At 64.9% G+C, this 55211-nt stretch carries 54 protein-coding genes, 3 pseudogenes and 1 riboswitch (1 of these 58 running past the window's edge); of the genes and pseudogenes, 29 read left to right on the top strand and 28 right to left on the bottom strand.

What is annotated here, in order from left to right; genetic code table 11:
• Nucleotides 1-551: 551 nt before the first annotated feature.
• Nucleotides 552-1616 carry a hypothetical protein gene (locus MYCSM_RS05960; protein WP_015305237.1) on the bottom strand — a complete coding sequence of 355 codons (1065 nt, stop codon included), beginning with the start codon at nt 1614-1616 and terminating at the stop codon, nt 552-554.
• A gap of 2250 nt (nt 1617-3866) precedes the next feature.
• On the opposite strand from MYCSM_RS05960, the gene MYCSM_RS05945 reads away from it, so the two are divergent.
• Together MYCSM_RS05945 and MYCSM_RS05940 are read left to right on the top strand one after the other, a co-directional pair.
• Entirely contained in the window at nt 3867-4097 is a 231-nt protein-coding gene (locus MYCSM_RS05945) for a helix-turn-helix domain-containing protein (protein ID WP_041311390.1), read from the top strand.
• The gene (locus MYCSM_RS05940) at nt 4094-4960 is read left to right on the top strand and encodes a Protein of unknown function (DUF2637) (RefSeq protein WP_015305234.1); all 867 of its coding nucleotides are present in this window, start codon (nt 4094-4096) and stop codon (nt 4958-4960) included. Before MYCSM_RS05945 ends, MYCSM_RS05940 begins: the two co-directional genes overlap by 4 nt.
• A 298-nt stretch (nt 4961-5258) precedes the next feature.
• Here the strand turns inward: MYCSM_RS05940 and MYCSM_RS37010 are convergent, their stop codons facing one another.
• Nucleotides 5259-5879 (bottom strand): DUF6636 domain-containing protein, encoded by a 621-nt coding sequence (locus tag MYCSM_RS37010; RefSeq protein ID WP_015305233.1) that lies wholly within the window; start codon nt 5877-5879, stop codon nt 5259-5261.
• Between the two features lie 96 nt (nt 5880-5975).
• Here MYCSM_RS37010 and satS point away from each other — a divergent pair, with 96 nt between their 5' ends.
• The gene (gene satS / locus MYCSM_RS05925) at nt 5976-7262 is read left to right on the top strand and encodes a protein export chaperone SatS (protein ID WP_015305232.1); all 1287 of its coding nucleotides are present in this window, start codon (nt 5976-5978) and stop codon (nt 7260-7262) included.
• Nucleotides 7263-7264: 2 nt separating this feature from the next.
• Here satS and MYCSM_RS05920 read toward each other — a convergent pair whose 3' ends face one another.
• From MYCSM_RS05920 to MYCSM_RS38055, 5 genes are read right to left on the bottom strand one after another with little or no spacing between them, the layout of a single operon-like run.
• Nucleotides 7265-8095, bottom strand: a complete 831-nt coding sequence (locus MYCSM_RS05920) for an SDR family NAD(P)-dependent oxidoreductase (protein ID WP_015305231.1) — start codon at nt 8093-8095, stop codon at nt 7265-7267.
• 1 nt (nt 8096) lies between these two features.
• Nucleotides 8097-9341, bottom strand: a complete 1245-nt coding sequence (locus MYCSM_RS05915; protein WP_015305230.1) for an NADH:flavin oxidoreductase/NADH oxidase family protein — start codon at nt 9339-9341, stop codon at nt 8097-8099.
• On the bottom strand, nt 9338-10804 hold the full coding sequence (locus tag MYCSM_RS05910) for a class I adenylate-forming enzyme family protein (RefSeq protein WP_015305229.1): 1467 nt from the start codon (nt 10802-10804) through the stop codon (nt 9338-9340). The genes MYCSM_RS05915 and MYCSM_RS05910 overlap by 4 nt, the downstream gene beginning before the upstream one ends.
• A 10-nt stretch (nt 10805-10814) precedes the next feature.
• Complete coding sequence (locus MYCSM_RS05905) at nt 10815-11714, bottom strand: alpha/beta hydrolase (RefSeq protein WP_015305228.1); 900 nt, start codon at nt 11712-11714, stop codon at nt 10815-10817.
• On the bottom strand, nt 11714-12313 hold the full coding sequence (locus MYCSM_RS38055) for an enoyl-CoA hydratase/isomerase family protein (protein ID WP_257720729.1): 600 nt from the start codon (nt 12311-12313) through the stop codon (nt 11714-11716). Before MYCSM_RS38055 ends, MYCSM_RS05905 begins: the two co-directional genes overlap by 1 nt.
• A gap of 177 nt (nt 12314-12490) precedes the next feature.
• Here MYCSM_RS38055 and MYCSM_RS38050 point away from each other — a divergent pair, with 177 nt between their 5' ends.
• Complete coding sequence (locus tag MYCSM_RS38050) at nt 12491-12667, top strand: hypothetical protein (protein ID WP_232425726.1); 177 nt, start codon at nt 12491-12493, stop codon at nt 12665-12667.
• Nucleotides 12668-12740: 73 nt separating this feature from the next.
• Nucleotides 12741-13463, top strand: a complete 723-nt coding sequence (locus tag MYCSM_RS05895) for a TetR/AcrR family transcriptional regulator (RefSeq protein WP_232425725.1) — start codon at nt 12741-12743, stop codon at nt 13461-13463.
• On the opposite strand, the gene MYCSM_RS05890 is transcribed toward MYCSM_RS05895, so the two are convergent.
• Together MYCSM_RS05890 and MYCSM_RS05885 are read right to left on the bottom strand one after the other, a co-directional pair.
• Entirely contained in the window at nt 13412-14350 is a 939-nt protein-coding gene (locus MYCSM_RS05890; RefSeq protein WP_015305225.1) for an SDR family oxidoreductase, read from the bottom strand. The genes MYCSM_RS05895 and MYCSM_RS05890 overlap by 52 nt on opposite strands.
• Nucleotides 14350-15858, bottom strand: coding sequence for an amidase (locus tag MYCSM_RS05885; RefSeq protein WP_015305224.1), 1509 nt, complete (start codon nt 15856-15858; stop codon nt 14350-14352). The genes MYCSM_RS05890 and MYCSM_RS05885 overlap by 1 nt, the downstream gene beginning before the upstream one ends.
• A 90-nt stretch (nt 15859-15948) precedes the next feature.
• Between MYCSM_RS05885 and MYCSM_RS05880 the strand changes: the two genes are divergently transcribed.
• Nucleotides 15949-16524, top strand: a complete 576-nt coding sequence (locus MYCSM_RS05880; RefSeq protein ID WP_015305223.1) for a TetR/AcrR family transcriptional regulator — start codon at nt 15949-15951, stop codon at nt 16522-16524.
• On the opposite strand, the gene MYCSM_RS05875 is transcribed toward MYCSM_RS05880, so the two are convergent.
• The gene (locus tag MYCSM_RS05875; protein WP_015305222.1) at nt 16521-17090 is read right to left on the bottom strand and encodes a TetR/AcrR family transcriptional regulator; all 570 of its coding nucleotides are present in this window, start codon (nt 17088-17090) and stop codon (nt 16521-16523) included. The genes MYCSM_RS05880 and MYCSM_RS05875 overlap by 4 nt on opposite strands.
• Nucleotides 17091-17179: 89 nt before the next feature.
• On the opposite strand from MYCSM_RS05875, the gene MYCSM_RS35750 reads away from it, so the two are divergent.
• Entirely contained in the window at nt 17180-17593 is a 414-nt protein-coding gene (locus MYCSM_RS35750; protein ID WP_015305221.1) for a DUF4345 domain-containing protein, read from the top strand.
• Between the two features lie 14 nt (nt 17594-17607).
• The gene (locus MYCSM_RS05865) at nt 17608-18447 is read left to right on the top strand and encodes an SDR family oxidoreductase (RefSeq protein WP_015305220.1); all 840 of its coding nucleotides are present in this window, start codon (nt 17608-17610) and stop codon (nt 18445-18447) included.
• A 3-nt stretch (nt 18448-18450) separates the two neighbouring features.
• On the opposite strand, the gene MYCSM_RS05860 is transcribed toward MYCSM_RS05865, so the two are convergent.
• The gene (locus tag MYCSM_RS05860) at nt 18451-19026 is read right to left on the bottom strand and encodes a TetR/AcrR family transcriptional regulator (RefSeq protein ID WP_015305219.1); all 576 of its coding nucleotides are present in this window, start codon (nt 19024-19026) and stop codon (nt 18451-18453) included.
• A 95-nt stretch (nt 19027-19121) separates the two neighbouring features.
• Between MYCSM_RS05860 and MYCSM_RS05855 the strand changes: the two genes are divergently transcribed.
• The 3 genes from MYCSM_RS05855 to MYCSM_RS05845 are packed head-to-tail and all read left to right on the top strand — an operon-like array spanning nt 19122 to nt 21720.
• A complete protein-coding gene (locus tag MYCSM_RS05855; protein ID WP_015305218.1) occupies nt 19122-20024 on the top strand; it encodes an alpha/beta fold hydrolase in 903 nt (300 codons plus the stop codon).
• A gap of 5 nt (nt 20025-20029) precedes the next feature.
• Complete coding sequence (locus MYCSM_RS05850; protein ID WP_015305217.1) at nt 20030-20722, top strand: SDR family oxidoreductase; 693 nt, start codon at nt 20030-20032, stop codon at nt 20720-20722.
• Nucleotides 20719-21720: an NADP-dependent oxidoreductase gene (locus tag MYCSM_RS05845; protein ID WP_015305216.1), complete on the top strand. Its 1002-nt coding sequence runs from the start codon at nt 20719-20721 to the stop codon at nt 21718-21720. Before MYCSM_RS05850 ends, MYCSM_RS05845 begins: the two co-directional genes overlap by 4 nt.
• Before the next feature lie 12 nt (nt 21721-21732).
• Here the strand turns inward: MYCSM_RS05845 and MYCSM_RS05840 are convergent, their stop codons facing one another.
• Nucleotides 21733-22077, bottom strand: coding sequence for a VOC family protein (locus MYCSM_RS05840; RefSeq protein WP_015305215.1), 345 nt, complete (start codon nt 22075-22077; stop codon nt 21733-21735).
• A gap of 47 nt (nt 22078-22124) precedes the next feature.
• Between MYCSM_RS05840 and MYCSM_RS05835 the strand changes: the two genes are divergently transcribed.
• Nucleotides 22125-22949, top strand: a complete 825-nt coding sequence (locus MYCSM_RS05835) for an alpha/beta fold hydrolase (RefSeq protein ID WP_232425724.1) — start codon at nt 22125-22127, stop codon at nt 22947-22949.
• Between the two features lie 70 nt (nt 22950-23019).
• On the opposite strand, the gene MYCSM_RS05830 is transcribed toward MYCSM_RS05835, so the two are convergent.
• The 4 genes from MYCSM_RS05830 to MYCSM_RS05815 all read right to left on the bottom strand — a co-directional run bounded on the left by MYCSM_RS05830 (nt 23020) and on the right by MYCSM_RS05815 (nt 26442).
• On the bottom strand, nt 23020-24108 hold the full coding sequence (locus MYCSM_RS05830) for an adenosine deaminase (RefSeq protein ID WP_015305213.1): 1089 nt from the start codon (nt 24106-24108) through the stop codon (nt 23020-23022).
• Nucleotides 24105-25406: a thymidine phosphorylase gene (locus MYCSM_RS05825; protein WP_015305212.1), complete on the bottom strand. Its 1302-nt coding sequence runs from the start codon at nt 25404-25406 to the stop codon at nt 24105-24107. Before MYCSM_RS05825 ends, MYCSM_RS05830 begins: the two co-directional genes overlap by 4 nt.
• Nucleotides 25407-25447: 41 nt before the next feature.
• Entirely contained in the window at nt 25448-25936 is a 489-nt protein-coding gene (locus MYCSM_RS05820; protein ID WP_015305211.1) for a DUF2231 domain-containing protein, read from the bottom strand.
• An 80-nt stretch (nt 25937-26016) separates the two neighbouring features.
• Nucleotides 26017-26442 carry a cytidine deaminase gene (locus MYCSM_RS05815; RefSeq protein WP_015305210.1) on the bottom strand — a complete coding sequence of 142 codons (426 nt, stop codon included), beginning with the start codon at nt 26440-26442 and terminating at the stop codon, nt 26017-26019.
• Nucleotides 26443-26683: 241 nt separating this feature from the next.
• On the opposite strand from MYCSM_RS05815, the gene sdhC reads away from it, so the two are divergent.
• Genes sdhC through MYCSM_RS05795 form a run of 4 tightly spaced genes read left to right on the top strand, consistent with a single transcriptional unit; the run spans nt 26684 to nt 30129 of the window.
• Complete coding sequence (gene sdhC / locus MYCSM_RS05810) at nt 26684-27112, top strand: succinate dehydrogenase, cytochrome b556 subunit (protein ID WP_015305209.1); 429 nt, start codon at nt 26684-26686, stop codon at nt 27110-27112.
• Nucleotides 27109-27582 carry a succinate dehydrogenase hydrophobic membrane anchor subunit gene (locus MYCSM_RS05805; protein ID WP_015305208.1) on the top strand — a complete coding sequence of 158 codons (474 nt, stop codon included), beginning with the start codon at nt 27109-27111 and terminating at the stop codon, nt 27580-27582. The genes sdhC and MYCSM_RS05805 overlap by 4 nt, the downstream gene beginning before the upstream one ends.
• A gap of 14 nt (nt 27583-27596) precedes the next feature.
• Nucleotides 27597-29351, top strand: coding sequence for a succinate dehydrogenase flavoprotein subunit (gene sdhA / locus MYCSM_RS05800; protein WP_015305207.1), 1755 nt, complete (start codon nt 27597-27599; stop codon nt 29349-29351).
• 1 nt (nt 29352) lies between these two features.
• Complete coding sequence (locus MYCSM_RS05795) at nt 29353-30129, top strand: succinate dehydrogenase iron-sulfur subunit (RefSeq protein WP_015305206.1); 777 nt, start codon at nt 29353-29355, stop codon at nt 30127-30129.
• Between the two features lie 48 nt (nt 30130-30177).
• Here MYCSM_RS05795 and MYCSM_RS05790 read toward each other — a convergent pair whose 3' ends face one another.
• Complete coding sequence (locus MYCSM_RS05790; RefSeq protein WP_015305205.1) at nt 30178-30549, bottom strand: hypothetical protein; 372 nt, start codon at nt 30547-30549, stop codon at nt 30178-30180.
• Nucleotides 30550-30725: 176 nt separating this feature from the next.
• On the opposite strand from MYCSM_RS05790, the pseudogene MYCSM_RS05785 reads away from it, so the two are divergent.
• Nucleotides 30726-31328: pseudogene (locus MYCSM_RS05785) on the top strand (carboxymuconolactone decarboxylase family protein); the annotation flags it as partial.
• On the opposite strand, the gene MYCSM_RS05780 reads toward MYCSM_RS05785, so the two are convergent.
• Nucleotides 31297-32202 (bottom strand): sigma-70 family RNA polymerase sigma factor, encoded by a 906-nt coding sequence (locus tag MYCSM_RS05780; RefSeq protein WP_041311379.1) that lies wholly within the window; start codon nt 32200-32202, stop codon nt 31297-31299. The pseudogene MYCSM_RS05785 and the gene MYCSM_RS05780 overlap by 32 nt on opposite strands.
• A gap of 72 nt (nt 32203-32274) precedes the next feature.
• Between MYCSM_RS05780 and MYCSM_RS05775 the strand changes: the two genes are divergently transcribed.
• Nucleotides 32275-33981, top strand: a complete 1707-nt coding sequence (locus tag MYCSM_RS05775; RefSeq protein ID WP_015305202.1) for an APC family permease — start codon at nt 32275-32277, stop codon at nt 33979-33981.
• 32 nt (nt 33982-34013) lie between these two features.
• On the opposite strand, the gene MYCSM_RS05770 is transcribed toward MYCSM_RS05775, so the two are convergent.
• Entirely contained in the window at nt 34014-35519 is a 1506-nt protein-coding gene (locus tag MYCSM_RS05770; RefSeq protein WP_015305201.1) for a gamma-aminobutyraldehyde dehydrogenase, read from the bottom strand.
• Nucleotides 35520-35641: 122 nt separating this feature from the next.
• Between MYCSM_RS05770 and MYCSM_RS05765 the strand changes: the two genes are divergently transcribed.
• From MYCSM_RS05765 to MYCSM_RS05750, 4 genes are all read left to right on the top strand, one after another.
• Nucleotides 35642-36163, top strand: coding sequence for an Lrp/AsnC family transcriptional regulator (locus MYCSM_RS05765; protein WP_015305200.1), 522 nt, complete (start codon nt 35642-35644; stop codon nt 36161-36163).
• Nucleotides 36160-37569, top strand: coding sequence for an aspartate aminotransferase family protein (locus MYCSM_RS05760; RefSeq protein ID WP_015305199.1), 1410 nt, complete (start codon nt 36160-36162; stop codon nt 37567-37569). Before MYCSM_RS05765 ends, MYCSM_RS05760 begins: the two co-directional genes overlap by 4 nt.
• Nucleotides 37570-37610: 41 nt before the next feature.
• Complete coding sequence (locus MYCSM_RS05755; protein WP_015305198.1) at nt 37611-38621, top strand: SMP-30/gluconolactonase/LRE family protein; 1011 nt, start codon at nt 37611-37613, stop codon at nt 38619-38621.
• Nucleotides 38622-38689: 68 nt separating this feature from the next.
• A complete protein-coding gene (locus MYCSM_RS05750) occupies nt 38690-39913 on the top strand; it encodes a D-alanyl-D-alanine carboxypeptidase family protein (protein ID WP_015305197.1) in 1224 nt (407 codons plus the stop codon).
• On the opposite strand, the gene yhjD is transcribed toward MYCSM_RS05750, so the two are convergent.
• The 4 genes and pseudogenes from yhjD to MYCSM_RS36860 form a co-directional block, all read right to left on the bottom strand.
• Complete coding sequence (gene yhjD, locus MYCSM_RS05745; protein WP_015305196.1) at nt 39910-40938, bottom strand: inner membrane protein YhjD; 1029 nt, start codon at nt 40936-40938, stop codon at nt 39910-39912. The genes MYCSM_RS05750 and yhjD overlap by 4 nt on opposite strands.
• Nucleotides 40939-40956: 18 nt before the next feature.
• A complete protein-coding gene (trpS, locus tag MYCSM_RS05740; RefSeq protein ID WP_015305195.1) occupies nt 40957-41970 on the bottom strand; it encodes a tryptophan--tRNA ligase in 1014 nt (337 codons plus the stop codon).
• A 22-nt stretch (nt 41971-41992) separates the two neighbouring features.
• The gene (locus tag MYCSM_RS05735; protein WP_015305194.1) at nt 41993-43348 is read right to left on the bottom strand and encodes an NAD(P)/FAD-dependent oxidoreductase; all 1356 of its coding nucleotides are present in this window, start codon (nt 43346-43348) and stop codon (nt 41993-41995) included.
• Nucleotides 43349-43517: 169 nt separating this feature from the next.
• Nucleotides 43518-43622 (bottom strand): annotated as a pseudogene (locus MYCSM_RS36860) (exodeoxyribonuclease III); the annotation flags it as partial.
• Nucleotides 43623-43683: 61 nt separating this feature from the next.
• Between MYCSM_RS36860 and MYCSM_RS05730 the strand changes: the two are divergent.
• A complete protein-coding gene (locus MYCSM_RS05730; protein WP_015305193.1) occupies nt 43684-44514 on the top strand; it encodes an alpha/beta fold hydrolase in 831 nt (276 codons plus the stop codon).
• Between the two features lie 15 nt (nt 44515-44529).
• On the opposite strand, the gene MYCSM_RS05725 is transcribed toward MYCSM_RS05730, so the two are convergent.
• Nucleotides 44530-46767, bottom strand: coding sequence for an NADP-dependent isocitrate dehydrogenase (locus MYCSM_RS05725; protein ID WP_015305192.1), 2238 nt, complete (start codon nt 46765-46767; stop codon nt 44530-44532).
• Between the two features lie 238 nt (nt 46768-47005).
• Nucleotides 47006-47125, top strand: a riboswitch (SAM riboswitch).
• 42 nt (nt 47126-47167) lie between these two features.
• On the opposite strand from MYCSM_RS05725, the gene MYCSM_RS05720 reads away from it, so the two are divergent.
• Genes MYCSM_RS05720 through MYCSM_RS05710 form a run of 3 tightly spaced genes read left to right on the top strand, consistent with a single transcriptional unit; the run spans nt 47168 to nt 50363 of the window.
• Complete coding sequence (locus MYCSM_RS05720) at nt 47168-48514, top strand: bifunctional o-acetylhomoserine/o-acetylserine sulfhydrylase (RefSeq protein WP_015305191.1); 1347 nt, start codon at nt 47168-47170, stop codon at nt 48512-48514.
• Nucleotides 48514-49635, top strand: coding sequence for a homoserine O-acetyltransferase MetX (gene metX, locus MYCSM_RS05715; RefSeq protein WP_015305190.1), 1122 nt, complete (start codon nt 48514-48516; stop codon nt 49633-49635). Before MYCSM_RS05720 ends, metX begins: the two co-directional genes overlap by 1 nt.
• Nucleotides 49632-50363 carry a class I SAM-dependent methyltransferase gene (locus MYCSM_RS05710; protein WP_015305189.1) on the top strand — a complete coding sequence of 244 codons (732 nt, stop codon included), beginning with the start codon at nt 49632-49634 and terminating at the stop codon, nt 50361-50363. The genes metX and MYCSM_RS05710 overlap by 4 nt, the downstream gene beginning before the upstream one ends.
• Here MYCSM_RS05710 and MYCSM_RS05705 read toward each other — a convergent pair.
• A pseudogene (locus MYCSM_RS05705) lies at nt 50360-51902 on the bottom strand (FAD-dependent oxidoreductase). The gene MYCSM_RS05710 and the pseudogene MYCSM_RS05705 overlap by 4 nt on opposite strands.
• 5 nt (nt 51903-51907) lie before the next feature.
• A complete protein-coding gene (locus MYCSM_RS05700; RefSeq protein ID WP_015305188.1) occupies nt 51908-52510 on the bottom strand; it encodes an acyl-CoA-like ligand-binding transcription factor in 603 nt (200 codons plus the stop codon).
• Nucleotides 52511-52608: 98 nt separating this feature from the next.
• Between MYCSM_RS05700 and MYCSM_RS05695 the strand changes: the two genes are divergently transcribed.
• From MYCSM_RS05695 to MYCSM_RS05685, 3 genes are all read left to right on the top strand, one after another.
• Complete coding sequence (locus tag MYCSM_RS05695) at nt 52609-52959, top strand: type II toxin-antitoxin system prevent-host-death family antitoxin (RefSeq protein WP_041311375.1); 351 nt, start codon at nt 52609-52611, stop codon at nt 52957-52959.
• A gap of 9 nt (nt 52960-52968) precedes the next feature.
• Nucleotides 52969-53610 carry a zeta toxin family protein gene (locus MYCSM_RS05690; RefSeq protein ID WP_015305186.1) on the top strand — a complete coding sequence of 214 codons (642 nt, stop codon included), beginning with the start codon at nt 52969-52971 and terminating at the stop codon, nt 53608-53610.
• Nucleotides 53611-53683: 73 nt separating this feature from the next.
• Nucleotides 53684-54256, top strand: coding sequence for a dihydrofolate reductase family protein (locus MYCSM_RS05685; protein ID WP_015305185.1), 573 nt, complete (start codon nt 53684-53686; stop codon nt 54254-54256).
• Here the strand turns inward: MYCSM_RS05685 and MYCSM_RS05680 are convergent.
• On the bottom strand, nt 54253-54546 hold the full coding sequence (locus MYCSM_RS05680) for a DUF3017 domain-containing protein (RefSeq protein WP_015305184.1): 294 nt from the start codon (nt 54544-54546) through the stop codon (nt 54253-54255). The genes MYCSM_RS05685 and MYCSM_RS05680 overlap by 4 nt on opposite strands.
• A 28-nt stretch (nt 54547-54574) precedes the next feature.
• Nucleotides 54575-55211, bottom strand: partial view of a bifunctional methylenetetrahydrofolate dehydrogenase/methenyltetrahydrofolate cyclohydrolase gene (locus MYCSM_RS05675; protein ID WP_015305183.1) — the 3' portion only. Its footprint extends 218 nt past the window's final position; the window shows 637 of its 855 coding nt (coding positions 219-855); its start codon lies off the right edge, out of view — the gene reads right to left on this strand; its stop codon occupies nt 54575-54577.

Raw genomic sequence — 55211 nt, 5'->3', positions numbered from 1 at the left:
CGGGCAGAAGGTCGCTCTCGTGTAGTAGGCCGGGTCGGCGATGGCTCGCTTCCTCTCAGCTTCTCGCTGCGCAGCCCTCTTCGCTTCGGCCACAGCCTGGCGTTCGGCCTTTCCTTGGCTCTGGCCTGATTCTCTTCTTTTCGTTGATTTCGCTTCAAGTCCGGTTGCGCGTACATCGCCCGGTACTCGGCGGCGTTTCGGCTTTGATCTTCAAGTGCGATTGCGCGAAGCGTATCGAAGGAAACACCGTATAGTTCTTGATATTTCGCGTATACGCGCTTCACTTCGTTTGCGATGTTGTCCTTCGTGCAGGCGTCCCGGAACGCCTTGCGGAAGGTGGCTCTCTGGGTGGCGGTAAACCGTACGCTCATCGTCCGAATGATACCGCTCAGCAAACTGCATGCCCGTCGTACGCCGGTGATACGACGGGCAGTGTGCGACGAATCTGCGCTAGCGACGGCCGTACTTTGAGTTCGGTCAGCTCGCCAGCAAGCTGGTGACGTGCGCCAGCCACTAATGGAGGACGTCACTACCATCGCGGGTTTGGGCAATTAGCCCTCATCGTCGGGGTCGAAATCAGTAGGGTCCAGTTCGTAATCTGAATACGCCCAATCGTCGTGTTGGGTGTCTTGCCAACCCTCGATTTCATCCGCCGTGGCCTCGTCTTGTCCCATATCGAGTACGAACGGAATGTCGGTAAGCACCATGTCGCGTGGCGACAGGCTGAGGCTGCACACGGGACAAGAGGCGGACGAGACGTGACCCGATTGCTTCACCACATATCCGAAGCTGTTTGGTGCATCGGAGTCGTCGACTTCGACGTCTCGAACCAGGTCGTAGACGACCCACAGTGTGTTCTGGCACGCAGGACAAGGATGTGAACGCAGCAGCTCGCTGTCATCAACTTCCGGTGCGCGAGTGACCAGTTCGGCGACAAGTCGATTACGTTCGTCTGGGCTTAGTCCGGCGGTAAGTCGCGCATATGCGTTCCCCGCTGCGTCGATGAGACGGCTGAAATGCCTGCGCAGTTGAGAGTACCCGGCTCCCTGCAGAGCTTCAACGATTGTGAGGTGCTTTGGCGACCAGAAGGCGTTCCAGTCGGCATCTTGGCGTAGCACCTTCCTGACCTCAAAGACGTCGGTAGCAAGAGTAACCAGCTCCGTGAGCGCGGCTTGAATCGTTGCCCCATCCGCGACCAGCCCCATGTGCAGCGCTTCATTTCGGACTTCGAAGATCAGCTTGGGTTCGACAATTACTGTGGCACCGTGCGGTCTGCACTCGTTGAGTCGACGGAGCGCGTCAACAGCGCCGACCGTGAATACCTTGCCTGGCCGTGCCAGTGGACTCGCGATCAGCGTAAGCAGTGTCGTAGCGCTGAGGTTGCCCGCCAAGAGGCTGACATTTATGCCCGCGAGCGTGGATTTAATCAGCAATTCGGCAGCGGCCCCGATCGAAGTGAGCTGATCGACTCTTCCGAGGGCCGAGGTGTAGCCGCCCTTAGTCCCCTCAATCGCCCGCCGGGCGTGCTCCGCTGCCAAATTGAACATCGCCATCGGCAGCTGGCGGTGATGTTTCAGTCCGTACGGGGTGTTCCACGTGGGTTCGGGCGTCGTCATCAGACACTGATCGTAGCGACGGCATCCAGCGCCTGGCGTCCCCCATCAGCGGCAACATGCCTTCAGGTGGTCCGCCCATGTCTCCGTAACCACGCATAAAATGCAGAAGGTCGCAATCGCGCTCGGACAGAGGAGCTAGTTCGCCATCCGCCAGATCATGTCGGCAGGGCCGCGCGGACGTTCAACAGTCCTACAATCCGAATCGGGGAGGGCCGATATGTTCGGCCCTCCCCAATGGACCTGGGTGCGGACAGAATCGTCCGCAGGGACACCTCGTACCGGCATGCGTGCCGGTCCCAGGAGTTGCCCTTTTACCGTTCCGCACGCGAAACCTACCTGTCAACATCAACAAGTGACATCAATCGTTGTGTGGTGCGGGGTCGACTCCCGCGCACCAGCATCCCTATATATCGCGACGGACAGTCGAATCAGCTGGGGTTTCAAGCCGCCTACGTGGGATCGCGGACGAAAGACATTCTCGTCTAATCAAGCGCCTTTTGTGTTCGGGTATTGGGGTCAGGTCGTGTTTCCTGCGCTGACCCTGCCGACGATCCAGGAGCGAGCCAACCTGGGAATGTACACGGGGATGTCAAACATACAGGCACACAGAGCAATTGCGAGCACTCTGCGAAGACAGTGGATGTCTTACCCCACCGTCCAACGAAGCGATGACATTGGGATTGTGATCGGCAGCCGGGAAGGTGCCGAAATGACGAGCAGCTTCCTTATATCGATACTGACTTACTCAGTAGCAAAACAAGATTGGTCGCTTCGCCGCCTGTCGATGCCCGAGAAATCCGCTTCGCTAACTGTTGCGGGCACAGGCGCGGAGGAAGTTCGTACGGCGCTCAAGTACTGGAACCATAGTTCGGCTGCGCACACCAGTCGCGCGGTGTTTGGTGCGTTCTGTGAGGCTCTTTCAGTCGGCCGTGACCCCTTGTCCGGTGGCCCACCTCAGCTTGTAGGACTTCACCGCATCGGCGCAGGAAGATCCTTTGGGGTCGTCGTCAATAATCGGCGGTACCACTCAGGTTCTGACGTCCACTCAGGCGAACAAGCGAATCTCGTTGAAGTTGATTGGTTCAACGAGAGATTCGAGAGAGTCAACCCTGCAACGAGAAAGCGGCTGGCGGACGCGCGGGCTCACACGGGGCGATGAGCCAGTGTCGGCAAGCTTCTCGTCCGCGCGTCGGTTGCGCTGCGGCGACCGGGCAAGTCGTGAATCTCACTTCTGTGAGTCCAAACATTTGACGACGAGTCATTGATGGAGGAACGGCCCTTGGCCAGCGGCTTGTCCGGTGTTGCGGCTGGCCCGGCCTACGAGCGTGTCGCGCTTCATCGCCACTCACGACGGGGTGATTCGCAAATTCTTTGAACGACTCGAGCTCGGATGTGCTGGTCCAGCCCAGGGCGATTCTCGTGTCTGGCTTCGTGGCCTCACGGAGGGTCTCGAATTGCGTCCACAGATCATCCCACCAGAGACTTTCGGTCCGGGCTATGTTTTTCGAGCGCCTCGGCGACGGTGAGGTCGTTGACCGCAAGTGTTAGGTAGGCGGGCCAGGGTGACGGTGGAGTCGGCGGCGTGGTGCCGTCCGCGTACGTGACTGTTGTTGTTGCCCGCATGCGAACGGTCACTAGTGTCACACCAATCGCGCCGAAAACATGGGGCTGCCCGTTGTCATCGGTGCAGCGGCTCAGCGTCACGCGGCGAAAGTTCGGGTCGTGGATACGACCGAGAGCGTTGATTTGGCCGATGAGCCTTGAGGCGATCTCGTAACCTGGACGTCGTCTGTCGCGGCTTCGATCTCGGTTGAGGTCTAGCAGTACTCGTTGCCATCGCGCTGAATTATGTTGTCGCCGTGCGAAAGAGACCGTTGTAGCGATTCGAGTTCGAAGTGGTCCCCAGCGAGCCACGCCTTTGCGCTGCATTATGAATCCCTGGTGCCATTGCCGACGCCGAGGTCGCGAAGGATTGCTTCAGTCCGCGACCTATTCGCCACCCGTTATCACGACCCTGATGGGACTTAGTGGCTATGAATAGAGCATCGACGACGCGCTGCGTGAGATCGACCACGGACGCGGTAATGGTGTCCTCATCGCGCGGCTGCGCGGGAAGGTTGAACATCACGTCGAGCGGTCTCCCTCGGTAGTGAGCGTCATCAATAAGGGCGGTCGCGATTGACGCGTGTCCGCCGCCGCACAACTTCGGAATAACATCCGCGCTATATAGCATTGAAGTAATATGTTTACATGATCGACCTCGCTGCCCTTCGACGTCTCGCCGGTGTCACGCAGGTCCAACTAGCCGACGCCATTGGTAGCAGCCAAGGCCAGATCAGCCGCCTCGAGCATCAGGAGGACATGCTGCTTAGCACGCTGGGCGCATACCTGACGGCCCTCGGTCTCGACGCCAGCGTCGTGGTCGATGTGGGCGGCGAGACGGTGGCCTACAACCTGACTTCGAAGCGGGGCAACCGATGACCACCCAGGCTGACATGGATGCGAAGAACCGCCGTACCGCCCGACGCTTCTTCTGGACGTTGTTGTTACTCGCGACCGCGACGAGCCTCTACGGCAACATCGCACACGCGATTGGTGCCAGCGAGAGCGTGCACCTCAACCGCGTCATCGCTGCCAGCATCGCGCCGATCTTCTTGATGGCCCTTGTCCATGGCCTCGCTCATCTTGCACGAAACACCGCCTCGGGTTTGGCCTACGGCCTCGTCGTCGCACTGGTCGGAGGAGTCGCAATGTTCGCGTTTGCGCAGTCCTATGGCGCGCTAACCGCGTTCGCCCGCGACGCGAACGTCCTCGCGTCGGGGCTGACACCGCTTATCGTGGACGCGACGATTGCGGTGTCGACGTTCGCGCTAGTAGTGCTCGGCGACAAGCCGGTCAGGCGTGCTCGCGTTTCGCGAAGTGCGACGTCGATGTCGAAGGTTCAGGTCAGAGAGGTCGGGTCCAGCGGGACCAGTGCTGCGGGCGCGACCCGCAAGCGCGACCTCGCGCCACAGACCGCCGTGAGCGCGGTGGGGAAGCGCACGCAACCCGCGACGCTCGGCGCGGCATTGCACCGCGACGTCGCGGGACTCGACGAGCTGGCAGTCGCGCTGGTGGAGTCGAAGACTACGCGGCAGCCAGTCGCCACAGTGCGAGTCATCCTGGAGGCTGAGAGCAAGGGTGTTGCGCCCAACCGCATCGCGAAGGACGTCGGCGTTCACCACACCGCCGTCAAGCGCATCCTCGACGCGGCGGCAGCAGCGAATGGGCGAGACGCTGATGGTGCGAGAGGGCTACCCGGAGGCTTCCTGCGCGAGGAGGACCGAGAAGTCGCTCTTCTTTAACGGACGCGTGAGCTGGTGGAACGTCTGACCACCTGACGCGCTTGCGCATCCGGTTGGTTCAGTCGAGGTTCATGTGTCACAGCAACGGGATTTCCTCGCTTCGCCAAAGCGTTCCGGTGATCACCCCGATGGTCGCGAGTAGGCGGGAACGTTGTTCTCCTGCCGCCTTCGCGGGTGTCAAGTTCATTGGAACGGTTATTGACACCCGGTCGAGGCGGGTGATCCCGTCAAACTGTCGCCTATTCGAACGACCAACGCAGGTCAGGGTTTTCAGGGGTTCTGGCGACCTACGGCGTGACTAGCCGAGTTCGTAGCTGTCGCGCGACACGCGGAAGTAGTGACCGGTGTTGCTGTCGGTGCACGTCATTCCCGTGTACTCGCTTTCACACGTGATCGAACCGAACGATCGCGCCTGGCCGTATGCGAGGGTCTCCTGAACGGCCGGGAACTCCTGTCCGTAGCAGTCGAATGCGGCGTTGTTGCCCTGCGTGAGCTCGAACCGGTCGCCCCAGTTCAGATGGCATGCCGGCTCGCGTAGTGGGGCCGCCCAGGTGTGTTCAACCACCTCACAGCGGGCAGCAATGTTGCCTCCGGGGGTGGACAGGCTGCAGTTGATGTTTCCCGACGGCGATCGGAACGACGCAGGACCATTGGGCGCGGATTGCACCACCACCGTCGTCGGCGCTGATTCTGGGGGCGGGGCAACCGTCACGGTCACCGGTGCAGGCGCAGGCGCAGGGGCAGCTGCAGGCACAGGCGCGGGCGTCGCGGTCACGGTCACTGTCGGTGCCGGGCCGGCGGACGAGGCATGGGTCGAGCCGGCCGACGACCAGCACCCGGCCAAAGCCAGCGCGGCCAGGCCAACGAGCCACAACTGACGGCGCATGATGCGCTGCGGAGTGTGCAGGTTCTCTGTCATGCGACGACGATCGGACGAGGGCCTTGGAGGATTCTTGACGCGGTTTGAGGTGGTGACCGTCGAGGGGCGCCAGGTGCCGTCGTTAGGCTGTGCGCCATGGCTGCTGACATCGTGCCGATCCGGCTCGCGCTGACCAAGGGCGACCTGTACACATTGTGGGCTCCACGCTGGCGCGATGAGGGCGACGAATGGGAGGCGCTGCTCGGCAAGGACGAGGATCTGTATGCCTTCGAATCGGTCGCCGATCTGGTTGCGTTCGTCAGGACCAACACCGACAACGACCTCGCCGACCATCCGGCGTGGCAGAAGCTGACCGAGGCGAACGCGCACAGCTTCGATCCCGCCGAGGATCGCCAGTACGACCTCGTCAGTCTTGAAGAGCTCGTCGCCGAGAAGCCCAGCGAGGAGACCATCAAGGAACTTCATCGCACGCTGGCGATCGCGTCGTCCATCGGCTCGGTCTGCGAGATGCCCGCGGTCACCAAATTCTTCAACGGCAATCCTGTGCTCGGCACGGTCGGCGGCGGCGTCGAGGCGTTCGCAGGGCGGGCCGGCCGCAAGCGCTGGGCAGAGATCGAGGCGGTGATCGGTCGCGGCTGGGACAACGTGGTGGACGCGATCGACGAGATCGTCACCATCCCCGACGTCGACAAGGCCGCGTCGGAGAAGGCCGAAGCCGAACTGGCCGATCCGGCCCCCGAACCCGAGGAAGTCGAGGTCGACGAGGAGGCCACCGACGCCGAGGACAATGACGCCGACAAGACCGAGGCCGAGGCCGACGTCGCGGAGACCGACGATCTCGCCGATCAAGCCGAAGGCCTGGTGCTCGGCAGCGACGACGACTTCTGGCTCAAGGTCGGCATCGATCCGGTGCGGGTGATGACCAGCGCGGGCACCTACTACACCTTGCGGTGCTACCTCGATGACGCCCCGATCTTCTTGGGCCGCAACGGACGTGTCAGCGTCTTCAGCTCAGGTGGAGCCCTGGCGCGCTACCTCGCCGACGAGCACGACCACGACCTGTCCGACCTGGCCACCTACGACGACATCCGCACCGCCGCCACCGACGGCTCGCTACGGGTCAATGTCCACGACGACAACGTCTACGTGCTCACCGGAATTGCCGATGACCTCGCCGACGGGCCTGACGCTATCGACCGCGACCAGCTGGAGCTTGCCGTCGAATTCCTCAGGGACGTAGGGGAATACTCGGAGGACACCACCGTCGACGAGATCCTGGACGTCGACCAGCCGCTGGGCCGGGTGGTCGCTCATGTGCTCGACCCGGACACCGTGAAGCGTCCGAGCCCGCCGTACGCCAAGGCCGTCGAGCAGTGGGAGGCGCTGGAGGCGTTCGTCGAGTCGCGGCTGCGCCAGGAGTAGCGCTACCGGTTCTCGAGTTGCGCCAGGGCTTGCCGCACGCCGCTGTCGCTTGCCAGTCTTGCGTCGACGATCGGTCCAGCCACGCCACGAAGCGCCGCGACCGGTCGCCAGCGGCCGGGGACGGTGATGGAGGTTCGCCTGCGCTCCAGACCATCGGCGATCGCCTCGGCTGCGGTCTGCGGCTGAATTCGCTTGAGGACGAACTTTGGCATCGCTGCGAGCAGCGCCGTCAGATGCGGATCTGCGTCCAGCCCGTGACGGATCATGTCGGTCTCGATGAGGGAGAAGTACGCCGTCATGGCCGACGCTCCGTGCCTTGCCAGCTCGACGCCGAGGCCACGGCCCAGTTGCTCGACTGCCGCCTTGCTCATCGCGTACGGGATGGCGCCGGCCCCGTTGATGTAGGCGAACACCGAACTCACCAAGACGATCTGCCCGCGGCTGTCGATCACCGGATTCAGCGTGGCCGACACCATGTTGACGACGCCGTCCACATTGACGGACATGACGCCGCACACCTGGCCGGGCGTAAGCGTGCGCATCGTGCCACCGCGACCGAGCACGCCCGCATTGGCGATCACGACATCGATGCGTCCGTAATGCTCGAGCGTCCGGTGGGCCACGTCTTGGACCGAATCAAGTTGCGTGACATCGCATTGCAGCGCTCTAACCTGGCCCGGGAGAGACTCGGCAACAGCCTGTGCCGCGGCCAGGTCGATGTCCGCGATCACCACCTGCGCGCCGCGCTGAGCCAGTGCCGCGGCGGTGGCCGCACCAAGGCCGCGACCGGCTCCCGTGATCAGCACGACCTTGTCGGAGAGTGAAAATCTCATGTCACAGACCGCGCTTGCGCCCGAACGACGCGCGGCCGTTGCGCCGCACCATAGCAAGTGTGGTGGCGGTACGGCTCCGATTCAGATCGGGTGCCAGACCGGCACCCACCCGGTGGAGTTGGTCTGTGTGCCAGGAAAGTTCGAGAATTCCGTCCAGTGACTTGAGGTCGAGAAACTTGCCCAGCACCCGGCGCAACCCGAAACGCACCCGGTGCGAGGTCAATGTCTCCGCGCGTCCGGCCAAGATCACCTCGGCGGCGTCGGTGGTGGTGGCAGCGGGCCGGCCAAGACCGACGACATCGCAATCACCTGCGCTGACGGCGTCGGCCATGCCTGCGCGGGAACGGAAACCGCCAGTGACCGCCAGCGGGATGTCGCCCACAAGGCTGCGCACCGTACGGGCGTACTCCAGGAAGTAGGCTTCGCGCGCCCTGGTGCTGTCGGCGGCCTTGCCCATCATCGCGGGCTGTTCATAGCTTCCGCCGCTGACCTCGATCAGGTCGATACCTTCTTGCGCCAATGCCGCGAGCACGGAGCGGGATTCGTCTTCGGTGAACCCGCCGCGCTGGAAGTCGGCCGAGTTGAGTTTGATGCCAACGGCAAAGCTCGGCGACACGCCTGCGCGGATGCGGCGCACGACTTCCAGCACGAAGCGCATCCGACGGTCGAGGTCTCCACCCCATTCGTCGTTGCGCTGGTTCGACAGCGGCGAGAGGAACTGCGCGACCAGGTAGCCATGGGCACCATGTATCTGCACACCGTCGAAGCCGGCCGTCTCGCATACTTTTGCCGCCGTGGCGAAGCGCTCGATGATGTCTTCGATCTCAGCGTGGGTCAGCTCGCGCGGCGTGGCCGCACCAGGAAGGCTCAGCGGTACGGGGCTGGGTGCCACCGGTGTGTGTCCAAGCGCGAGCGGGTTCGACTGTCGCCCAGGGTGATTGAGCTGCACCCAGATCGGAACGCCGGCGTCTTGGGTGGACTTCGCCCATCGGGACAGCGCATCGAGGTTACGCTCGTCCTCGATCACGACATTGCCCGGCTCACCGAGCTGCGTGCGGTCGACCATCACGTTGCCCGTGATGATCAGACCGTATCCGCCCTCACTCCAGGACGTGTAGAGCCGTTCGAGGCGCTCGTCGGGTGCGTTCTGCTTGTCGGCAAGCGCTTCGCTCAACGCGGCCTTCATGATTCGATTGGGCATCACCTGGCCGCACGGCAGTGTCAGCGGCTCGTGTAACGACGTCATAGGAGAGTTCCTTTCAGATGGGCGGCCCGCAGCGGCGCCTTGTCGGTCTTGCCAACCGCATTCTTGGGAATGCCGTGGACGACGGTGATAGACGTCGGGCGCTTGTAGCCGGCCAGGTTGCGCGCGCACAGTTCTTGCAGCGCTTCCGGATCGACGGTCAGGCCGGGCCGTGGCTGGACGTAGGCGGCGACGACCTCGCCCCACTTGTCGTCAGGCACCCCGATCACGGCGGCCTCGAGCACCGTCGGATCACCCGCGAGCACGTCCTCGATTTCCTTGGGATAGATGTTCTCCCCGCCGCGGATGATCATGTCTTTGGATCGCCCGACCAGCGTCAGGTAGCCGTCGGCGTCCAGATGACCGATGTCGCCGGTGTGCAGCCAGCCGTCGATGATGACGCGCGCAGTTTCATCAGGCCTGCCTAAATAGCCGCGCATAACGGTGGGGCCTGCGATGACGACCTCGCCGTCGACACCCGTGGCCGTCTCGGTCCCGCTCTCGTCGACGATCCGAATCTGCTGGCCAGGAAAGGCAATTCCCACGGTGCCGGCTCGCCGCTGTCCGGCGACGGGGTTGATGGTGGAAGCACAGATGCCTTCTGACAACCCGTACCCTTCGATCAACGGGAATCCGTACCGAGCCTCGAATCGCGTCAGCAGGTCCGGCGGTGCAGGTGCTGCGCCACAGACCGCGAAGCGCACCGACGACATGTCGGGTACGACGTCGGCAGGCAACGCGGCGAGCATGGTGAAGATCGTCGGCACCGCGCTGAAGAACGTGGGCCGGTCGTATTCGACTATGTCGAAGAATGTTTGGGGATCGAACTTGTCGGCGATGACGACCCTGCCGCCTGCGAGCAGCGGCATCAGGACGCTGACCACGATGCCGTTAACGTGAAACAGCGGCAGGATCAACAGACACCGGTCTGTCTGGCCGATCTGCAAGGCCCGGCGCCCCATATCGGCCATCGCATCGATGCTGGCGTGATCGAGCATCACTCCCTTCGGGACCCCGGTTGTGCCGCTGGTGTAGATGAGCAACGCCAGCCCAGAGGATGCGAGATAGGCAGGCTGATCCACGCCGTCCGGTTCGGTACGCAGATCGCCGACGGCAAGCGTGGTGACACCCGCCGGTGAGGTGGCGCCGTCCTCCACCACCAACAGGCGCGCACCGGAGCCGTGCAGTTGCCGAACGACCTCGGCGTCGGTCAGGCTCGGATCGACCGGTGTGACAGTGGCGCCCCGCCGCCATGCCGCGAACAACAGCACGACGAACTCGACCCGGTTCTTGAGCTTCAGGGCCACCACGTCATCGGGACCGATGCCGAGGCTGTTGATGTGAGCTGACGCGGCCAGGACGCGGTGCAGGAACGCCGTGTTCGTAAGGGACTGTCGCGGGTCCGCGATCGCGAGACGATTCGGGTCGGCACCGGCGCGGCGATCGGGTAGCGATGCGAAATTCATTACGAAGTACTCACATCATCGGGTGGAGGTGGCGGGTGAGGAAGTCCACTTGGTCACGTACCAGCGTTTCAAAGGCCTCGCCGAGGTAGAACTCGAAGTGGCCGGCGTCGTATCGCTTGATCTCACCTCGCGGCGCGGTGCGCGCGTAGCGCAATGTTTGCGCCGGCGGCGTGACGCTGTCGGTGTTGCTGACACAGAAGAGGATTGGACAATTGATCTTCTGGGCCGCCCGACCGGGCCGGTACGCCATGATGGTCGGAGCGACGCGTGCCGCCGCCTCGTTGCGGAACGTCATGCGGGGCGGCAGCAGCGCCTGATAGCCGGGCAGAGCGTCCGGGGCGTTCATCAGGGCCACTGAACCTGGGGCGCCTGCGAGTGGGATCGTGACCGGGGCGCGGCCGCGGACCTTGGCGGCAAGGTCCCTCGCGACCAACGGCAACGCCTTCAGTGAGGCACCCGGTCCGAGCGCCAGCGCTGAGGCAAAACCGTCGGTGAATGGACACTGTGAAACTGCTGCCCGTAGTTCTGGGTGGCGCGACGCGACCGTGATAGCGTGGCCACCGCCAAAGCTGCTACCCCACACTGCGATTCGCGTGTTGCCTATATCGCGACGACCCTTTGCCCAAGCGATGGCGGCGTCCCAGTCGGCGAGCTGCCGCTTGATTGAAAGGAGCTGACGCGGTTGGCCGCCGCTGTCGCCGAAGTGCCGATAGGTGAAGGCCAACGCGGCGATGCCGGCGGTGGCGAAACGTTCGGCGAAGGCGTCCAGACGCATCTCGCGCGTGGCACCGAGGCCGTGTCCGAGGATGACCACGGGCGGGGAGGCGACGCCGCTCGGCAGGTAAAGCCAAGCCGCACAGGTGTCTTCGCCGGAACGAAACGAGACGTCGTGTCGCGTGAAGGTGGCCACTATCGGCTCACTGCCCCGTTGGTCGAGCCAACGCCGGGCACCCGGCCCGATGCGAGCGCCCGCGCGTACGTGTCCGGGCTGTACAGAGGTAGCTCGCCGGTGGACGCCGTATCCGCGAGGTACTGAAGCATCAATTCCTGGCCGTCCTTGGACTGATCGGTGCCGAGGAACTCAGTGCGCTCCATGTGCAGACCTTCCGTCAGCGACATCGAACCGCCGAAGTACACCGACCTCTTGATGGCCTCGACCGATCCCTTGGTCCGACGGCCGAAGTATTCGGCTAGTTCCACCGCTCGCGTGACGACTTCGTCCGTCGGCACGACCTCGTCGACAGCGCCGTTGGCCAGCGCCTGCGCCGGCGTGAACGGCTTGCCCTCGAGGATCGCAACCAACGACTTGTGGGTGCCGATAAGTCGGGTCAGTCTCTGGCTGCCGCCTCCCCCCGGCATGATCCCCAGCAGGACTTCTGGCTGGCCGATGAAGAAGTCACCGTCGGCCATGACACGCAAGTCGCATGCCCACGCGAACTCCGCGCCCAGACCCAGAGCCGAACCGTTCAGGGCGGCAACGAATATGACCCCGCTCGCGTTCATGCGCATGAAAGTCGCGTGGAGGCGGTCGAGTTGGGCGACCCCGCGCAACGGTGTTCTTTGCAGGAGTGGCTCAGGGATGCGGGCACGGTCTACGCCCCGAGCCAGCCGCAGGGCGGCCGATGCGCCGCGTCGGCCCAACTCCGGGACGGCAGCACCTTCGGCCTGTAGCCACCGTACGTCGGCATGGCTGACGAAGCGCCCGGCGCACGCCCCGGTGAATACGACGGCATGAACGCTCGGATCGCCATCGACGCGATCCACCAACGCATCAAGCTGGTTCGCGATGTCGACCCCGAACAGGCTGTGCGGCCCACCGTCGACCCGCACGACCAGGACGGCTCCGCGATCCTCGACCTCTAAGCGATTGTTCATTGCGACCCTCCAATTATAACTTCGTTATGCGATAAAATAACGAAGTTATGTTCATTTGACAATGGATGCGCGAGAGATGCCTGCGATCTCGACAACAGACGCTGTACCGGAGCGGCTCATTCAAGCGACGGTTCGCCTGCTCGCCGAGCAGGGCCCGTCCGCTATCAAGGCGAGAACGGTGGCGGCGGCCACCGGACTCTCGACGATGGTGGTTTACCACCACTTCGGCGGGATCCCCGAGCTCACGCGCGCCGTGATCGACCACGGCTTCAACGAACTCGACAGGGCTTTCTCGGAGCTGCCGGCCTCCGATGACCCGATCGCCGATCTGGCCCTGCAGGGTTTGACGTGTCGGCGTGTGGCCCGCCAGAACCCCCATCTCTATGACCTGATGTTCGGCCTGTCGAGCCGTGCGACGTACCGACCGCTGACGGAGCCCGACGCGCGCCTGAGTGGCCGCTCGCCTGCCTTTCGCGCCGCCTACGCACACGTCGCAGAAGCGTGCCGACGTCTTGTCACCTCGGGCCGAGTCAGAAAACAAGACCATGAGGGCGTCGCGGCTCAGCTGTGGAGTTTCGTGCACGGCTTCATCACTCTCGAACTGGCGGAGACCTTCACCGGGTTTGACGATCCCGTACGGCAGGTGCTCCTGTCGCTTGGCGTGAATCTGTCTGTTGGACTTGGCGATACGCGTGAGCGTGCCGAGGCCTCACACAAAAAGGCCGCGCGCATCTACGACTCGATCGCGGGGGCCGGAGAATCGGAACCCGCGGCCAAATCGTAGGTGCGGCGCTCGAAGCCGGGCAGGAGTTGGTCATGTCTGCCCAATGCCGCAACCTCACGCTCGAGAGTCGGCGTCACCTGCGCGGCAAAGCGCCCCATCCACGGCCAGGCGGCGGGTGAATTCAGCGCTGCCTTCGCCCAGTTGGCCAGCACGACAGCGCGCGGCACGTACACACGGCTACGCCGGCGCACGAGTCCGTTGACGATCGCGGTGGCTGCCCGGTCGACACTGGTCGTGACATTGCCCGGATAGGGCAACCGTTCCCGAAGTTGTTGGAACGAAGGAAGATCCGCTTCAGCACCGCGCACGAGGTCCGTGTCGATCCACGACGGATGGACCAATCCGACGGTGATACCGAGGTGGGTCACCTCTTGGCGGTAGGCCAGAGCGAGCATTTCGACCCCGGCCTTGCTCGCCGCGTATGACGCAAGGCCGGCAAGCGGTGTGAAGGATATTGCCGACGCCACGACCGTCGCGTGCCCTCGACTGCGCTCTAAGTGCGGTGTCGCGTATTTGAGGGTGCGGAACACACCGTTCAGGTTGATGTCCAGCACGCGTTCGAACGACGCCTCGTCGGCCTGCCGCACTGTTCCGTATGCAGCGACCCCGGCATTGGCGACGACGAAGTCGATGCCACCCATCGCCTTTGCGCAAGCGTCGATCGCAGACCGCAACGCGGCGCCGTCGCGCACGTCGGCCTCCCGCCACGACGCGCCGGGGCCCAGGTCCTCGGCCAGCGCACGTAACCGATCGGGTTCGAGCCCAATCAGCGCTACGCGAGCGCCGCGGCCCGCGGCGATACGTGCCACCTTCTCCCCGATGCCGCGCGCGGCCCCGGTGACTACTACCTTGCGGCCCGTGAGGTTTCGACGCATCAGAGGCAACATCACGCGATGCTCATGACGGACGCCCGCTGTTGCGGCGGAATACGATAGCCGCCAAGCACTTCGGTGAGCAGAGCGGCGAACTCGACGGTGGTGCGGTCTCCCCCGGCAGGACCCATCGCCTGGAGGCCGACGGGCAGACCGGCCGCGTTGGTGGTGATGGGCATCGTGGTCGCCGGCGTACCGGCGATGTTGGCCACGGCGCTCCATTTGGTCTGATCCCAATATGAGCGGGTGATGCCGTCGACGTCGATCGTGCGGCCGAAGCGGTCATGGTCCTTGTTGTGGTGACCTGGCGCGGCAGTGGGTGTCACCGGCAGCAGCAGCACGTCGAATTGCTTGAAGAATCCCGCCCAGCGGTGCGCGATCTCCCGCCGGGCAGCGTCGCGGAACAACCACGCGCGGTGGCTTTGGATCGTCCCGCGCAGCGCGGCGGCGGCGTCGCCGCGCGGGCTCATCAGCGAGCGCAGGGCAAGGGCACCGGCGAAGCGCGGGCTCATCGTGGACCTGTCGATCGAGAACGCGGCCATGACCAAGCTCAGGAAGAGGTCGTGTGAGGTAGTCAGATCCACCGGGATGCTTGCGGGTTGCTCGACGACCCGCGCACCGGAGTCTCGCAGCGCTGCGACCGCCTTACCGACGGCTCGGTGGGTGTCGTTGTCGATGGGACAGGCGGGATCGTCGGCCCATACCGCGACCCGGAAGTCCTTGAGCGCGGTGGCCCGCGGCGCGGCGAGGGTGTAGGAGAAACCACCGTCGGGGTTCAGCGGGCCGACGGTGGCCTCCAGTGCGGGAATGATGTCGCGGGCGCCACGCACCTGCACACCGGCACAGGCCATGTCGGCTTCTCCCCAACGCCCGGGGTCGCCAGGTCCGCCGGGGATGTGACCGACCAGCGGAACGGACTGCCACGTTGATTTGTGACCGTAGAGACCGCAGAAGTGCGCGGGAATCCGGGTGGAGCCACCGATTTCGGATCCGAAGTCGAAGCTGGTGAGCCCGGCCGCGGCAGCAGCGGCGCCGCCACCTGCCGAGCCACCGGAGGTGCGCGAACGATCCCATGGATTGTTCGTCTTGCCGAACACGGGGTTGCTGGCCTGCACGTCGGCATTGCCGGTGGGCATGTTGGTCTTGCCGAGAATGATTGCGCCGGCGCGACGAAGCCGTGCAACGGCCTCGGCGTCCTGCGTCGGCACGTAGTCGGCCAGGTCGGGGCGACCGCAGACGGTCCGCATGCCGACCGTCTCATAGCTGTCCTTGACGGTGATCGGCAGACCGTGCAACGGTCCCAGGCTCTGGCCGTTTGAGCGAGCTGCGTCAGCTTGCTTGGCTGCCCGACGGGCGCCGTCCGCGTCAACGGTGACGACCGCGTTGAGCGGTGCGTTGTGCTTGGTGATGCGGGCCAGATACAGGTCGACCAGCTCGGCGCTGGAGAGATCCTTCGCGTTCAGTGCAGCGAGCTGTTCGGTAGCGGACAGGAAGGCGAAATCGTGTGGGGCTGCGGAGGACACAGTCGTCTCTTTCCTAGGCAAAGAAGGCGGTATACCGTTCGGTCTACTGCGTACGGAGGACATTAGTAGACCGACTGGTATATTGCAACCATGCGGGTACGCGATCGACTCACGGCAGCCACGGCCACGCTGATGCAACGACACGGTGTGGCGGGCACCGGCATCGCCGAAATCCTGGCGACCAGCGGCGTGACACGTCGCTCGATCTATCTCAACTTCCCCGGCGGCAAGGCCGAACTCGTTGCCGCGGCCACGCGTGTGGCCGGAGACGAGATGACAGCGACGTTGCGCGGCTACATGGACGACCCGGATCCGATCGGGGCCTTCGCCGACATGTGGAGCGACGTGTTGGTGCGCAGCGATTTCGAAGGGGGCTGCCCGATCGTGGCCGCGGCGAGCAGTCGCGACGAATCACCCGAAGGCGCCTGCACCGCCGCTGACGTATTCGTCGAGTGGGGTCAGTTGTTGGCCGACCGGTTGCGGAAGGACGGCATCAATCGCGCTGCCGCCCAATCGTTGTCGACGACGATCGTCGCCGCGGTCGAGGGGGCCGTGATCCTCTCGCGCGCTGAGCGCTCGACGAAGCCTCTCGAGCAGGTGACGAAACACCTCAACGAGCTGATCTCCCAGCACCGTCCGGCTCAATCACGCGGCAGACGTGGTTAACTCACCGCTTGGTCGAGCAGGGTCTGCACAACCTTCCGCGCGTGCGTCCAAGGGGTGGGGTCGTCGAGAGACGTCGAAAGTGCAGCAGCGCCTTCGTAAATCAGCCCGAGTTGATTGCCCAGCAGTGTGGGGTTGCTGGCGCCCGCCTGTCGGGCCAGCTTGATCAGCCCCTTGATGTATTTGCGCTTGTGTTCTTGGACGATGTCCTGAATTTTGGGCATCGCGTCGGCGGCCTCGACGGCGGCGTTGTGGAACGGGCAGCCGCGCATGGTCCCGTCCGGTGAGGGGGTTGCGAACAGGGCGAGTATGCGCTCGCGAGGGGTTTGGTTCGCGGCCTCCGGTCCCGGTTGGATCGGGTCACCGACACCTTGCTGGATGCAGCGCAAATACTCCTCGACCACTGCCGTCTTACTCGGAAAGTGTTGGTACAGAGTCCGCTTGGACACCGACGCCTCGCTGGCAAGCCGCTCGACTCCGGTGGCGTTGATGCCCTCGCGGTAGAACAGATCGGTGGCGGTATCGAGGATGCGCTGTCGTGCGCCGCGGCCGCCGCGTTGCGTGGTCATGGTCAAAGGATACCGATGGGTTTACACCACGCGCAAAGACGTGTAGCGTCGGCTCCCGTAGTAAACCGTTCGGTATACCAGGAGTGTCCATGGCGGAAAGTGACAGCAGTCGGCGAGGATTGCAGCGAACATTAGCCATGCTCGCTGTCATACCGATGGCGAGCGCGATCGGCGAGATCGTCCGTGGCCCGCAAGGGGTTCCGGGCGGTTCTCCGGACGTGGCGCCGACCGTGGACAGCTCTCTGCGATACGCCAACGTGTTCAAGTTTGCAGTCGCGGCGGCCATGTGGCCTCAGCTCGGCCGTGTCGAGCAGTCGCCGGTCGTGACGTTCGCGCTCTCGACCATTTTCGTCGGCGGTCTCGCCCGCCTGCGGTCATGGCGACAGCGCGGGCGGCCGCACCCCATCACAGTCGCGGCAATAGCACTGGAGACGTTTGGCGTGGCAGGTCTCCTGGCATGGCAGAAGAGCCTCGCCTCGAGTTCCACTCCCCCACAGACGTAGAAAGAAGAGAACACATGCCTTCAGTGCTGGTTACCGGCGCCGGCAGAGGCATCGGTCTTGCGATCACCGAGTACATGAGCGAACAGGGTTGGGACGTCTGTGCCACCGCTCGATCCGATGCCGCCCTGCACAGTCTCGACCGCTTGCCCAAGGTGCATGCGATCCCGCTTGACATCACCGACAGGTCCGCCATTGCAGCGCTTCCCGGTCACCTTCCCGCTGCGCTGGACGGTGTCGTCAACAACGCAGGCATCATCCTCAACGGACCGGTCGAGGGGTTATCCCTCGATGATCTGACACAACAACTCGAGGTCAACGTCATCTCACAGGTCGCCGTGACGCAGGCGGTGCTGCCGAGGATCCGTGCTGCCCGCGGCCGGGTGGTATTCATCTCCTCGGTCAGCGGGCTGATCACCACGCCCGGTACCGGCGCCTACAACGCCTCGAAATACGCGATCGAGGCCCTGGGCGATGCACTGCGTATGGAGCTGCGTCCGTGGAAGATTCGCGTCTCGCTCATCGAACCCGGCCCGATCCGCACCGACATGTGGGGCGACGCTGTCGACGACTACGACCGGATGACCAAGCGATTGGCAGACGAGCACCGCGAACTCTATGCCTCGCATCTTGCCGGCAGCCGGAAACTGCTGGGGCGCATGCAGAAGCTCGCTGCCGATCCCAAACGGGTCACCAAGGCGGTCGACCACGCGCTGACATCGCGTCGGCCCAAGCGCCGCTACCTGTTGGACATCGCCAGCCGCGCCCAAAAGGCCGTCTTCGCAAGCACTCCCACCGCAGTCACCGACACGATCCTTGCAGCGGCAACGACGTCGAAATCGCCCGCCATAGCCTGACTCTCAGCCCGGGCGCCCTGCTGCCTGATCGATCAGGGCCTCGGCCGCCGCGCGGGCACGCGCCCACGGCGCTGGATCGTTGAGAGAGGTGGACAATCCGGATGCGCCCTCGTAGAGCAATGCCATCTGATTGCCCAGCATCTCCGGGTCGGCCGCTCCGGCCTGCCGGGCCAACTCGGTGAGGCCGTCGATGTAATCCCGCTTGTGCAAGTGGACGATGTGCTCGATTTCTGGCATGGCTCCCGCCGCCTCGACCGCCGCGTTGTGAAACGGACAGCCGCGCATCCGACCGTTGTCGCCATCCGACAGCTCGAACAAGGCGAGCAACCGCGCACGAGGCGTCGCCATACGCTTCGACTCAGCGGCCTCTTGCCGGAGGCGCTGCAGATACTCCTCCACCAAGGCTGTCTTGCTCGGAAAATGCCGGTAAAGCGTCCGTTTGGACACCGACGCTCGACTCGCGATCCGTTCGACACCGGTCGCGTTGATGCCCTCGAAGTAGAACAGCACTGAAGCCGCCGTCATGATCCGCGCACGCGCCCCGCTACCCTCGCGACCGCTCTGGGTGAGTGACGTCATAGTTGCAAGTATACCGATTGGTGTACAGGGGCGCGGACCGCGTGTTACGGTCGACTGCAGGAAGTACACCAAACGGTTTACCAAAGGAAGCGATCATGGCAGGCAAGCGATCCACCCGGCACGACCCCACGAGTCATCTGAACGAGGCACGCAGCCGCTGGGGTGGCACGTCGTACAAGAACGCACCGACGAAATCGGTTTCCGTCGACGGAACCAAATTCGTCTACCGCGAACTGGGCATCGACACCGGCGTACCGGTGATCTTCCTCAATCACCTGGCCGCAAACCTCGACAACTGGGACCCCCGAGTCGTCGACGGCATCGCGGCCAAGCACCGGGTGATCACCTTCGACAACCGCGGGCTGGGCGCCTCGGAGGGCAAAACACCCGACACCGTCGAAGCGATGGCACACGACGCGGTGGCTTTCATTCGCGCGCTGGGCTTCGCCCGGGTCGACCTGCTGGGCTTCTCGCTGGGCGGCATGGTCGCACAGGTGATCGCGGCCCAAGAGCCGGCACTTGTTCGCAAGGTCATCCTCGCAGGCACCGGGCCCGCCGGAGGTGAAGGCATCGTCAACGTGACGAAGCTGAGCTACCTCGACACCCTGCACGCCTACGCCACCTTCAAGGATCCCAAGGAACTGCTGTTCTTCACCAGAACGGCGCACGGCAAGTCAGAGGCCAAAGCGTTCATCAAGCGACTTAAGGAACGCACCACCGACCGGGACAAGGCGACCTCGATTCGGGCATTCCGCACTCAGCTCAAAGCCATTCACGCTTTCGGCCTGCAGAAGCCGGCCGACCTGTCACGCGTTCAACAGCCCGTCCTGGTGGCCAACGGCGACGACGACCGCATGGTGCCGACCAGCAACTCCTACGACCTGGCTCACCGGCTCCCCAATGCGACGCTGCGGATCTATCCCGACGCCGGACACGGCGGCATCTTCCAGGCCCACGAGCGGTTCGTTCCAGAAGCGCTCGAATTCCTGGAGGCGTGAAACACATGACGACACTCAGAGGTCAGACAGTGTTGGTCACCGGAGCCAACCGCGGCATGGGCCGCGAATACGTCGCGCAGCTCCTCGACCGTGGCGTGACGAAAGTCTATGCCGCGGCGCGTGATCCACGGGCAATCGACGTCGCGGATCCGCGCGTGGTTCCGCTACAACTCGATGTCACCGACGCGGCGTCCGTGGCTAACGCAGCCCAGGCGGCGCCCGATGTCAGCGTTCTGATCAACAACGCCGGCATCGCCCGCGGCGCCTCGGTCCTTCACAGCGACACCTCCCAACTGCGCGAGGAGATGGAGACCAACCTGCTCGGTCCTCTGGCATTGGCATCGGCTTTCGCCGACCGGATTGCCGAGAGGTCCGGCGCAATCGTCAACGTCGCGTCGGTACTCGCGTGGATACCCATCGGCGCAAGCTACGGAGTGACGAAGGCCGCGCTGTGGAGCGCCACTGACTCGATGCGGCTTGAACTCGGGTCGCGTGGCGTGCAAGTGGTCGGCGTCTACGTGGGACTGGTGGACACCGATATGGGCGCGTTTGCGGATAGTCCCAAGTCCGACCCCGCCGACGTGGTCCGACAGGTCCTCGACGGAATCGAGTCCGGCGTCGACGAAGTGCTGGCCGACGAAATGACTCTCGTCGTTCGTGCCCTACTGAACAAGCCGATCCGCGAGCGTGTGGCATGAAGGCATTCGCCATCGACCGCTACAAGAGCAAGGACGGTGGTCGAATCGTCGACTTGCCGCAGCCGAAGGTCGGCGACAACGACCTGCTGGTCCAAATCCATGCCGCGGGCGTCAATCTGGTCGACGTGAAGATCTCGGCCGGAGAATTCAAAACTTTTCTGCCGTACCGCTTTCCGCTCGTCCTAGGCAACGATGTGGCCGGCGTTGTGGTCGAGGTCGGATCCCGAGTTCGGCGTTTCAAGCCAGGCGACGAGGTCTATGCGCGGCCGGACACGGATCGCATGGGCACCTTCGCGGAGTTCATCGCGATGAGCGAAGATGACGTGGCGATCAAGCCGAAAGAACTCACCATGGCCGAAGCGGCGTCCATTCCGTTGGTGGGCCTGACCGCGTGGCAAGCATTGGTCGAGAAAGCCAACCTGAAGCCAGGACAAAAGGTCTTCATTCAGGCGGGCACCGGCGGCGTCGGCACATTCGCGATTCAGTTGGCCAAACACCTGGGTGCGACGGTGGCGACAACAGCCAGCGCAGCCAATTTCGACATGCTCAAAAGCCTCGGCGCAGACGTGTTGATCGACTACAAGACAGAGGACTTCGAGTCGCGGCTGCATGGTTATGACGTGGTGCTGCACAGTCAAGACGCGAAGACCCTCAACAAGTCGTTACGGGTGCTGAAGCTGGGCGGAAAACTGATCTCCATATCGGGTCCGCCCGACCCGGCGTTTGCCGAAGAGATCGGCGCGCGTTGGTTCGTGAAGCCCATCATGAGTGTCTTGAGCTTCGGTGCGCGGCGAAAGGCAAAGCGCCTCAACGTGACCTACTCATTCCTGTTCATGAAGGCGAACGGCAATCAGCTGAGCCGCATCACGTCTCTCATCGATGAGGGCGTCGTACGTCCCATCGTCGACAAGGTTTATACGTTCGAGTCGACCAAAGACGCCCTGGACTACGTCCAAAAGGGACGCGCCAAAGGCAAGGTCGTCGTCGAGGTGAGGTAAGAACCCCGCGCTCTACAGCTCGGTCGCCTTCGGATGCCGCGGCTCGTAGAGGCCGAGGGCGCCGCCGCCGGGCAGCCGGATGCTGGTCAATAGGCCCCACCCTTGATCGCTGACGGGGCCGCAGTTGACGCCCTTGGCTTTGAGCTCGTCGACGGTGGCGTTGACGTCGTCACACATCAGATACAGCTCGTGCGACGGCGTGTCCGCGGGATGCACGGCAGCTTCGCCGGGAGGCAGCTTGAAGATCAGCCAGCCGCCGCCGGCGTCGACGTGCGGATACTCCAGCACGTCACGGAAGAAGGCCCGGTCGGCGTCGGCGTCTTGGCTGTAGATGATGACATGAGCGCCAGTGATCACGGCGCCACGGTACGTCGCGATGATTTTGCGGCCCAGCGTCGGTCTGCATGAGCATGACCCTCTCAACGACCCCCATCGTCTGCTCCGTCACCGTTGCCGGCGCCCGCCTGCACTACGAGATCCGCGGTGCCGGCCCTCTGCTCCTCGTCATCGGCTCGCCGATGGCATCGGCGGAGTTCGCACCGCTGGCCGACGCGCTGGCCACCGACCACACGGTCGTCACCTACGACCCGCGCGGTTACGCAAACAGCAGGGTCGATGACGCCGACGCGCCATCTGGCGTCGAACAGCGGGCCGATGACGTCGCCGCGATCCTCGACGACCTTGGCACTGAATCGGCCGACCTGTTCGGCTCCAGCGGCGGGGCCGTGACGGGACTGGCCCTGGTGGCCCGGCATCCCGGGCGGGTGCGCACGCTCGTCGCCCATGAGCCGCCACTGCTCGAACTGCTGCCCGACGCCGCCGAGCAGCGCGCGAACACCGAGGCGATCGTCGACACGTTCCATCGCGACGGGTTCGGGGCCGCATGGATGCATTTCATGCGTAACGCCGGGTTCGACGTGGCTGCAGGCGACGCTCCACCGGACCCAGCCGAATCGTCCGATGATGAGGCGCGGCAGGCCGCGCGGTTTTTCGAGATCGATATGTACCCGACGACGCGATACCAGCCCGACATCGATGCGCTGAAGAGCGGCCCCACGCGTGTGGTGGTCGGCATCGGCGTCGACTCCGGACAGCTGCTCACCTACCGCACGTCGGTGGCGCTGTGTGAACTGCTCGGTGTCGCGCCGACGGAGTTCCCCGGTGATCACGGTGGATTCATCGGTGCGCCAATCGAATTCGCCGAGACGCTGCGGTCTGCACTGGGGTAACCCACCCCACCGCGAGCGTGCGTGTCTGCACGCAGACACGCACGCTCGCGGTAGTTGGGGTTAGCCGAAGTTAGCCGACGAGGACGGCGAAGCGCGGCTTTATCACGTCGTCGATGATCGACAGTCGCTCGTCGAACGAGATGAACGCCGACTTCATCGCATTGATGGTGAACCGCTGCAGGTCGGTCCAGCCGTAGCCGAACGCCTCGACGAGGCGCAGCATCTCCTGGCTCATCGTGGTGTCGCTCATCAACCGGTTATCCGTATTCACGGTCACGCGAAAACGCAAGCGAGCCAACAGATCAAAGGGGTGCTCGGCGATGCTGCCGACGGCCCCGGTCTGAACATTGGAGGTCGGGCACATTTCAAACGGAACTCGCTTGTCGCGCAACAGGGATGCCAGCCTGCCGAGCTGCGCGGTACCGTCTGGGCCTTCCACGATGTCGTCGACGATCCGGACGCCGTGGCCCAGTCGATCGGCGCCGCAGAACGCGATGGCCTCGTGAATCGACGGCAGCCCGAACGCCTCGCCGGCGTGAATCGTGAAGCGCGCGTTGTTGCTTCGCATGTATTCGAACGCGTCGAGGTGCCGTGTCGGCGGGTAGCCGGCCTCGGCGCCCGCGATGTCGAATCCGACGACACCCTTGTCCCGGAAGCGGATGGCCAGCTCGGCGATCTCGCGGGACCGTGCGGCGTGCCGCATCGCCGTGACGAGGCAGCGCACGGTGATGGCCCGGCCCTCCGCGCTGGCGGCCTTCTCGCCGTCGGCGAAGCCCGCCAGCACCGCGTCGACGACCGCGTCCAGCGACAGCCCGCGATCGATGTGCAATTCGGGCGCGAACCTGATCTCGGCGTAGACCACGTTGTCGGCCGCCAGATCCTCGACGCATTCATAGGCCACCCGGTAGAGCGCCTCCGGTGTCTGCATCACGCCCACCGTGTGCGCGAAAGGTTCGAGGTAGCGCACCAGCGACCCGCTGTGCGCGGCGGTGCGGAAGAACGCCGCGAGCTCGTCGACGCCGGTCGCGGGCAAATCGTCGTAACCGTTGGTCTCGGCAAGCTCCAGCACCGTGGCCGGTCGCAGCCCACCGTCGAGGTGGTCGTGCAGCAGAGCCTTGGGCGCCTGCCGGATCGACTCCAGTGTCAGCGGGGTGGTCACGCCACGATCCGATCGATGATCAGCGGCCGGGCGGCAGGCGCCGTATCGCCGACGCTCCACGCGCCGTCCAGTTCGGCCATCGCGGCCTCGAACCGTTCAGGGGTGTCGGTGTAGAGCGTGAACAACGCTTCACCTGCGGCGACGGCCTCGCTGGGACGGCGATGAATGCGCAGCCCGGCGCCGCACTGCACCTGCTCACCCGGGGCGGAGCGGCCCGCGCCGAGCCGCCACACCGTCAGTCCCACCGCCATCGCGTCGATGAGTCCCATCGTGCCATCGCGCGGCGCCGAGATGGTCTCGGAATACGCACCGATCGGCAGCGGTCGGGACAAGTCGCCACCCTGCGCGGCGACAAGCGCGCGAAACCGGTCCATCGCCGAGCCGTCCTTCAGGGTCTGCGCGGGATCGATCGCGTCAAGACCCGCGGCGTCGAGCATCTCGGTGGCCAGTGCCAGCGTCAGCTCGACGACATCGGCCGGACCTCCCCCCGCGAGCACCTCCAGCGATTCCTCCACCTCGACCGCGTTGCCGACGGTGCGGCCCAACGGCGTCTCCATGCCGGTCAGCAGTGCGCGGGTCACCAGCCCCTCGGCGACGCCCAGCTCCACCATCGTTCGGGCCAACTCGCGCGACTCTGCTTCGGTGCCCAGAAATGCCCCACTGCCGACCTTGCTGTCGAGCACCAGGGCCCGGGTGCCCTCGGCGATCTTCTTGCTCATCACGGAGCTGGCGATCAACGGCAGCGACTCGGTGGTCGCGGTGACATCGCGCAGCGCATAGATCTTCCGGTCCGCGGGTGCCAGCTCGCCCGCGGCGAAAATCGCCGCGCCGAGGTCGCAAAGTTGTTGGCGGATTTGGGCTTTCGATATCTCAGCGGTGAAACCCGGAATGGACTCCAGCTTGTCGAGGGTGCCGCCGGTGTGCCCGAGGCCGCGCCCCGCGGCCTGTGGCACCGCTCCCCCACATGCCATTACGACGGGAACAAGCGGAATGGTGATCTTGTCGCCGACGCCGCCAGTGGAGTGCTTGTCCACCAATGCCAATGGCTTGCCGTCGCGCCGCAGATCCGTAAAGTCCAACCGCTCACCGGAATCCACCATCGCGGCCGTCCAGCGGGCAATCTCGGCACCGGTCATTCCCCGCAGGAAGATGGCCATCAACAACGCCGACATCTGTTCGTCGGCGACGCGGCCGTGGGTATACCCGTCGATCACCCAATCGATCGCGGCGTCGGACAAGACGCCGCCATCGCGTTTGGTCCGAATAACGGTTGGCGCGTCAAATGCGAACGCGGTCACCGCGGTTACGTTACCGGTGACGGATCAGCAGGCGAGAGCTGTTAGGCGGGGACGTTCTTGTGGCTCAAGGAGCTCGGCGCGTCGGGGTTGGCGCCCTCGTCGATGCCGATCCCGAGGCGGTCGACACGTTCACCACCGAGCCACGCCGCGACACTGGCCACCACCACAGCGACGAAGCTGCAGGCCAGCGCCAATGGTGTGGGCTCCCATCCGCCGGCGTTCCATCGCAGCAGCCAGCTGATCGCGAACAACACGAGCACAACGGCGTGGATCAGCCCATGCAGCAGGCCAATCCGCTTGGCACGCGTATCGGCGGGGATCTTGAAGTAGTCGATCCAGCCGAAGGGTGCCGCTAGCGCGCCACCGATGATGCCCCCGGCTATCGCATATGCGGCCGCCACCGTGAATCCGGCGCGGTCGGTGATCAGGTAAATGACGTCGAATACCACGGCTGTAGTCAGCAGCCCAATCGGAAACGGGATCAGCATCGGGTGAACCGGATGTCCCACCAGCTTCGCGCGACTAGTCATGGCCCTCCTCAAGCGATTTCCGTGACGGGAACGGGACTACCCGGCGCTGGCTAGCTCAAACGAACCAAATGTGAAGCCGGTCACGGTGTTTCTTCGTGCGCGGGCTCACTGCCGCGCGTCAGATCCCGCGGTCCGAACGCGTCGGGCAGCAGCACGCTCAACGCTCGCGGCCCGAGCGGATGGTCGATCAGCAGATCGGGTCCGCCGTGCTCGAGAAGCACCTGCCGGCATCGCCCGCACGGCATCAACACCTCGCCCGCCGCGTCCACACACGAGAGCGCAATCAGCCTGCCGCCACCGGAGGAATGCAGGGCACAGACCACAGCACACTCGGCACAGAGACCTAGACCATATGAGACATTTTCCACATTGCAGCCAGCCACCATTCGGTGATCGTCGACCAGCGCCGCCGCCCCGACCGCGAAGCCCGAATACGGCGCATACGCGTGCGCCGACGCCTCAGTTGCCTTGTGTCGCAACATCTTCCAGTCGATCTCGGATGTCACGTCAATTCCACCATTCGGATTCTGAATGCATTCCGAAGCCTCCGCTCCACGGCCGGGCCACCTAGATAGGTAACCCTAAGTTTTGCCGTTTTCCGTGCGCCGACGGCTAAACGGTAGTTCGTTTAGCAGTACAACTGGGTTTAGAGTCGCCCCGAGGTTTGGGCAGGTTCTCAGCCGAGCCGGATGTCGCCGCCGGTGCGGCTCCGATGCCCAAGCGTCCACCGATGGCGTTGGAGGCCAGATGAGTACTGCGACACCAGCAAGCCCGGCCGTGCCGGCGCCGCTACCTCACCCGTCGCGCAGACGTTCGCTCTATCGCGGTGATCCCGGCATGTGGTCCTGGGTGCTGCACCGCATCACGGGGGCGACGATTTTCTTCTTCCTGCTCGTCCACGTGCTCGACACGGCGCTCGTGCGCGTCAGCCCCGAGGCCTACAACGAAGTCATCAACACCTACAAGACACCGATCGTCGGGCTGATGGAAGTCGGCCTCGTCGCGGCAGTGCTTTACCACGCACTCAACGGGATCCGCGTGATTCTGATCGACTTCTGGCAGCACGGCCCGCGCTACCAGCGGCTGATGTTGTGGATCGTCGCCGGCGTCTGGCTGGCCGTGATGATCCCGACGCTCGGCGTCATCGGAATGCACATGGCGGAGCGATTCCTATGACCGAAGCGCCGTGGACACCCCACCACCGCGAGGGCCGACTGGCCCCCGTTCAGGAAAAAGAACACGACCGTCCGGCCAGCCTGGACCACCCCCGCGCGCCGCGTCGCCCCAGGGGCATCCCGTACTTCGAGAAGTACGCCTGGCTGTTCATGCGGTTCTCCGGCGTCGCCCTGGTTGTGCTCGCCCTCGGCCACCTGTTCATCGGGCTGATCTGGGACAACGGCGTTTACCGCATCGACTTCAACTATGTGGCCGAGCGCTGGGCGTCGCCGTTCTGGCAGATCTGGGACATGGCCCTGCTGTGGCTGGCGATGGTGCACGGCGCCAACGGCATGCGCACCATCATCGGTGACTACGCGCGCAAGAACATCACGAAGTTCTACCTGAATTCGCTGTTGCTGCTGGTCACAGGGTTCACGCTGGTGCTAGGCACCTACGTGCTGGTGACCTTCGACGCGAACGTCTCGTGACGGGGAGCTGATCAATGCTTATTGAACATCGCTACGACGTCGTCATCGTCGGCGCTGGCGGCGCGGGTATGCGCGCGGCCGTCGAGGCGGGTCCGCGAGTCCGCACCGCGGTGCTGACCAAGCTCTATCCGACCCGCAGCCACACCGGCGCAGCCCAGGGCGGCATGTGCGCGGCGCTGGCCAACGTCGAAGAGGACAACTGGGAGTGGCACACCTTCGACACGGTCAAGGGCGGCGACTACCTCGCCGACCAGGACGCGGTCGAGATCATGTGCAAGGAAGCCATCGACGCGGTGCTCGACCTCGAGAAGATGGGGATGCCGTTCAATCGCACCCCCGAGGGCCGCATCGACCAGCGCCGGTTCGGCGGGCACACCCGCGACCACGGCAAGGCGCCAGTGCGGCGGGCCTGTTACGCCGCCGACCGCACCGGCCACATGATCTTGCAGACGCTGTACCAAAACTGCGTCAAACACGACGTCCAGTTCTTCAACGAGTTCTATGCGCTCGACCTGGCACTGACGGAGACGGCCGCTGGCCCCGTCGCGACCGGCGTGATCGCGTATGAACTTGCCACCGGCGACATTCACGTCTTCCACGCCAAGGCGATCGTGCTCGCCACGGGTGGCTCCGGCCGGATGTACAAGACCACCTCCAACGCGCACACGCTGACCGGCGACGGCCTCGGCATCGTGTTCCGCAAGGGACTTCCGTTGGAGGACATGGAGTTTCACCAGTTCCACCCGACAGGCCTTGCGGGCCTTGGCATTCTGATCTCTGAGGCCGTCCGCGGTGAGGGCGGCATCCTGCTCAACAGCGAGGGCGAGCGGTTCATGGAGCGCTACGCCCCCACGATCAAGGACCTGGCCCCCCGCGACATCGTCGCCCGCTCGATGGTGCGCGAGGTGCTTGAGGGCCGCGGCGCAGGCCCGCACAAGGATTACGTGTACATCGACGTGCGCCATCTCGGCGAGGATGTGCTCGAGTCCAAACTGCCCGACATCACCGAGTTCGCCCGCACCTACCTTGGCGTCGACCCGGTCAAGGAACTGGTGCCGGTCTACCCGACCTGCCACTACGTAATGGGCGGCATCCCGACAACAGTGAGCGGTCAGGTGTTGCGCGACAACACAACTCCGCTGCCCGGCTTGTACGCCGCCGGCGAGTGCGCCTGCGTCTCAGTGCACGGCGCCAACCGGCTCGGTACCAACTCGCTGCTGGATATCAACGTGTTCGGCCGTCGCGCCGGTATCGCCGCGTCGAATTACGCACTGGGCCATGACCATGTCGACCTACCGACCGATCCGGCGGGCATGGTCGTCAGCTGGGTTGGTGACATCTTGTCCGAGCACGGCAACGAGCGCGTCGCCGACATCCGCGGTGCGCTGCAGCAGTCGATGGACAACAACGCGGCGGTGTTCCGCACCGAGGAGACCTTGAAGCAGGCGTTGACGGACATCCACGCGCTCAAGGAACGCTACGCCCGAATCACCGTGCACGACAAGGGCAAACGCTACAACAGCGATTTGCTCGAGGCGATCGAGCTGGGCTTCCTGCTGGAGCTCGCCGAGGTAACGGTCGTCGGCGCGTTGAACCGCAAGGAATCTCGTGGCGGGCACGCCCGTGAGGACTACCCCAACCGTGACGACACGAACTACATGCGCCACACCATGGCCTACAAGGAGGGCAGCGAGCTGCTGTCCGATATCCGGCTGGACTACAAGCCGGTAGTGATGACGCGGTACGAGCCGATGGAACGGAAGTACTGAGATGAGTGCACCAGCTGTCGACACCACGGAAGGCGCTGCCCCGCCGGTCCCCGAGGGCGCGGTGATGGTCACGCTGAAGATCGCCCGCTTCAATCCGGAGGACCCCGACACCGCCGGTTGGCAGAGCTTCCGTGTGCCGTGCCTACCCACTGACCGGCTGCTCAACCTACTGCACTACGTGAAGTGGTACCTGGACGGCACGCTGACGTTCCGGCGGTCCTGCGCGCACGGCGTGTGCGGGTCCGACGCGATGCGGATCAACGGCGTCAACCGGTTGGCGTGCAAGGTGCTGATGCGCGACATGCTGCCGAAGAAGCCCGGCAAGCAGCTGACCATCACGATCGAGCCGATCCGCGGCCTGCCCGTCGAGAAGGACCTCGTGGTCAACATGGAGCCGTTCTTCGACGCCTACCGCGCGGTCAAGCCGTTCCTGATCACCAGCGGCAATCCGCCTACGCGCGAACGTATTCAGAGCCAGACCGACCGGATGCGCTACGACGACACCACCAAGTGCATCCTGTGCGCGTGCTGCACCACCAGCTGCCCCGTGTACTGGAGCGAGGGCAGCTACTTTGGGCCGGCCGCCATCGTCAACGCACACCGGTTCATCTTCGACAGTCGCGACGAGGGCGCCGCCGAGCGACTGGACATCCTGAACGAGGTCGACGGCGTCTGGCGCTGCCGGACCACGTTCAACTGCACGGAGTCCTGCCCGCGCGGCATCCAGGTGACGCAGGCCATCCAAGAGGTCAAGCGCGCGTTGATGTTCGCGCGTTAGCGATTTCGGCGCGCCTACGCTCGCTCAGCGTCCGCTAGCGCGCCGAAATCACACGATGATGATCGGGATGAAGATCCCGAACAACCAGAACCCCCACGCGTGGAAGCCCGGGTGCCAGAACGGGAACACCCGGTAGCCCCAGTAGTCGAAGTCGTGGGGTACGAAGCCGTGCCAGTGCACAGCCGGCGGCGGCCCCCAGCCCCATGGTGGCCGGTCGTCGTTGCGCCATTTGTTGACGCGCCACCACTGGTTCCAGTCGTCGCCGTTCCAGTTGTTCCACTGCCAGTCGTTGGTCACCCACTCGTTGTGGTCGTTGGGGCCCCAGTCGGGATCGGCGGCCGCGACGGGGGCGACCCCGATGCCGCCGACAGCGACCACACCGGCGATTGAGCCCTGCGCCACCAGCTGCTTGATATTCATTTACCGCTCCTCGTCTCCCCGACATCAACAGGAAGAGGAGGTCAACTCCCAGCGTCCGCCAAGCCCGGCCTGGACGGACTTGATCTCACTCACTGATTTATCGGCCGGCGGCTATGGCGCCGTTACCAGCGCTGTCACACATCGACGAGCTGTCTCGTCATAAGGGCATGACGGAAAAAGCACAGAAAACCCGCATTGCCCCTGTCCCCCCGAAACAGGCCGGCCTGCTGACCCGCGTCATGTATCGGGTGGCCCGGCGCCGGTTCGGCGAGGTGCCTGAGCCGTTCACCGTCGCAGCGCATCACCCGCGGCTGCTGATCGCGAACGCCGTGCACGAGACGCTGCTGGACTCCGGTTCGAAGAAGCTCCCCAAGAACGTCCGCGAACTGGCGGTGTTCTGGACGGCCCGCACCATCGGCTGCTCGTGGTGCGTCGACTTCGGGTCCATGCTGCAGCGGCTCGACGGCCTCGACGTCGACCGGCTCAAGGAGATCGACAACTACGCGACCTCACCGCGCTACACCGACGACGAGCGTGCAGCGATCGCCTATGCCGACGCGATGACGACCGACCCACACACCGTCACTGACGAGCAAGTCGCCGATCTACAGCGGCGCTTCGGTGACGACGGCGTCATCGAGCTGACCTACCAGATCGGTGTCGAGAACATGCGGGCCCGCATGTACTCCGCGCTGGGCATCACCGAGCAGGGGTTCAATTCTGGCGACGCATGTCGTGTGCCGTGGGCTACCGACGAGCCGCAAGCGGCGACGCGGTGAACTTGTCCGGGTTGGCGATATCCCATATGGCGCACACCTTTCCGTCGCGCACCGTCATCGCGGTGATCCGGGGCATCAGCTCCGGATAGCCCTCGCGGGCCGGTGCGCCTTCGGTGAAGGTGCCGACCTGGCCGTTGATCAACGCCAGCTGGCCGCCGGCTAACCAGTTCGGCCCATACCTGCGTGCCAAGCCGAACAAGAACCGCGCGACCTTGTCGGGTCCGGCGATGGTCCGCGCCGCGGTCGGCGCCTTGCCGTTGGCGTCGCCGGTGAACGTGACATCCGGATGTAGCACGCGCACAACGGCTTCCATGTCACCGGCGGCCAACGCCGCCATCAGGGAGCCGGCCACCTCGTTGTGAGCCTCGTCGGCCACTGGCGGCGGCGCGGACGCCACGGCACGCCGCGCCCGCGAGGCGAGTTGCCGGGCCGATGCGTCGCTGACACCGAGCATCGCGGCGATCTCACCGAACGGCACCGCGAAACCGTCGTGCAGCACGAAAGCCACCCGCTGATCCGGGGTCAGCCGTTCCAGCACGACCATTGCCGCGAACCGTGCGTCGTCGGCGGCCACCACTGCCGCAAGTGGATCGTTGCCGTCCAACCCGGTCACCACCGGTTCGGGCAGCCATTCGCCGACATAGGTTTCCCTGCGCTTGACCGCTGACCGCAGCCGGTCCAGGCCGAGCCTGCTGACCACTGTTGTCAGCCACGCGCGTAGATCGTTGATGGACTCCGAGGTGCCGTCCCACCGCAGCCATGCATCCTGCACGACGTCTTCGGCATCCGCGACGGTGCCGGTGAGCCGGTAAGCGACGGCAAGCAAGTGTGGCCGTAGCTCCTCGAATTCGTCGACACGCGTGCTCGCGGTCATGTGACCCAGCATAATGACGACGAAATCCGTCGTTCCTATCCAGCTGTGCGACTGAAATCGTACTGTTTCGCCATGAGTAAAGGCGAACACGTAGCGACCAACGTGGAGAGTAAGGGTCTCAAGGGTGGGGCGCTGGGTCTGCTGTCGAGCATCGTCGTCGGCATGGCGTCGACGGCCCCGGCCTACAGCCTCGCCGCCACCCTCGGTCTGATCGTCGCCAGCGGCGGCGCCTTGCTGTCCGGCGTGAAAGCTCCAGCCATCGTGCTGATCTCGTTCATCCCGATGTACCTGATCGCGGTCGCCTACCAAGAACTCAACAAAGCCGAACCCGACTGCGGCACGACGTTCACGTGGGCGTCGCGGGCGTTCGGACCGATCGTCGGTTGGCTCGGCGGGTGGGGCATCATCGCTGCCGACGTCATCGTTATGGCCAACCTGGCACAGATCGCCGGCGCGTATTCGTTCACCTTCGTCGGGGACCTCGGCTGGCATTCGGTCGCCGAGCTTTCCAGCAGTACGTTCTGGTCGACAGTGGCGGGCGTCATCTGGATCGCGCTGATGACCTACATCTGCTACCGCGGCATCGAGGTTTCCGCGCGACTGCAGTACGCGCTGCTGTCAATCGAAATCGTGGTACTCGTTGTGCTTTCGGTGGTCGCGCTGTTCAAGGTGTACACGCACAGTGCCGAGACCTACTCATTGTTGCCGTCCCTGTCGTGGTTCTGGCCGGGCGGCTTGGACTTCGGCACCGTCATCGCACCCGCCGTCCTCACCACGATCTTCATCTACTGGGGCTGGGACACGGCGGTGGCCTGCAACGAAGAGTCCGACGACCCCGGTCGCACGCCCGGCCGCGCCGCGGTCATTTCGACGTTCCTGCTTCTGGCGACGTATGCGCTTGTGACTGTCGCAGCAATCGCTTTCGCCGGCGTCGGCACCGACGGCATCGGTCTCGGAAACTCGGAGAACGCGGCGGACGTGTTTGCCGCCATCGGCCCGGACCTGTTCGGCAACAGCTTCCTCGGTCAGGTCGGACTGCTGCTGCTGTCGGCGTCGATCCTGACGTCGGCGTCGGCGTCCACGCAGACCACGATCCTGCCGACGGCCCGCACGACCCTATCCATGGGTGTGTACAAGGCGCTGCCAGACGCCTTCGCGAAGATCCACCGCCGCTATCTCACGCCATCGGTATCGACGGTCGCGATGGGCGTGGTGTCGGCGATCTTCTACGTGCTGTTCACGGTGATCAGCAGGAACCTGCTGACGGCATTGATCGGCTCGGTCGGGCTGATGATCGCGTTCTACTACGGACTGACCGGATTCGCCTGTATGTGGTTTTACCGAAAGACATTGACACGCAACGTTCGCGATTTTGTCATGCGCGGCGTCGTTCCCCTGCTCGGCGGCATCGTGCTGCTTGTCGTGTTCATCTACGGACTCCTGCAATACGCCAAGCCGGATTGGTTGACCGATGACGAAGGCAATAACGTGACGATCTTCGGTTTCGGCGCGGTCGCGGTCGTCGGCATCGGCGCGTTGGTCCTCGGCCTGATCCTGATGGCGCTGTGGCGGGTGGCGTCGCCCAACTTCTTCAAAGGCGTCACCCTGCCGCGTCGCAGCCACGATCTGCTGCTCGAACCTGTCGGCGCCGCAAGCCCACACTTCGGTTTACCAGACTCGGGGGACGCGCCGACGGTCAACGCACCGAACCTGTCCAACCGGCCTCCAGGCGAAACCGCGCTCGATCCCGAAACCGGTGAGGAATTCAGCAAAGGCTAGGTGAACCGACCACGCGGGTAGTAGGCAACGGCCTATCGCTTGGTGAAAATCGTTCGGTGCCAACCCTTGTCGGCAACGCCGGTGATATCGCTCATCACGTGCTTGATCGTGAGGTACTCCTCGAGCGAATAGACGCTCATGTCCTTGCCGAAACCCGACGCGCCAAGACCACCGTGCGGCATCTCGCTGATGATCGGGATGTGATCGTTGATCCACACACAGCCGGCCTTGATCTCGCGCGACGCGCGCTGCGCGCGGTAAACGTCGCGGGTCCACGCCGACGCGGCCAGACCGTAGTCGGTGTCGTTGGCCTGCCGTAGCGCGTCGTCGTCATCGACGAACGACCGCACCGTCAGCACCGGACCGAAGATCTCGTCGCGGTAGACCTCCGACTGCTCGTCGACATCGGCGATCAGCGTCGGCAGGTAGAACGACCCGGGCACATCCGGAGCGGCGCCACCTGCAACGATCCGTCCACCTTGGCCGGGCGCGCGGGCGACCATGCCCGCCACCTTCTCCCGGTGCGCCGCCGTGATCAACGGGCCGAGATCGGTCTCGGGGTCATGAGGATCACCGACAACAACCTTCGAAAACACCTCACCGACGCCGGCGACGAAATCGTCGTAGAGCTCACGGGCCACGATCGCCCGCGTCGCTGCGGTGCAGTCCTGCCCGGTGTTGATCAACGCGCCCGCGACCGCGCCCTGGATCACGGCGTTCAGATCGGCGTCGTCGAACACCACGAACGGCGCCTTGCCGCCGAGTTCCAGCTGCACGCGATGACCGTGGGTCGCCGCGGCCGCCATCACCTTGCGGCCCACCGCCGTCGACCCGGTGAACGTCACCACGTCGACGTCGCGATGCCCGGCCAGTGCAGTGCCGGCATCGGCACCGGCCCCGGTCACCACGTTGAACACGCCGTCGGGCAGCCCCGCCTCACTGGCCAGCCGAGCCAGCGTCAGCGTCGTCAGGGGAGTCAGCTCACATGGCTTGATCACCACGCTGCATCCGGCCGCCAACGCGGGCAACACTTTCCACACCGCCATCTGCAGCGGGTAGTTCCACGGCGTGATGGTGCCGACCACACCGACGGCCTCGCGCCGGATGCTCGACGTGTGATCGCCCGAGTACTCCGCAGTGGCCTTGCCCTCCAGATGGCGAGCCGCGCCCGCGAAGAAGTCGATGTTGTCGACACTGCCCGGCACGTCGAACTCGGCGGCCAGCCGCACCGGCTTACCGGTCTGTCTGACCTCCTCGGCCACCAGGTCATCCGCGTGCTCGTCGGCCAGCTTCGCCAGCTTGGCCAGCACCGCGGACCGATCGGCAGGCGTCGCCGTCGCCCAGCCGGACAAGGCCGCGCGCGCGGACGCCACCGCCCGGTCGACGTCGGCAGGTGTGGCCAGCGCGTAGTCGGCAACGGGTTGGCCGGTCGCCGGGTTGATGACCTGATGCAGGTCGCCGCCGGTCACCACCGGGGCGCCGTTGATCCAGCTGCCTGCCACACTGGTAGATACCGCCCGACCCTGAAGCGCAGTCATGGCCCAACGCTAGCCCACGCCGCACGGCGCGGCTACGCATTCCCGCCGCGCAGGCCCCTCAAAACGAGGGATTTCATCGCTGTAGTTGCTTGTGACGACGGATTCCGTGCACAATCACAGGCATGGCCAACCCGGGCGCACCGCAGCCAATGGGCGCCGTCTCATTCCGCGTCAACCAGTCCCGACCTGGCGCGGCGTTCCATCTTGACGAGTTGTCGAAGCAGATCATCGAGAAGTTGCAGCAGGATGGCCGCCGGTCGTATGCGGGCATCGGCAAAGCGGTCGGGTTGTCGGAGGCCGCGGTCCGTCAACGCGTCCAGCGAATGGTCGACGCCGGCGTCATGCAGATTGTCGCCGTGACCGATCCGATGCAGCTGGGCTTCGCCCGCCAGGCGATGATCGGGATCCGCTGCACCGGCGACACCACCCGGGTGGCCGAGAAGCTGGCCGCCCTCGAATCCGTCGACTACGTGGTGCTGACCGCGGGCTCGTTCGACGCCATCGTCGAAGTCGTCTGCGAGGACGACGACGACCTTCTCGACCTACTTAATACCCAAATTCGCGCACTTCCTGGGGTGATATCAACCGAGACACTTGTTTACCTGAGACTCGTTAAACAGCAATACAATTGGGGTACAAGATGACAACTACCGATATCGCACAAGAAGTTTCCAGCGACCTGGGAGCAAAGGCCAACCGCCACCTGTGGGGACACTTCGCGCGCCACGGCGCAGGAATCACGCCGCCGATCATCACCCGTGGCGAGGGCGTAACAATCTGGGACGACAAGGGAAAGAGCTATATCGACGGTCTCTCAGGACTTTTCGTCGTTCAGGTCGGCCATGGTCGCGAAGAACTCGCGGAGGCCGCGGCCAAACAAGCCGAGAAACTCTCCTTCTTCCCGTTGTGGTCCTACGCCACGCCCCCGGCGATCGAACTCGCTGAGCGGCTGGCCAACTATGCACCTGGCGACCTGAACCGGGTGTTCTTCACCACCGGTGGCGGCGAGGCCGTCGAATCGGCGTGGAAGCTGGCCAAGCAGTACTTCAAGCTGACCGGCAAACCCGGTAAGTACAAAGCGATTTCGCGCTCCATTGCCTACCACGGCACGCCGCACGGCGCGCTGGCGATCACGGGCCTGCCGACGTTCAAGGCGCCGTTCGAGCCGATCACGCCCGGCGGGTTCCGCGTGCCCAACACGAACTTCTACCGGGCCGCGCCGCCATACGACAAGGACGAGAAGGCGTTCGGGCAGTGGGCGGCCGATCGGATCGCCGAGGCAATCGAGTTCGAGGGCCCTGACTCGGTGGCAGCGGTGTTTCTCGAGCCGGTGCAGAACGCAGGCGGATGCTTCCCGCCACCGCCGGGCTACTTCGAACGGGTCAGGGAGATCTGCGACGAGTACGACGTCCTGCTGGTCTCCGACGAGGTCATCTGTGCGTTTGGCCGAATCGGTTCGATGTTCGCCTGCAACGACTTCGGCTATGTACCGGACATCATCACGTGCGCCAAGGGCATGACGTCCGGATACTCGCCGATCGGAGCGATGATCGCGAGCGACCGGCTGTTCGAGCCGTTCAGTGACGGCAAGACGACGTTCACGCACGGATACACCTTCGGAGGTCATCCCGTCTCGGCCGCAGTCGCGCTGGCCAACCTCGACATCTTCGAACGCGAAGGCCTCAACGACCGGGTCAGGCAGAATGCGCCTGCCTTCCGAGCCACGCTGGAGAAGCTGCTCGACCTGCCGATCGTCGGAGACGTGCGCGGCGAGGGGTACTTCTACGGCATCGAGCTGGTGAAGGACAAGGCAACCAAGCAGGTCCTCGACGACGAGCTCAGCGAATGGCTGTTGCGCAGCTTCCTCTCCGTCGAGCTGTTCGAGGCCGGTCTTTACTGCCGAGCCGACGACCGCGGCGACTCGGTCGTCCAGCTGGCGCCGCCACTGATCAGCGGACAGGCCGAGTTCGACCAGATCGAACAGATCCTGCGCGGGGTGTTCACCGAGGCTTGGAAGCATCTGCAAGAGCGCGGTGACGCCTGGCATTAGGCCCGGGTTCGAACCGGTGCCGGGGGCGTAGCGTCGGGCGCGTGACCACCGCCCCGAAGCCACCAGTCGATCCCGTCCGCTGGCAGCCACCACCCGTCGATGCGCTGCCGGAGATGCCCTCGGCCGCTCTGACCATCGTGCCGGTGCCCGGCAACGCGCCCGAGGATGTGGTCGTCGACGCCGAGGGCAACATCTGGACGGGCGTCGACGACGGACGCATCGTGCGGATTGCGCCCGACGGTCGGCCCGCGGTCGTCGGTACCGCGCCGGGCCGTCCACTGGGGCTGGCCGTCGCGCGCGACGGACGGCTGCTGGTGTGCACCAGCCCCGGCGGCCTGCTGGCGATGGACACTGAGAGCGGCAAGTTCGAGAACCTGGTCGAGGAGGTCGACGGTCGTCGCCTGCAGTTCTGCTCGAATGTGACCGAAACACCGGACGGCACAATCTATTTCACCGAGTCGACGAGCGCGTTCACGTATGAGCACTTCAAGGGCGCGGTGCTTGAGGCGCGCCCGCGGGGCAGCCTGTTCCGTCGCGACCCCGACTGCACGGTGCTGACCGTCGTGCCGGGTCTGTATTTCGCCAACGGCGTTACGCCGACGACCGACGGGTCGGCGCTGGTCTTCGCCGAGACGATGGGTCGCCGGCTATCGAAGTACTGGCTGACCGGGCCGCAGGCGGGGACCGTCACACCACTGGTGGCCAATCTGCCCGGCCATCCCGACAACATCTCCACCGGCGCCGACGGCCGCATCTGGGTGGCGATGGTTTCACCGGTCAACGCCGCCGCCGAATGGCTGGCCCCGCGCTGGCCCGCGCTGCGGAAGCTGCTGTGGAAGCTGCCCGACCGGTTGCAGCCGCAGATCAAGCCCGAGGTGTGGGCGGTCGCCTTCGATTCCGATACGGGCAAGGTGGTCGCCGGATTGCGCACCACCCACCCGTCGTTCGGCATGGTGACCGGGCTCGTCGAGGCGCACAGCAAGCTCTGGATGGGCAGCATCGGCTTTCCGGCAGTCGCTCACTGCCCGATCCCGCCGAAGTCACATTTGTAACTCCAAACTCATGAGTCACAGCGCGCCTCCGCTAGAACCAAGCCACAACCGCCTAATCTGCGGTCACGATGGCGAACATTCGAGTCGTGTTTCCACGCGCCGCCGCCCTGGCAGCGGCGCTTTTCCTGGTAGCAGCGCCGGCGATGGCAACGGCGCAGCCCGACGCTGCGCCGCCGGAAGCCCCGACATGCCCGTACCGGGAGTCGACGCCGCCGGCCGTCGACTCCTCCGAGGTGCCTGAGGCCGGGGATCCGCCGGCTCCGCTGCCCGTGCCCGCCAAGCCGCTCGGTGGCGACGCGCTGTCCGGGTGCGGCATTATTACCGCCCCCGGCACGCCGCCGGTGCCCGAGGACATCTCCGCCGAGGCGTGGCTGGTCGCCGACCTCGACACCGGCGACGTCATCGCCGCGCGCGACCCGCACGGCAGGCATCGGCCCGCCAGCATCATCAAGGTGCTGATCGCGACGGAGGCGTTGCGAGAGTTGCCGATCCACAAGGTCGTGGCGGGCACCCAGGACGACGCCAACGCCGAGGGCACCAAGGTCGGTGTCGGCGAGAACGGCTTCTATTCGATCAACGACCTGCTACACGGTCTGCTGATGCACTCGGGCAACGACGCCGCGCACGCTCTGGCCATGCAGCTGGGCGGGATGGACACCGCGATACAGAAGATCAACGACCTGGCCGGCAAGCTCGGCGGCCGCGACACCCGCGCGGCGACGCCGTCCGGCCTTGACGGACCGGGCATGAGCACGTCGGCATATGACCTCGGACTGTTCTATCGATTCGCTTGGCAGAACCCGACTTTCGCCGATATCGTCGCCACCCGCAGCTTCGACTTTCCCGGCCGCGGCGACGTCGGCTATCCGGTGGAAAACGACAACCAGTTGCTCTACAACTATCCTGGCGCGATGGGTGGCAAGACCGGCTACACCGACGACGCAGGGCAGACATTCGTCGGGGCAGCCAACCATGATGGCCGCCGGCTGATGGCCGTGCTGCTGCACGGCACACGCCAGCCGATCGCGCCTTGGGAGCAGGCGGCGCACCTACTGGATTACGGCTTTGCGACCGCGCCCGGCACCAAGGTGGGCACGCTGATCGAACCCGATCCGTCGCTGCTCGCCGCCAAGCCGGACGCCGCGCCCAACCCCGCGACGACCGCCGCCTCCACGCCGCTGCCCGACATCAACGCGATGCCGGTTCGGGTTGGCGTTGGCATCGTGGGGTCGATCATCGTGTTCGGACTCATCCTGGGCGCTCGCTCACTGAACCGGCGTCCGCAGCACTAGTGCTTCCGTAGCCGCGAAAAGCCCAGCGCGCCAACGGCGCCCACGGCGGCGGCAGTTAACGCACCCCCCACCCCGAGTCCTTCGCGGATCTGCACCCGCGCAGTGATCTGCGCCGGCGCCGGGGGCTCGACCGGTTCCTCGGCGAGGTTTTCGGTCGACGTCGCTGCCCAAGCCGTCGCGAACAGGATCAACCGCGCGGTGATGTAGGCGAACACCATCAGGCCCAGCACCGGACCGAACGTCGCGCCCGCCGGGCCGCTGACCACCGAGCGGAGGTAGATCGTGCCGACCTGTTTGAAGACTTCGAAGGCCACCGCCGCCATCAGCCCGGCCCTCGCGGCACTGCGGAGGCTGACCGACTCGCGTGGCAACCGCGCGATGATCCAGACGAACAGCAGCCACGACACCAGTATCGACACCAACAACGAAGCCAACCGCAGCGCCACGCCGACACCCGGAAGATCCTGCAGCCCAAGCCATTCCAGCACATGTTTCATCAGACCCGAGCTGCCGAGCGCGGTAAGCGCGATGGTCACGACGATCGCCACGAACAGCCCGACGATCGCGATGAGATCCGACAACTTGGTGCGCACAAAGCCAGGCGGCTCATGCCGCATCAGGCCCCACATTTGCGTCAGCGCCTCCCGCAGATTCGCCATCCAGCCCAGGCCCGCCCACGCGGCTGCGGCAAGGCCGATGATGCCGACCGAGGTGCGCGACGCGATCGCCGATTCCATCAACTTGACCAGCTGCTGGGCGACGTCACCGGATACCGTCGACTTGATCTTGTCCTCGATCTCGGCGAGCAGCTCGGGGTGGCTGGCGAGAACGAAGCCACCGATCGCGAATGCGACCATCAGCATTGGGAACAAGGCGAAGACCGTGAAATACGTGATGCCCGCGGCGTAGAAGTCGCCCTTGCTGTCCTGATAGCGCCCTTGCGCCCGCATCACATGGTCGAACCAGCCGTACCGTGCCCTCAGGCGATCCAGAATTCCCGGTTTCTCCTCGGCCGGTTCCGTCATCCCAGCCTCCCGAAAGCGTTACGCGCGTGGCGCTAAGAACCCTAACCGGTCATATACCCGCTTGAGTGTCTTCGCAGACACGTCCCTGGCGCGCTCGGCGCCGGTTGCGAGCACCGCCTCGAGTTCGGCTGGATCGGCGAGCAGTTCGTCGACCCGCGTTTTGATCGGGGTGACGAACTCGACGACGGCATCGGCGGTGTCGGTCTTGAGGTCTCCATAGCCACGGCCCGCGTAGCCCTCGACAAGCTTGTCGACGTCGGCGCCGGTGACCGCTGCCTGGATCGTGAGCAGGTTGGACACCCCTGGCTTGGCGCCCTGATCGAACCGGATCTCGCGCTCACTGTCGGTGACGGCCGAGCGGATCTTCTTCGCCGAGGCCTTCGGATCGTCGAGCAGGCTGATCAGCCCGGCCTCGGTCGCCGCTGACTTGCTCATCTTCGACGTCGGATCCTGCAGGTCGTAGATCTTGGCGGTGGCCTTCTGGATCATCACATCCGGAACCACGAAGGTGTCGGGGAAGCGGGCGTTGAACCGCTGCGCGACGTCGCGGGCCAACTCGAGATGCTGGCGCTGGTCCTCGCCGACTGGGACCAGATCGGTGTCGTAGAGCAAGACGTCCGCAGCCATCAGCACCGGATAGGTGAACAGCCCGACGGTGGTGGCTTCGCTGCCTTCCTTCTGCGACTTGTCCTTGAACTGCGTCATCCGCGACGCCTGCCCGAAACCCGTGAAACAGCCCAGCGCCCAAGCGAGTTCGGCATGCGCGGGGACGTGGCTCTGCACGAAGATGGTGCTGCGCGACGGGTCGATGCCCAGCGCCAGATACTGCGCGGCCGTCACCAGTGTGCGTCGCCGCAACTGCTCGGGGTCCTGCGGAATCGTGATCGCGTGCAGGTCGACCACGCAGAAAAACGCGTCGTAGTCGTCCTGCATGCCGACCCACTGCTTGATCGCGCCTAACGCATTGCCCAGGTGCAGGGAATCAGACGTGGGCTGGACACCAGAAAAGACGACAGGGCGGGAAGTGCTCATGATGGGTCAAGTTTCGCACGGCTCAACCAATGGATTTTTGGGCGCTCTGCTCCCGCGACTGTTCCAGTGCCCTGCGCGCGAACACCCATCGCTCGGTGATCGCCATCTGGCCGCGCCCTCTGCCGAGGAACGTGATGAACCACGAGATCACGGCCATCAGCCGGTTGCGCCCACCCACCAGGTAGTAGAGGTGCAGGCCAAGCCACGCCAGCCACGCGAGGAAACCGCCGAACTCCAGCTTGCCGATCTGGCACACCGCGGAAAACCGCGAGACCGTCGCCATGCTGCCTTTGTCGAAGTACTTGAACGGCTTTCGCGCCGTTGGGTCGCCACCCTTGAGTTCAGCCTTGATCTGTTTCGTGGCGTACACGGCGCCCTGGATCGCGCCCTGCGCCTGGCCGGGCACGCCCGGCACGCTCATCAGGTCCCCGATCACGAAGACATTCGGATGACCCTTCACCGTGAGATCCTGCTCGACGACGACCCGGCCGGCCCGATCGACCTCCGTCCCGTCGGACTGCTCGGCGATCTGCCTGCCGAGCGGGCTGGCCTGCACGCCGGCCGACCAGACCTTGACGGCGCACTCGATGCGGTACTCCTCGCCGTTTTTCTCCTTGACAGTCAGGCCCATGTAGTCGACGTCGGTCACCATCGTGTTCAGCTTGACCTCGACGCCCATTTTCTCCAGCCGGCGCTGCGCCTTGAGTCCGAGCTTCGGCCCCATCGGCGGCAACACCGCGGGCGCGGCCTCGACGAGAATCACCCGTGCCTGCGCCGGGTCGATCGTCCGGAACGCCCCGGTCAGGGTGCGGTCCGCGAGCTCGGCGATCTGGCCGACCACCTCGACGCCCGTTGGTCCCGCGCCGACCACGACGAACGTCAGCCGCCGTTTGCGTTCCTCTTCCGACGTCGTCACCTCGGCCGCTTCGAACGCACCGAGGATCCGACCGCGCAATTCGAGTGCGTCGTCGACGGTCTTCATTCCGGGCGCAAAAGCCTCGAACTGGTCGTTGCCGAAGTACGACTGCTGCGCGCCCGCCGCAACGATGAGGCTGTCGAACGGCGTGACCCGCTCCCAGTCGAGCAACTTGGAGGTGACGGTCTTGTTCTTCAGGTCGATCCCAACGACGTCGCCGAGCAACACTTCGGCATTCTTCTGCTTACGCAAGATGATTCGCGTCGCGGGCGCGATCTCACCGACCGAGAGGATGCCTGTCGCTACCTGGTACAGCAGCGGCTGGAACAGATGGTGGGTGGTCTTCGCGATCATGGTGACGTCGACGTCAGCGCGCTTGAGATGCTTGGCGGCGAACAGGCCGCCGAAGCCCGAGCCGATGATGACGACGCGATGGCGCTTGTGGCTGCCGGATTCGCTCATTGGCCGACCCTAACCCGTCAATCACACCGGCGAGTGTGGGGTTAATACACACTTCACGCGGGTTTCGCGTGACACAAGTCCACACTCGGCGACAATTAAGGACTGTATTCGACCGTCACCGGCGCGTGGTCGGACCACCGCAGCGCGTACGCCTCGGCCCGCTCCACCCATCGGCCTTCGTCTCGGCCAGCCACGGCAGCAGCCCGCGGTTCTGGTCGGACCGCTGCTTGATCGCAGCCCCGATGCCGTTGACATTGATGGTGGTGATGATCACTGCCCCAGACGGTAGCCAGCGGGCTTGCGGTACCGCCGGTATCGCCTTTAGTGTCGGGCCTATGACCGACCGAGCACCGATTCACCTGGGTTCCGGCGAGCCGATGCTTTTGCTGCATCCGTTCATGATGTCCCAGAGCGTGTGGAAAGGCGTTGCACCGCTGATTGCTGGCACTGGCCGTTACGAGGTGCTCGCCCCGACCATGCCCGGCCACAACGGCGGCGTCAAAGGCAGGTTCTTCCTGGACACCGCCGAGCTGGCCGACGACATGGAACGTCGGATGGACGAACTGGGCTGGGACACCGCACACATCGTCGGTAACTCGCTGGGCGGCTGGGTGGCCTTCGAGCTGGAGTGCCGCGGGCGAGCCCGGACGCTGACCGGGATAGCACCGGCCGGTGGCTGGAGCCACCTGACGCCCGCGAAGTTCGAGATCGTCGGCAAGTTCCTGGCCGGCTTGCCCGTTTGGCTGGCCGCCAAGGCGCTCGGCCCTCGCGCCCTGAAGCTGCCGTACGTCCGTCAACTCGGCTACGTGCCGATCAGTGCGAGCGCCGACAAGCTCAGCGACGAGGACTGGCTCGACATCATCGACGACGTGACCCACTGCCCGGCGTACTACCAGCTGTTGGTCAAATCCCTGTTGCTTCCCGGCCTCCAGGAGCTGGCCGATAGCAGTGCGCCGACGCATCTGGTCATCTGCGAGAAGGACCACGTGCTGCCGCACCCACGGTTCACCCGGCACTTCACCAAACACCTGCCGGAGGCCACGGAAATCACGCATCTGGACGCCGTCGGACACATCCCGATGTTCGAAGCACCGCAGCGCGTTGCCGACCTGATCGTCAGCTTCGTCGACCGGTACGCGACGCCGCCGCGCAAGGCCTTCGGCTAACCCTTTGTCACCGGGTCAGCCCGTCGCGCCTTCCAGCGCCGAATTCAGCGTCTTGCTCGGCCGCATCACCGCCGCGGTCTTCTCGGGGTCCGGATAGTAGTAGCCGCCGATGTCTACTGAATTGCCTTGCACCTCAGCGAGTTCGGAGATGATCGCATCTTCGTTCTCGGCCAAGGTCTTGGCCAGCTTGGCGAAGTGATCGGCCAGTTCCTTGTCCTCAGTCTGTTCAGCGAGTTCTTGAGCCCAGTACATCGCGAGGTAGTACTGGCTGCCGCGGTTGTCGAGTTCACCGGTCTTGCGCGACGGATTCTTGTTGTTGTCCAACAGCTTTCCGATCGCGGAGTCGAGCGTCGTGGCCAGCAGCGCGGCCCGCTTGTTGTCGGTCTTGCGGCCGAGGTCCTCGAAGCACGCGCCGAGGGCGAGGAACTCACCCAGCGAATCCCAGCGCAGGTGGTTCTCCTCGACCAGCTGGTGCACATGCTTGGGCGCCGAACCGCCTGCGCCCGTCTCATACATGCCGCCACCGGCCATGAGCGGCACGATCGACAGCATCTTGGCGCTGGTGCCCAATTCCAGGATCGGGAACAGGTCGGTCAGGTAGTCGCGCAAAATGTTGCCGGTGACGGCGATGGTGTCCTGCCCACGGATGAGGCGCTCCAGCGTGTATCGCATCGCCCAAACCTGCGGCATGATCTGGATGTGCAGGCCTTCGGTGTCGTGATCGGCGAGGTAGGTCTTTACCTTCTTACGCAGTTCGACCTCGTGCGGCCGCTCGGTGTCCAGCCAGAACAGCGCTGTCATTCCTGACGCACGGGCCCGCGTCACAGCCAGTTTGACCCAGTCTCGAATCGCCGCGTCCTTGACGACCGGCATGCGCCAGATATCGCCGGTCTCCACATTCTGCGACAGCAGCACCTCGCCGGTGTCGATGTCGACGATGTTGGCGACGCCGTCGGTGGGGATCTCGAACGTCTTGTCGTGGCTGCCGTACTCCTCGGCCTTCTGCGCCATGAGGCCGACGTTGGGAACGGTGCCCATGGTGGTCGGGTCGAACTGTCCGTGCGTCTTACAGAAGTTGACCATCTCCTGGTAGATCCGCGAGAAGGTCGACTCAGGGTTGACCGCCTTGGTGTCCTTGGTCCGGCCGTCGGCGCCATACATCTTGCCGCCGAGCCGGATCATCGCGGGCATCGACGCGTCGACGATCACGTCGCTTGGCGAATGGAAGTTGGTGATGCCGCGGGCCGAGTCGACCATCGCCACCTCGGGCCGATGTTCGTGCACGGCGTGGATGTCGCGGATGATCTCCTCGCGTTGCGCGGTGGGCAGCGACTCGATCTTGTCGTACAGGTCGGACATGCCGTTGTTGACGTTGACGCCGAGCTCGTCGAGCACCTGCTGGTGCTTTTCGAAAGCCTCCTTGTAGAACACCTTGACCGCATGGCCGAACACGATGGGGTGGCTGACCTTCATCATCGTCGCCTTGACGTGCAGCGAGAACATCACGCCGGTCTTGTAGGCGTCCTGGATCTGCTCTTCGAAGAAGTCGCACAGCGCCTTGCGGCTCATGAACATGCTGTCGATGATGTCGCCCTCGTCGAGCTGCACCTCGGGCTTGAGCACGATGGTCTCACCGCTCTTGGGTTCGAGCACCATCTTGACCTTGCGCGCCTTGTCGAGCGTCATCGACTTCTCGCCGTGATAGAAGTCGCCGCGCTTCATGGTCGCCACATGGGTACGCGAGGCCTGCGACCACTCACCCATGCTGTGCGGATGCTTGCGCGCGTACTCCTTGACCGCGTTGGGGGCGCGACGGTCCGAATTTCCTTCGCGCAGAACGGGGTTCACCGCGCTGCCGAGAATCTTCGCGTAGCGATCCTTGATCGCCCTTTCCTCGTCGTTCTTCGGCTCGCCCGGATAGTCCGGCAAGTCGTAGCCCTTGGCCCTCAGTTCCTTGATGGCGGCCAGCAACTGCGGCACCGACGCGCTGATGTTCGGCAGCTTGATGATGTTGGTTTCGGGCAGATGGGTGAGCTCGCCGAGCGTGGCCAGGTTGTCCGGCACGCGCTTTTCCTCGGGCAGGCGGTCGGAAAACTCGGCGAGGATGCGCGCCGCAACGGAGATGTCACTGGTTTCGACGTTGATGCCCGCCGGCTCGGTGAAGGTCTGGATGATCGGCAGGAAGCCGTAGGTCGCAAGCAACGGCGCCTCGTCGGTCAGCGTGTAAATGATGGTCGGCTGCTCGGCGCTCATTGTGTTGTCTCCCGGCGTCAGTATCGGATCTATTCGTGCTACTCGCGGGCCAGACTACAAGCAGCATCGGGTACGCGAAGGGCCAGCTTGGCTACTGATCAGTAGCTTCTGTGCTGGGCGAACATAGGGAAATTCTCCCGATGTCTGGGCCGCTGTGCCACCGCGACCATGGCGGGGAGCGGTCGGGACGAAACCCGCCGGTGGCATCCAGTCAGCGGCATGCGATACCCTTCTCATCGGTCATGAGTGCCAGCGTCAAGCCCCGGCTTGCTGGCCGGCAACCCTCCAACCGCGGTGGGGTGCCCCGGGTGATTGACCAGGTTGAGTAGCCGCAACTGGCTACCGGCAAGCGCGGGTCCGTTGTGACGGGCCCCCAGAGACAGATGGAGGTCCGTTTCGCATGAGCACGCCAGATGATCCGACGGCACAGTGGTCGTTTGAAACCAAGCAGGTCCACGCCGGTCAGACGCCCGATATCGCGACCAATGCGCGGGCGCTGCCGATTTACCAGACCACGTCGTACACGTTCAACAGCACAGAGCACGCCGCCGCCCTATTCGGCCTCGCCGAGCCCGGCAACATCTACACCCGGATCATGAACCCGACTCAGGACGTCGTCGAGCAGCGCATCGCGGCGCTGGAAGGCGGCGTCGCCGCGCTGTTCCTGGCGTCCGGTCAGGCCGCGGAAACCTTCGCGATCCTCAACCTCGCCAACGCGGGCGACCACATCGTGTCCAGCCCGCGGCTCTACGGCGGCACCTACAACCTGTTCCACTACACGCTGCCCAAGCTCGGCATCGAGGTCAGCTTCGTCGAGAACCCCGACGATCTGGAGTCCTGGCGCGCGGCAGCCAAGCCGAACACCAAAGCGTTCTTCGGTGAGACCATCTCGAATCCGCAGAACGACATCCTCGATATCCCGAACGTCGCGGCCATCGCGCATGACGCCGGTGTGCCGTTGATCGTCGACAACACCGTCGCCACCCCGTACCTGATTCAGCCGCTGTCCCACGGCGCCGACATCGTCGTGCATTCGGCGACGAAGTACCTGGGCGGACACGGCGCGGCGATCGCGGGCGTGATCGTCGACGGCGGCACCTTCGACTGGACCAACGGCAAGTTCCCCGGCTTCACCACGCCGGACCCGAGCTATCACGGCGTGGTGTTCGCCGAACTCGGCCCGCCGGCATTCGCATTGAAGGCCCGGGTGCAACTGCTGCGCGATCTCGGCTCCGCGGCCGCGCCGTTCAACGCGTTCCTGGTCGCACAGGGACTGGAGACGCTGAGCCTGCGCGTTGAACGCCATGTGGAGAACGCGCAAAAGGTGGCGGAATTCCTGGCGGGGCGTCCTGACGTGACGTCGGTGAACTACGCCGGGTTGCCGACCTCGCCGTGGTACGAGCTCGGAAAGAAGCTGGCCCCCAAGGGAACCGGTGCGGTCCTGGCGTTCGAGCTGGCCGGCGGCATCGACGCGGGTAAGGCGTTCGTCAATGCGCTGACGCTGCACAGCCACGTCGCGAACATCGGCGACGTGCGCTCGCTGGTGATCCACCCGGCGTCGACGACGCACGCGCAGCTCACCCCGGAAGAGCAGTTGGCCACCGGCGTGACACCCGGCCTGGTGCGACTGGCGGTCGGCATCGAGGGCATCGACGACATCGTGGCCGACCTGGAGCAGGGCTTCGCCGCGGCCAAGCCGTTCAGTGCATCGGCGGCGGCCGACCCGAAGACCGCGGCGGCGTTCTGATGACGGTGATTGACGTGAGTACCACGACCCTGCCCGCCGAGGGCGAAGTCGGCTATGTCGACATCGGCCCGCTGACGCTGGAGAACGGCGCGGTCATCGACGACGTCACGATCGCAGTGCAACGGTGGGGCGAACTGTCGACCAACCGCGACAACGTCGTCGTCGTGCTGCACGCGTTGACCGGCGACTCACACGTCACCGGCCCGAGTGGCCCTGGCGACGAGACCGAAGGTTGGTGGGAAGGTGTCGCCGGCCCCGGCGCGCCAATCGACACCGACCGCTGGTGTGCGGTGTCCACCAATGTGCTCGGCGGCTTCCGCGGGTCGACGGGCCCGAGCTCGCCCGCGCCAGACGGAAAGCCTTGGGGCTCAAGGTTTCCGCTGATTTCCATCCGCGATCAGGTCGAGGCGGACGTCGCTGCGCTGGCTGCGCTTGGCATCACCGACGTAGCCGCGGTGGTCGGCGGCTCCATGGGCGGCGCACGGGCACTGGAGTGGATCGTCAGCCACCCCGATGCGGTGCGCGCCGCGCTGGTGTTGGCCGTCGGTGCTCGCGCGACGGCCGATCAGATCGGCACGCAGAGCACGCAGATCGCGGCCATCAAGTCCGACCCTGGCTGGCAGAACGGCGACTACTACGGCACCGGACGTTCGCCCGATGTCGGCATGGAGATCGCGCGGCGCTTCGCGCATCTCACGTATCGCGGCGAGGAAGAGCTGGACAGCCGCTTCGGCAACACTCCGCAGGACGGTGAGGATCCGGCGACGGGCGGCCGCTACGCGGTGCAGAGCTATCTGGAGCACCAGGGCCGCAAGCTGCTGGCGCGCTTCGACGCCGGCACTTACGTGGCGCTGAGTGAATCGCTGTCGAGCCACGACGTGGGTCGCGGTCGCGGCGGCGTCGAGGCGGCCCTGCGCGGCTGCCCGGTTCCGACGGTCCTCGGCGGCATCACGTCCGACCGGCTGTACCCGCTGCGGCTGCAGGAGGAATTGGCCGAGCTGTTGCCTGGTTGTACCGAGCTGAACGTGGTCGACTCGATCTACGGCCACGACGGATTCCTCTTGGAGACCGAGGCGGTGGGCAAGTTGATTCGTCGGACGTTGGAGCTGGCCGAGCGGTGACCGACCCCAGGCAGCGGCGTTCACTGTCGTTCGGCGCAGAAGCCGCGGCATACGAGCGGGGCCGACCGTCGTACCCACCCGAAGTGATTGACTGGCTGCTGCCCGCTGATGCACGCGACGTGCTCGACCTCGGCGCCGGCACCGGAAAGCTGACCACCCGGCTCGTCGAGCGCGGGCTCGCTGTAGTCGCGGTCGATCCCATTCCGGAGATGCTCGAGCTGCTGAGTAATTCGCTGCCGGATACGCCCGCCCTGTTGGGCACCGCCGAAGACATCCCGCTGCCCGACGACAGCGTCGACGCGGTGCTGGTGGCGCAGGCGTGGCATTGGTTCGACTCCGAACTGGCCGCCAAGGAGATCGCGCGCGTGCTGCGGCCTGGCGGCCGGCTCGGCCTGGTGTGGAACACCCGCGACGAGCGGCTGGGCTGGGTCAAGGATCTGAGCCGCATCATCGGCCACGAGGACGACCCGTTCAGCCAAAAGGTAACGCTGCCTGCGCCGTTCACCGACGTCGAGCGCCATCACGTCGAGTGGACGAGTTACCTGACGCCGCAAGCGCTTATCGACCTCGTTGCATCGCGCAGTTACTGCATCACGTCGCCGGAGAAGGTGCGCACCCGGACGCTGGATCGAGTTCGCGAACTGCTGGCCACGCATCCCGCGTTGGCCAACACCAACGGCCTTGCGCTGCCGTACGTGACGGTGGGCATCAGGGCGACGCTGGCCTAACGTTCGTCGCGCTCTGCGGCCCTGACGCCAAACCACCGCTGCAACGCACCGCGCAACCGCGCTTCGTCGTATGCATCGAAAGTGCTTGCCGCCCAAGCGACATAGCCATCGGGCCGAAGGAGTAGCCCGCAGGCGGCAACGTCGGCACTTGATCCAGTGACGACGTCTACGCGGTCGGCCCAACCCCGCGCGGCGTCGCCCACCCGTCCGCCGGACTGGTCAAGCAGAACCGGGCGTGCCTGATGCAGAAGGTCGGCTATGCGCCGGCCATCGTCCAGCGTCGCGTCGGGCACCAACCGGCCCGCAAGCGGGTGATCGTCGCCCACGTCGTAGCGCACGTCGGAGCCGGCAAGCAGGTGTGCCATGTGTTCGGCGACGCTCGGCAACTGCAGTAGCTCGTTGAAGAGCTCTCGCAGCTTGGCGATCTCGGGTCCTGGCCCGAAGAGGGCCCGTCTGCGACATGGAATGCATCATCACGCGCTGCCCGACGCGATAACGCTCGCTGTGATAGGTGTCGAGCAGATCTGCGGGCGCCCAGCCGTTGACCGCGGCGGCCAGTTTCCAGCCGAGATTCATTGCGTCCTGCAGACCGAGGTTCAACCCCGGCCCACCCATCGCGGAGTGCACGTGCGCGGAATCGCCAAGCAGGAAGATGTTGCCCGCGCGGTAGCGGTCGGCCTGGCGGGTGTTCTGACCACTGATGCGGCGCAACGCATTTGGTTTGTCGTCGTTCGGCAGCTCCATCGGCAGATCGACACCGAGCACCCGCCGTGCGCTGTCACGCAGTTCGTCGATGGTCATCGGCTCGGCATCGTCGGCAGGATTGTCGAACTCGATGGTGCCAAGCATCGGGCGGTCACGCTCGAACGGGGCATAGATGAGTCCACCGCTGTCGAGCCGGTTGTGGCCGAACGACAGCGGCCGGACGCCGGGCAGATCGATATCGCCGTTGGGGGTAAGGACCTCATCCGGCAGTCGCACGTGGGCGATCCGCGCGACGGTGTTCGATGTGTGACCGGGAAAGTCGATGCCTGCCAACTTGCGGACGGTGCTGCGTCCGCCGTCGGCACCGACGAGGTAAGCGGCCTCCAACTCATATGTCTCGTCTGGTGTTGAAACAACGACTTTCACACCGTCCGAATGGGATTCGAGGCTGATCAACTCGTGGCCCCAGCGCACGTCGACACCGAGCTCGCGGGCACGCTCGTCAAGCGATTGGACAAGCTTCGGCTGACCCATCATCAGCGCGTACATCGGATTGTCCGCCATGCCGAACAGCGGCACGGACATGCCACTGAAGATCCACTCGTACAGTGGCTTTGGCGGTTCGTCCGAACCGGTGAAACGTTGGTACAGCCCCCGCATGTCCAGTAGCCGAATGACCTGACCGACCATGCCGTTGGCCTTCGGCTCGTCACTGGGTGCGGGCAGTCGCTCGAGCACCACCGGCCGTACACCGGCAAGGGCCAGTTCGCACGCGAGCATCAGCCCGTTGGGCCCAGCACCTGAGATGACAACGGAGACTTGGCTTTCCGACATCTTCGTTACCTTTCGGGCAGTCCGGCCGCGACATCGGCTAAGCCGCGACGAAGGAGTTCGGTATAGGGCACAGGCGGATCCGCGTTGGCGTAGGTCTCCATCGCCGTCTCACCGACAGCGCGGACGACCGCAGTGACCAATCGGGGGTACATATCGCGAGTCGGGTCAGTACCGGTGCGCTCCGCGATCGCGTCGACCCAGTCGGCGAACAGGTCCCTGGTCAGTGCCGCGCGTAGGTCCCGGGCAGACAGGAGATCTCGGATCACGACGAGTTCGTCGTGCGTCGGCCGCATGTCGGAGGCGCCCTCGGCTTCCAGCGGCGCAAGCATTGCTTCGGTGATGGCCGTCCACAGCGGCTCGCCGACGGGGCGTTCCCGGAATACCGCGAGGCTCTGGCGCGTCCGGTCGACTTGCCGGAAGGCGATGGCCTCGTACTTGCCCGTGAAGTAGTTGTTGAAGGTCCGCAGCGATACGCCGGCCCTCTCGGCGATGTCTTCGCGGGTGACGTTGTTCAATCCGCGCTCCAAGGCCAGCGCCAACGCAGCGTCGCTGAGCGCCCAACGAGTGCCGAGCTTCTTTCGCTCGCGAAGCCCCAAGACGGTGTCCATGCCAGCCAAAGTAGATGAAACTTGCATACCGGGCAAGATTGCCCAGCGGGCAATTTTCTAACAAACAACTGCTAGCCAAAATGGCTAGAATGGCCGTTATGGCCACATTGACTTTTCGCAATCGCGACGGCGAGCTGGTCGACGTCCCGACCGTCGCCGCCACGCGCTTCAAGAACGAGTTCGGCACGATCTTCGAGCAGGCGTCCCTCGGCGGCGCGGTCGCGATCACCAAGCACAACACACCCAAGGCGGTGCTGTTGTCCTACGCCGAGTTCGAGGCGCTGACCAAGGCGAGCGCGCCCGCACTGGAAGACCTCTCCGCCGAATTCGACCAGCTCCTCGAGCGCATGCAGACCCCGGAGGCCAAGAGCGCGATGTCATCGGCGTTCGACGCCACGCCGGAACAACTGGGCCGCGCCGCGGTCAAGGCGGCCCGCGCCAAACGGTAATCCGACCGGATGGCCCGCAAGGCCCAAGCACCGCGCCTGTATGTCCTCGCCGGGGTGAACGGCGCGGGCAAGAGCAGCATCGGCGGCGCGATGATCCGCGCGTCGGGCGCGGACTACTTCAATCCCGACGAGGCGGCACAAAAGTTGATCGCCGCCGACCCCGGCCTCGACCAGGTGAAGGCCAACGCCGCGGCGTGGCATGAAGGCAGACGGCTGCTCGAGCGAGCCATCGCCGAACGCAAGGACTTTGCGTTCGAGACCACGCTCGGCGGGAGCACCATGCCGCGACTGCTGACCGACGCGGCGGCCCAGGGCTTCGAAGTGCACGTCTGGTACGTCGGACTGGCCAGCCCGGATCTGCACATCGCGCGCGTCCGCAACCGCGTGCAAGCCGGCGGCCATGACATACCGGAGTCCAGCATCCGGCGCCGCTGGCGGCACAGCAGGCTGAATCTCGTGCAGCTGCTGCCGCACCTGACCGAGCTTCGCGTTTACGACAACTCCGCAGACGCCGACCCCAAGGCCGGGCACGCGCCGAAGCCGGCGCTCGTGTTGCACCTCGACCACGGTGACATCGTTGGCCCACCGGATCTTTCGTCGACGCCCGAGTGGGCCAAGCCGATCGTCGCCGCCGCACTGAAGTTGGGTTGACCGCCCGGCGATGAATCTTGTCGAGGTTCCCAGTCTGTCTTCTCGAAACCCGCTCACACTTGAGGAGAGCACCATGACGGCTACCTACACCTTCGACGTCTTTTCCAGCCTCGACGGCTACGGCGGCGTCAGCGGCGGTGATTGGGGCGGCTACTGGGGCAAGCAAGGCCCTGAGCTGCTCGACCACCGCCTCGCCTTGTACGAAGCCGAGCAGCGGATGGTCTTCGGGGCCAACACCTATCGGGCGTTCACGCAGATATTGGCCTCGGGCGAGGAGACGGTGCATGACCCTTGGGTCACCCGGATGCGGCACCTGCCGGCGACGGTTGTGTCGACGACGTTGGACGGGCCTCTCGACTGGCCAGAGGCGACCATCGTGAGCGGCAACGCCGTCGACGTCGTCGCGCGGCTCAAGGAGGAATCCGATGTGCCGTTGCGATCACACGGCAGCCTGTCGATGAACCGGGCGCTGATGGCCGCGGGCCTCGTCGACCGCGTCCAGGTGACGCTGTTTCCTGTGATCACCGGTCAGACCGGCGATGACGCAATCTTCAAGGGCGCCGCCGACTTCGACCTCGAGCTAATCGAGAGCCGGACGCTCGACGGTCGCATCCAAGAGCTCATCTATCGGCCCACCCTGCACTAGCTGGTCCCTAGCGGGTCGATCGTCCACGCCACATAGAGCATTGCGGCGCTGACCGACGCGGTCGTGACGAAGTCGATGGTCCTGCTGCGCACCGCCAGCAGGCCCACCCGATCCTCGGGGAGCGCCAGCCGAAACGCCGCGGCCACGCCAACACCGATCGCGAGCACCAACCCGCCGCGTCGCCAATAGCCGCCGATCACCAATCCGAACGCCGCCACGATGATCACGCCGACCACCAGGATCGGCCACTGCCCGCCAAACACCTTGCGGGCGAACTCTTTCGGGGTCATCGGTTCCTCGCGCGAGCGCTCGTCAGTGTCACCAAGCGAGGACTTCTGCTCGCTCGACCACATTCGTCAGCAGGAACGCTCGCGTCAATGGGCCCACACCGCCGGGGTTGGGCGAGACGTGACCCGCGACCTCCCACACGTCGGGGTGTACGTCACCGACCAACTTGCCGTCCGCATCCCGCGATACGCCGACATCGACAACAGCCGCGCCGGGCCGCACCATCTCCGCCGTCACCATGTGCGGCATACCCGCGGCGGCGATGATGATGTCGGCCTCGCGTGCCAACTCAGGCAGGTGTCGAGTTGCGGTGTGGCACAACGTGACTGTGGCGTTCTCCGATCGGCGGGTGAGCAACAGACCTAACGGCCTTCCGACGGTGACACCACGGCCGATCACCACGACCTGTGCGCCGGCGATCTCAACCTCGTAGCGGCGCAACAGGTGCACGATGCCGCGCGGCGTACACGGCAGCGGAGCCGGCTCGTTGAGCACCAGCCTGCCGAGGTTGGTCGGATGCAACCCGTCTGCGTCCTTGCCCGGGTCGACACGCTCCAGTGCGGCGTTCTCGTTGAGGTGCTTCGGCAGCGGCAACTGCACGATGTAGCCGGTGCACTCGGGATTGGCGTTGAGCTCATCGATGGTGTCGTCGAGCTTGGCCTGGCTG

Origin of the sequence: Mycobacterium sp. JS623 (assembly GCF_000328565.1) — a bacterium.
Classification (GTDB): domain Bacteria; phylum Actinomycetota; class Actinomycetes; order Mycobacteriales; family Mycobacteriaceae; genus Mycobacterium.
Note: the sequence above shows the minus strand (reverse complement) of the source record. Positions and strands in the feature narration are given on the sequence as shown.

Bases quoted from the DNA above. Each gene is read 5' to 3' on its own strand.
- MYCSM_RS05960 (WP_015305237.1), bottom strand. From the start codon at position 1,616: ATGACGACGCCCGAACCCACGTGGAACACCCCGTACGGACTGAAACAT.
- MYCSM_RS05945 (WP_041311390.1), top strand. From the start codon at position 3,867: ATGATCGACCTCGCTGCCCTTCGACGTCTCGCCGGTGTCACGCAGGTC.
- MYCSM_RS05940 (WP_015305234.1), top strand. From the start codon at position 4,094: ATGACCACCCAGGCTGACATGGATGCGAAGAACCGCCGTACCGCCCGA.
- MYCSM_RS37010 (WP_015305233.1), bottom strand. From the start codon at position 5,879: ATGACAGAGAACCTGCACACTCCGCAGCGCATCATGCGCCGTCAGTTG.
- satS (WP_015305232.1), top strand. From the start codon at position 5,976: ATGGCTGCTGACATCGTGCCGATCCGGCTCGCGCTGACCAAGGGCGAC.
- MYCSM_RS05920 (WP_015305231.1), bottom strand. From the start codon at position 8,095: ATGAGATTTTCACTCTCCGACAAGGTCGTGCTGATCACGGGAGCCGGT.
- MYCSM_RS05915 (WP_015305230.1), bottom strand. From the start codon at position 9,341: ATGACGTCGTTACACGAGCCGCTGACACTGCCGTGCGGCCAGGTGATG.
- MYCSM_RS05910 (WP_015305229.1), bottom strand. From the start codon at position 10,804: ATGAATTTCGCATCGCTACCCGATCGCCGCGCCGGTGCCGACCCGAAT.
- MYCSM_RS38055 (WP_257720729.1), bottom strand. From the start codon at position 12,313: ATGCGCATGAACGCGAGCGGGGTCATATTCGTTGCCGCCCTGAACGGT.
- MYCSM_RS38050 (WP_232425726.1), top strand. From the start codon at position 12,491: ATGGCTGACGAAGCGCCCGGCGCACGCCCCGGTGAATACGACGGCATG.
- MYCSM_RS05895 (WP_232425725.1), top strand. From the start codon at position 12,741: ATGGATGCGCGAGAGATGCCTGCGATCTCGACAACAGACGCTGTACCG.
- MYCSM_RS05890 (WP_015305225.1), bottom strand. From the start codon at position 14,350: ATGTTGCCTCTGATGCGTCGAAACCTCACGGGCCGCAAGGTAGTAGTC.
- MYCSM_RS05880 (WP_015305223.1), top strand. From the start codon at position 15,949: ATGCGGGTACGCGATCGACTCACGGCAGCCACGGCCACGCTGATGCAA.
- MYCSM_RS05875 (WP_015305222.1), bottom strand. From the start codon at position 17,090: ATGACCACGCAACGCGGCGGCCGCGGCGCACGACAGCGCATCCTCGAT.
- MYCSM_RS35750 (WP_015305221.1), top strand. From the start codon at position 17,180: ATGGCGGAAAGTGACAGCAGTCGGCGAGGATTGCAGCGAACATTAGCC.
- MYCSM_RS05865 (WP_015305220.1), top strand. From the start codon at position 17,608: ATGCCTTCAGTGCTGGTTACCGGCGCCGGCAGAGGCATCGGTCTTGCG.
- MYCSM_RS05860 (WP_015305219.1), bottom strand. From the start codon at position 19,026: ATGACGTCACTCACCCAGAGCGGTCGCGAGGGTAGCGGGGCGCGTGCG.
- MYCSM_RS05855 (WP_015305218.1), top strand. From the start codon at position 19,122: ATGGCAGGCAAGCGATCCACCCGGCACGACCCCACGAGTCATCTGAAC.
- MYCSM_RS05850 (WP_015305217.1), top strand. From the start codon at position 20,030: ATGACGACACTCAGAGGTCAGACAGTGTTGGTCACCGGAGCCAACCGC.
- MYCSM_RS05845 (WP_015305216.1), top strand. From the start codon at position 20,719: ATGAAGGCATTCGCCATCGACCGCTACAAGAGCAAGGACGGTGGTCGA.
- MYCSM_RS05835 (WP_232425724.1), top strand. From the start codon at position 22,125: ATGAGCATGACCCTCTCAACGACCCCCATCGTCTGCTCCGTCACCGTT.
- MYCSM_RS05820 (WP_015305211.1), bottom strand. From the start codon at position 25,936: ATGACTAGTCGCGCGAAGCTGGTGGGACATCCGGTTCACCCGATGCTG.
- sdhC (WP_015305209.1), top strand. From the start codon at position 26,684: ATGAGTACTGCGACACCAGCAAGCCCGGCCGTGCCGGCGCCGCTACCT.
- MYCSM_RS05805 (WP_015305208.1), top strand. From the start codon at position 27,109: ATGACCGAAGCGCCGTGGACACCCCACCACCGCGAGGGCCGACTGGCC.
- sdhA (WP_015305207.1), top strand. From the start codon at position 27,597: ATGCTTATTGAACATCGCTACGACGTCGTCATCGTCGGCGCTGGCGGC.
- MYCSM_RS05795 (WP_015305206.1), top strand. From the start codon at position 29,353: ATGAGTGCACCAGCTGTCGACACCACGGAAGGCGCTGCCCCGCCGGTC.
- MYCSM_RS05790 (WP_015305205.1), bottom strand. From the start codon at position 30,549: ATGAATATCAAGCAGCTGGTGGCGCAGGGCTCAATCGCCGGTGTGGTC.
- MYCSM_RS05780 (WP_041311379.1), bottom strand. From the start codon at position 32,202: ATGACCGCGAGCACGCGTGTCGACGAATTCGAGGAGCTACGGCCACAC.
- MYCSM_RS05775 (WP_015305202.1), top strand. From the start codon at position 32,275: ATGAGTAAAGGCGAACACGTAGCGACCAACGTGGAGAGTAAGGGTCTC.
- MYCSM_RS05770 (WP_015305201.1), bottom strand. From the start codon at position 35,519: ATGACTGCGCTTCAGGGTCGGGCGGTATCTACCAGTGTGGCAGGCAGC.
- MYCSM_RS05765 (WP_015305200.1), top strand. From the start codon at position 35,642: ATGGCCAACCCGGGCGCACCGCAGCCAATGGGCGCCGTCTCATTCCGC.
- MYCSM_RS05760 (WP_015305199.1), top strand. From the start codon at position 36,160: ATGACAACTACCGATATCGCACAAGAAGTTTCCAGCGACCTGGGAGCA.
- MYCSM_RS05750 (WP_015305197.1), top strand. From the start codon at position 38,690: ATGGCGAACATTCGAGTCGTGTTTCCACGCGCCGCCGCCCTGGCAGCG.
- yhjD (WP_015305196.1), bottom strand. From the start codon at position 40,938: ATGACGGAACCGGCCGAGGAGAAACCGGGAATTCTGGATCGCCTGAGG.
- trpS (WP_015305195.1), bottom strand. From the start codon at position 41,970: ATGAGCACTTCCCGCCCTGTCGTCTTTTCTGGTGTCCAGCCCACGTCT.
- MYCSM_RS05735 (WP_015305194.1), bottom strand. From the start codon at position 43,348: ATGAGCGAATCCGGCAGCCACAAGCGCCATCGCGTCGTCATCATCGGC.
- MYCSM_RS05730 (WP_015305193.1), top strand. From the start codon at position 43,684: ATGACCGACCGAGCACCGATTCACCTGGGTTCCGGCGAGCCGATGCTT.
- MYCSM_RS05725 (WP_015305192.1), bottom strand. From the start codon at position 46,767: ATGAGCGCCGAGCAGCCGACCATCATTTACACGCTGACCGACGAGGCG.
- MYCSM_RS05720 (WP_015305191.1), top strand. From the start codon at position 47,168: ATGAGCACGCCAGATGATCCGACGGCACAGTGGTCGTTTGAAACCAAG.
- metX (WP_015305190.1), top strand. From the start codon at position 48,514: ATGACGGTGATTGACGTGAGTACCACGACCCTGCCCGCCGAGGGCGAA.
- MYCSM_RS05700 (WP_015305188.1), bottom strand. From the start codon at position 52,510: ATGGACACCGTCTTGGGGCTTCGCGAGCGAAAGAAGCTCGGCACTCGT.
- MYCSM_RS05695 (WP_041311375.1), top strand. From the start codon at position 52,609: ATGGCCACATTGACTTTTCGCAATCGCGACGGCGAGCTGGTCGACGTC.
- MYCSM_RS05690 (WP_015305186.1), top strand. From the start codon at position 52,969: ATGGCCCGCAAGGCCCAAGCACCGCGCCTGTATGTCCTCGCCGGGGTG.
- MYCSM_RS05685 (WP_015305185.1), top strand. From the start codon at position 53,684: ATGACGGCTACCTACACCTTCGACGTCTTTTCCAGCCTCGACGGCTAC.
- MYCSM_RS05680 (WP_015305184.1), bottom strand. From the start codon at position 54,546: ATGACCCCGAAAGAGTTCGCCCGCAAGGTGTTTGGCGGGCAGTGGCCG.